The sequence below is a fragment of the Ruegeria sp. YKSF070 genome (genome assembly GCF_059612725.1).
Window position 1 is genome coordinate 55989 of the sequence record NZ_JBXWRD010000002.1, and the last position, 56625, is coordinate 112613.

53 protein-coding genes and 1 riboswitch (2 of these 54 running past the window's edge) are annotated in these 56625 nt (G+C 64.4%); of the genes, 26 read left to right on the plus strand and 27 right to left on the minus strand.

The annotated features are described in order from the left end of the window. The 6 genes from AC2FL1_RS01305 to AC2FL1_RS01330 all read left to right on the plus strand — a co-directional run. Positions 1-415 carry the 3' end of an Acg family FMN-binding oxidoreductase gene (locus AC2FL1_RS01305; RefSeq protein ID WP_496875747.1) on the plus strand. Its footprint begins 734 nt before the window's first position, so only the last 415 of its 1149 coding nucleotides appear in the window; its start codon lies off the left edge, out of view; the stop codon is at positions 413-415. After that, entirely contained in the window at positions 412-873 is a 462-nt protein-coding gene (locus tag AC2FL1_RS01310; RefSeq protein ID WP_496875748.1) for a MarR family winged helix-turn-helix transcriptional regulator, read from the plus strand. Before AC2FL1_RS01305 ends, AC2FL1_RS01310 begins: the two co-directional genes overlap by 4 nt. A gap of 238 nt (positions 874-1111) precedes the next feature. Continuing rightward, positions 1112-2770 carry a cytochrome c oxidase subunit I gene (ctaD, locus tag AC2FL1_RS01315; protein ID WP_234137860.1) on the plus strand — a complete coding sequence of 553 codons (1659 nt, stop codon included), beginning with the start codon at positions 1112-1114 and terminating at the stop codon, positions 2768-2770. 210 nt (positions 2771-2980) lie between these two features. Continuing rightward, on the plus strand, positions 2981-3892 hold the full coding sequence (locus AC2FL1_RS01320; protein WP_496875749.1) for a glycosyltransferase family 2 protein: 912 nt from the start codon (positions 2981-2983) through the stop codon (positions 3890-3892). A gap of 59 nt (positions 3893-3951) precedes the next feature. Then, positions 3952-4428: a DUF2244 domain-containing protein gene (locus AC2FL1_RS01325; RefSeq protein ID WP_234184042.1), complete on the plus strand. Its 477-nt coding sequence runs from the start codon at positions 3952-3954 to the stop codon at positions 4426-4428. Between the two features lie 188 nt (positions 4429-4616). Beyond that, positions 4617-5369: a prephenate dehydrogenase/arogenate dehydrogenase family protein gene (locus AC2FL1_RS01330; RefSeq protein ID WP_496875750.1), complete on the plus strand. Its 753-nt coding sequence runs from the start codon at positions 4617-4619 to the stop codon at positions 5367-5369. Positions 5370-5417: 48 nt separating this feature from the next. Here the strand turns inward: AC2FL1_RS01330 and AC2FL1_RS01335 are convergent, their stop codons facing one another. Continuing rightward, positions 5418-5897, minus strand: a complete 480-nt coding sequence (locus AC2FL1_RS01335) for a GatB/YqeY domain-containing protein (protein WP_234137856.1) — start codon at positions 5895-5897, stop codon at positions 5418-5420. 188 nt (positions 5898-6085) lie between these two features. On the opposite strand from AC2FL1_RS01335, the gene carA reads away from it, so the two are divergent. Next, positions 6086-7252, plus strand: a complete 1167-nt coding sequence (gene carA, locus AC2FL1_RS01340; RefSeq protein ID WP_496828040.1) for a glutamine-hydrolyzing carbamoyl-phosphate synthase small subunit — start codon at positions 6086-6088, stop codon at positions 7250-7252. A 101-nt stretch (positions 7253-7353) separates the two neighbouring features. Next, a complete protein-coding gene (locus AC2FL1_RS01345; protein WP_496828038.1) occupies positions 7354-9288 on the plus strand; it encodes a glycosyltransferase family 2 protein in 1935 nt (644 codons plus the stop codon). A gap of 46 nt (positions 9289-9334) precedes the next feature. On the opposite strand, the gene AC2FL1_RS01350 is transcribed toward AC2FL1_RS01345, so the two are convergent. Continuing rightward, positions 9335-9985, minus strand: coding sequence for a GntR family transcriptional regulator (locus tag AC2FL1_RS01350; RefSeq protein WP_496828036.1), 651 nt, complete (start codon positions 9983-9985; stop codon positions 9335-9337). Positions 9986-10085: 100 nt separating this feature from the next. Here AC2FL1_RS01350 and AC2FL1_RS01355 point away from each other — a divergent pair, with 100 nt between their 5' ends. Continuing rightward, positions 10086-10730, plus strand: a complete 645-nt coding sequence (locus AC2FL1_RS01355) for a pyrimidine 5'-nucleotidase (RefSeq protein ID WP_496875751.1) — start codon at positions 10086-10088, stop codon at positions 10728-10730. A 6-nt stretch (positions 10731-10736) separates the two neighbouring features. On the opposite strand, the gene AC2FL1_RS01360 is transcribed toward AC2FL1_RS01355, so the two are convergent. Further along, a complete protein-coding gene (locus AC2FL1_RS01360; protein WP_496875752.1) occupies positions 10737-12305 on the minus strand; it encodes a ComEC/Rec2 family competence protein in 1569 nt (522 codons plus the stop codon). Between the two features lie 199 nt (positions 12306-12504). On the opposite strand from AC2FL1_RS01360, the gene AC2FL1_RS01365 reads away from it, so the two are divergent. Together AC2FL1_RS01365 and AC2FL1_RS01370 are read left to right on the plus strand one after the other, a co-directional pair. Continuing rightward, a complete protein-coding gene (locus tag AC2FL1_RS01365; protein WP_496875753.1) occupies positions 12505-12753 on the plus strand; it encodes a hypothetical protein in 249 nt (82 codons plus the stop codon). 76 nt (positions 12754-12829) lie between these two features. Further along, positions 12830-14026 (plus strand): UbiH/UbiF family hydroxylase, encoded by a 1197-nt coding sequence (locus AC2FL1_RS01370; RefSeq protein ID WP_496875754.1) that lies wholly within the window; start codon positions 12830-12832, stop codon positions 14024-14026. 55 nt (positions 14027-14081) lie between these two features. Here AC2FL1_RS01370 and AC2FL1_RS01375 read toward each other — a convergent pair whose 3' ends face one another. Further along, a complete protein-coding gene (locus AC2FL1_RS01375; protein WP_496828027.1) occupies positions 14082-15209 on the minus strand; it encodes an aminotransferase class V-fold PLP-dependent enzyme in 1128 nt (375 codons plus the stop codon). A gap of 524 nt (positions 15210-15733) precedes the next feature. On the opposite strand from AC2FL1_RS01375, the gene hutC reads away from it, so the two are divergent. Then, positions 15734-16435, plus strand: coding sequence for a histidine utilization transcriptional repressor HutC (hutC, locus tag AC2FL1_RS01380; RefSeq protein WP_496828025.1), 702 nt, complete (start codon positions 15734-15736; stop codon positions 16433-16435). Here hutC and AC2FL1_RS01385 read toward each other — a convergent pair. After that, positions 16432-16890, minus strand: coding sequence for an Lrp/AsnC family transcriptional regulator (locus tag AC2FL1_RS01385; RefSeq protein ID WP_496875755.1), 459 nt, complete (start codon positions 16888-16890; stop codon positions 16432-16434). The two genes, hutC and AC2FL1_RS01385, sit on opposite strands and share 4 nt — an antisense overlap. Beyond that, a complete protein-coding gene (locus tag AC2FL1_RS01390; protein WP_496828021.1) occupies positions 16887-17342 on the minus strand; it encodes an Lrp/AsnC family transcriptional regulator in 456 nt (151 codons plus the stop codon). The genes AC2FL1_RS01385 and AC2FL1_RS01390 overlap by 4 nt, the downstream gene beginning before the upstream one ends. Before the next feature lie 131 nt (positions 17343-17473). Here AC2FL1_RS01390 and ilvC point away from each other — a divergent pair, with 131 nt between their 5' ends. Both ilvC and AC2FL1_RS01400 read left to right on the plus strand, forming a co-directional pair. Continuing rightward, positions 17474-18496, plus strand: coding sequence for a ketol-acid reductoisomerase (gene ilvC / locus AC2FL1_RS01395; RefSeq protein WP_496828019.1), 1023 nt, complete (start codon positions 17474-17476; stop codon positions 18494-18496). Between the two features lie 126 nt (positions 18497-18622). Continuing rightward, a complete protein-coding gene (locus AC2FL1_RS01400; protein ID WP_496828017.1) occupies positions 18623-19543 on the plus strand; it encodes a DMT family transporter in 921 nt (306 codons plus the stop codon). Here the strand turns inward: AC2FL1_RS01400 and AC2FL1_RS01405 are convergent. The 11 genes from AC2FL1_RS01405 to AC2FL1_RS01455 form a co-directional block, all read right to left on the minus strand. Then, complete coding sequence (locus AC2FL1_RS01405; protein ID WP_496828015.1) at positions 19537-20028, minus strand: hypothetical protein; 492 nt, start codon at positions 20026-20028, stop codon at positions 19537-19539. The two genes, AC2FL1_RS01400 and AC2FL1_RS01405, sit on opposite strands and share 7 nt — an antisense overlap. A gap of 52 nt (positions 20029-20080) precedes the next feature. Further along, the gene (glmM, locus tag AC2FL1_RS01410) at positions 20081-21427 is read right to left on the minus strand and encodes a phosphoglucosamine mutase (protein WP_496828013.1); all 1347 of its coding nucleotides are present in this window, start codon (positions 21425-21427) and stop codon (positions 20081-20083) included. Positions 21428-21465: 38 nt separating this feature from the next. Beyond that, positions 21466-22464: a dihydropteroate synthase gene (gene folP, locus AC2FL1_RS01415; protein WP_496875756.1), complete on the minus strand. Its 999-nt coding sequence runs from the start codon at positions 22462-22464 to the stop codon at positions 21466-21468. Next, complete coding sequence (locus AC2FL1_RS01420; protein ID WP_496828009.1) at positions 22461-23381, minus strand: dihydroneopterin aldolase; 921 nt, start codon at positions 23379-23381, stop codon at positions 22461-22463. Before AC2FL1_RS01420 ends, folP begins: the two co-directional genes overlap by 4 nt. Before the next feature lie 99 nt (positions 23382-23480). After that, entirely contained in the window at positions 23481-24857 is a 1377-nt protein-coding gene (locus tag AC2FL1_RS01425; RefSeq protein ID WP_496875757.1) for a multicopper oxidase family protein, read from the minus strand. Between the two features lie 77 nt (positions 24858-24934). Beyond that, the gene (locus AC2FL1_RS01430) at positions 24935-25579 is read right to left on the minus strand and encodes a cell wall hydrolase (protein WP_496875758.1); all 645 of its coding nucleotides are present in this window, start codon (positions 25577-25579) and stop codon (positions 24935-24937) included. Between the two features lie 158 nt (positions 25580-25737). Then, positions 25738-28302, minus strand: a complete 2565-nt coding sequence (ppdK, locus tag AC2FL1_RS01435) for a pyruvate, phosphate dikinase (RefSeq protein ID WP_496828005.1) — start codon at positions 28300-28302, stop codon at positions 25738-25740. A 197-nt stretch (positions 28303-28499) separates the two neighbouring features. Then, entirely contained in the window at positions 28500-30707 is a 2208-nt protein-coding gene (glyS, locus tag AC2FL1_RS01440; protein WP_496875759.1) for a glycine--tRNA ligase subunit beta, read from the minus strand. 9 nt (positions 30708-30716) lie between these two features. Next, positions 30717-31928, minus strand: coding sequence for a sodium/glutamate symporter (gene gltS / locus AC2FL1_RS01445; protein ID WP_496875760.1), 1212 nt, complete (start codon positions 31926-31928; stop codon positions 30717-30719). Between the two features lie 18 nt (positions 31929-31946). After that, positions 31947-32471 (minus strand): DUF6446 family protein, encoded by a 525-nt coding sequence (locus AC2FL1_RS01450; protein ID WP_496827999.1) that lies wholly within the window; start codon positions 32469-32471, stop codon positions 31947-31949. A 108-nt stretch (positions 32472-32579) separates the two neighbouring features. Further along, positions 32580-33515, minus strand: coding sequence for a glycine--tRNA ligase subunit alpha (locus AC2FL1_RS01455; RefSeq protein ID WP_496827997.1), 936 nt, complete (start codon positions 33513-33515; stop codon positions 32580-32582). A 209-nt stretch (positions 33516-33724) separates the two neighbouring features. On the opposite strand from AC2FL1_RS01455, the gene AC2FL1_RS01460 reads away from it, so the two are divergent. Then, positions 33725-35476: a serine protease gene (locus tag AC2FL1_RS01460; protein WP_496875761.1), complete on the plus strand. Its 1752-nt coding sequence runs from the start codon at positions 33725-33727 to the stop codon at positions 35474-35476. Positions 35477-35576: 100 nt separating this feature from the next. On the opposite strand, the gene AC2FL1_RS01465 is transcribed toward AC2FL1_RS01460, so the two are convergent. The 3 genes from AC2FL1_RS01465 to folE2 form a co-directional block, all read right to left on the minus strand. Further along, positions 35577-37025: a TrkH family potassium uptake protein gene (locus AC2FL1_RS01465; RefSeq protein WP_496827994.1), complete on the minus strand. Its 1449-nt coding sequence runs from the start codon at positions 37023-37025 to the stop codon at positions 35577-35579. A 50-nt stretch (positions 37026-37075) separates the two neighbouring features. Beyond that, positions 37076-37468, minus strand: coding sequence for a hypothetical protein (locus AC2FL1_RS01470; RefSeq protein ID WP_496875762.1), 393 nt, complete (start codon positions 37466-37468; stop codon positions 37076-37078). Between the two features lie 174 nt (positions 37469-37642). Continuing rightward, complete coding sequence (folE2, locus tag AC2FL1_RS01475) at positions 37643-38746, minus strand: GTP cyclohydrolase FolE2 (RefSeq protein WP_496827990.1); 1104 nt, start codon at positions 38744-38746, stop codon at positions 37643-37645. A gap of 231 nt (positions 38747-38977) precedes the next feature. Here folE2 and AC2FL1_RS01480 point away from each other — a divergent pair, with 231 nt between their 5' ends. Together AC2FL1_RS01480 and AC2FL1_RS01485 are read left to right on the plus strand one after the other, a co-directional pair. Beyond that, positions 38978-39763, plus strand: coding sequence for a HalD/BesD family halogenase (locus AC2FL1_RS01480; RefSeq protein ID WP_496875763.1), 786 nt, complete (start codon positions 38978-38980; stop codon positions 39761-39763). A gap of 82 nt (positions 39764-39845) precedes the next feature. Next, complete coding sequence (locus AC2FL1_RS01485; protein ID WP_496875764.1) at positions 39846-41609, plus strand: adenylate/guanylate cyclase domain-containing protein; 1764 nt, start codon at positions 39846-39848, stop codon at positions 41607-41609. A 3-nt stretch (positions 41610-41612) separates the two neighbouring features. On the opposite strand, the gene metZ is transcribed toward AC2FL1_RS01485, so the two are convergent. Both metZ and AC2FL1_RS01495 read right to left on the minus strand, forming a co-directional pair. Then, positions 41613-42797, minus strand: coding sequence for an O-succinylhomoserine sulfhydrylase (metZ, locus tag AC2FL1_RS01490; protein WP_496875765.1), 1185 nt, complete (start codon positions 42795-42797; stop codon positions 41613-41615). A gap of 67 nt (positions 42798-42864) precedes the next feature. After that, positions 42865-42942: riboswitch (SAM riboswitch) on the minus strand. Positions 42943-43109: 167 nt separating this feature from the next. Next, positions 43110-43637 carry a peptidoglycan-binding domain-containing protein gene (locus AC2FL1_RS01495; RefSeq protein WP_234144847.1) on the minus strand — a complete coding sequence of 176 codons (528 nt, stop codon included), beginning with the start codon at positions 43635-43637 and terminating at the stop codon, positions 43110-43112. Positions 43638-43821: 184 nt separating this feature from the next. Between AC2FL1_RS01495 and AC2FL1_RS01500 the strand changes: the two genes are divergently transcribed. Both AC2FL1_RS01500 and AC2FL1_RS01505 read left to right on the plus strand, forming a co-directional pair. Then, positions 43822-44145, plus strand: coding sequence for a 2Fe-2S iron-sulfur cluster-binding protein (locus tag AC2FL1_RS01500; protein ID WP_011047086.1), 324 nt, complete (start codon positions 43822-43824; stop codon positions 44143-44145). 122 nt (positions 44146-44267) lie between these two features. After that, positions 44268-45077, plus strand: coding sequence for an FG-GAP repeat domain-containing protein (locus tag AC2FL1_RS01505; protein ID WP_496875766.1), 810 nt, complete (start codon positions 44268-44270; stop codon positions 45075-45077). A gap of 7 nt (positions 45078-45084) precedes the next feature. On the opposite strand, the gene AC2FL1_RS01510 is transcribed toward AC2FL1_RS01505, so the two are convergent. The 3 genes from AC2FL1_RS01510 to AC2FL1_RS01520 all read right to left on the minus strand — a co-directional run bounded on the left by AC2FL1_RS01510 (position 45085) and on the right by AC2FL1_RS01520 (position 49052). After that, positions 45085-45699 carry a LuxR C-terminal-related transcriptional regulator gene (locus AC2FL1_RS01510; RefSeq protein WP_234137822.1) on the minus strand — a complete coding sequence of 205 codons (615 nt, stop codon included), beginning with the start codon at positions 45697-45699 and terminating at the stop codon, positions 45085-45087. Between the two features lie 155 nt (positions 45700-45854). Further along, on the minus strand, positions 45855-47117 hold the full coding sequence (purD, locus tag AC2FL1_RS01515; RefSeq protein WP_496875767.1) for a phosphoribosylamine--glycine ligase: 1263 nt from the start codon (positions 47115-47117) through the stop codon (positions 45855-45857). A gap of 105 nt (positions 47118-47222) precedes the next feature. Beyond that, on the minus strand, positions 47223-49052 hold the full coding sequence (locus tag AC2FL1_RS01520; protein ID WP_496875768.1) for an adenylate/guanylate cyclase domain-containing protein: 1830 nt from the start codon (positions 49050-49052) through the stop codon (positions 47223-47225). 185 nt (positions 49053-49237) lie between these two features. On the opposite strand from AC2FL1_RS01520, the gene xseA reads away from it, so the two are divergent. Together xseA and AC2FL1_RS01530 are read left to right on the plus strand one after the other, a co-directional pair. Then, on the plus strand, positions 49238-50722 hold the full coding sequence (gene xseA / locus AC2FL1_RS01525; RefSeq protein WP_496827974.1) for an exodeoxyribonuclease VII large subunit: 1485 nt from the start codon (positions 49238-49240) through the stop codon (positions 50720-50722). After that, entirely contained in the window at positions 50722-51363 is a 642-nt protein-coding gene (locus tag AC2FL1_RS01530; protein ID WP_496827972.1) for a glutathione S-transferase family protein, read from the plus strand. The genes xseA and AC2FL1_RS01530 overlap by 1 nt, the downstream gene beginning before the upstream one ends. A 72-nt stretch (positions 51364-51435) precedes the next feature. Here the strand turns inward: AC2FL1_RS01530 and AC2FL1_RS01535 are convergent, their stop codons facing one another. Together AC2FL1_RS01535 and AC2FL1_RS01540 are read right to left on the minus strand one after the other, a co-directional pair. Beyond that, a complete protein-coding gene (locus AC2FL1_RS01535) occupies positions 51436-51825 on the minus strand; it encodes a hypothetical protein (protein WP_439653282.1) in 390 nt (129 codons plus the stop codon). Between the two features lie 36 nt (positions 51826-51861). Then, positions 51862-52860, minus strand: coding sequence for an alkane 1-monooxygenase (locus tag AC2FL1_RS01540; protein WP_496827970.1), 999 nt, complete (start codon positions 52858-52860; stop codon positions 51862-51864). 112 nt (positions 52861-52972) lie between these two features. Between AC2FL1_RS01540 and AC2FL1_RS01545 the strand changes: the two genes are divergently transcribed. The 5 genes from AC2FL1_RS01545 to AC2FL1_RS01565 form a co-directional block, all read left to right on the plus strand. Further along, positions 52973-53608: a lysoplasmalogenase gene (locus tag AC2FL1_RS01545; protein ID WP_496875769.1), complete on the plus strand. Its 636-nt coding sequence runs from the start codon at positions 52973-52975 to the stop codon at positions 53606-53608. Between the two features lie 61 nt (positions 53609-53669). Then, positions 53670-54845 (plus strand): signal recognition particle-docking protein FtsY, encoded by a 1176-nt coding sequence (gene ftsY / locus AC2FL1_RS01550; RefSeq protein WP_496827966.1) that lies wholly within the window; start codon positions 53670-53672, stop codon positions 54843-54845. Between the two features lie 94 nt (positions 54846-54939). Further along, entirely contained in the window at positions 54940-55842 is a 903-nt protein-coding gene (locus tag AC2FL1_RS01555) for an EamA family transporter (protein ID WP_496875770.1), read from the plus strand. Between the two features lie 19 nt (positions 55843-55861). Continuing rightward, a complete protein-coding gene (locus AC2FL1_RS01560; RefSeq protein WP_496828111.1) occupies positions 55862-56473 on the plus strand; it encodes an inner membrane-spanning protein YciB in 612 nt (203 codons plus the stop codon). Positions 56474-56549: 76 nt separating this feature from the next. Next, a protein-coding gene (locus AC2FL1_RS01565; protein WP_496827962.1) for a Crp/Fnr family transcriptional regulator crosses the window boundary here: on the plus strand, positions 56550-56625 show its 5' portion. Its footprint extends 593 nt past the window's final position; only the first 76 of its 669 coding nucleotides appear in the window; its start codon is at positions 56550-56552; the stop codon falls past the right edge of the window.

Below are 56625 nucleotides of genomic sequence, written 5' to 3' on the forward strand. Positions count from 1 at the left end.
CTTTTCCGGCCCGATGTTCGAATCCCTCCGGCTGGCGGGTCTTTTCGACCGCAACGTCGCGCTGGACACCGGCTCGGTGGCCTATTCGCAGGGGATCGAGGCTGTCATGGACAATTGCCTCAGTGCCATGGGACATATCTGGATGACCACCGCCGCCAACACCCGTATGGATCAGATCGCCGCCGGTCGTGACTGGTTGCGGGCCAACCTGGCCGTGACCCGGGCCGGTCTGGGCATGCAACCGCTCAGCCAGGCCTTGCAGGAATACCCGGAGATGGCGGAGCTGTATCACCGGGTTCACAACCGGCTGGCGCCGGATGGCGGCACGGTTCAAATGCTGGCGCGCATTGGCTATGGTCCGGATATTCCGGTCAGCCCCCGCTGGCCGATCGAGGCAAAGATGGTAACGGATTGAGCAAGAACGACAAAAGCGGCGAAGTTTCGGCAAGCGATATCTTCGCCTTTTTCAACGAGATCGGGATCATCAACCAGCTGTCCTCGACATTGCTGGCGCGGACACTGCCGCAGGGGGTCCACCCGTCGCATTTTGGGATCGTCAACCACCTGTACCGGCTGGGAGACGGCAAGACACCGATCAGCATCGCATCCGCGATGCAGGTCTCGAAGAACACCATGACCCATTCGCTCAGGGTACTGGTGGACCATGGCCTTGTCACCGTGGTTCCCAACCCCGGTGACGCGCGTGGCAAGCTGGTGTTTCTGACGCCCGAGGGGCGGCGCTTTCGCGAGGAGTCTATCCAGCGCGTCACCGCGCGCTTTGGGCATCTGTTCAAGCCCGAACATGTCGAGGCGATGCTGCGCATCCGCGAGGATCTGAGCAGTATCCGCCGCCATCTCGACGAAAACCGCTGATCCTGTCTGCCAATGGCGGCACCTCTCGGTCGCATGTTGTCTTGCCGGTCCGTTTCGCGCCCGAAAGGCGGCCCAAGGCGGCAAGAGCGGTCGTCATTCAAGAGGGGTGCGGCCATTTATCTTGATCCAGATCAAACTCCGCCATTGATGCGCCCTGCCTCACATTCTAAAACCGCAAGGAATCCGCGCGGCCCGGAGCGTTTCGGCTGTGCGTAGAAATCTGCAAGGAGGCACCTAAATGGCAGACGCAGCCATTCATGGTCACGGGCATGAGGACAATCGCGGCTTCTTCACCCGCTGGTTCATGTCGACCAACCACAAGGATATCGGGATCCTGTACCTGATCTTTTCGGCGCTGGCCGGTCTGATCTCGGTGCTGATGACCGTCTACATGCGGCTCGAACTGATGGAGCCGGGTGTTCAGTACATGTGTCTGGAAGGCTTCATGGCCGATCCCTGCACGCCGAACGGCCATCTGTGGAACGTGATGATTACCTATCACGGCGTCCTGATGATGTTCTTTGTCGTCATTCCGGCCCTGTTCGGCGGTTTCGGCAACTTCTTCATGCCGCTTCAGATCGGTGCGCCGGACATGGCGTTCCCGCGCATGAACAACCTCAGCTTCTGGCTCTATGTCGCCGGTACCTCGCTGGGTGTGGCCTCGATGCTGACGCCGGGTGGCAACGACCAGCTGGGTTCGGGCGTGGGCTGGGTTCTGTACCCGCCGCTGTCGACCACCGAAGGCGGCATGTCGATGGACCTGGCGATCTTCGCCGTGCACCTGTCGGGCGCCTCCTCGATCCTGGGTGCGATCAACATGATCACCACCTTCCTGAACATGCGTGCCCCCGGCATGACCCTGTTCAAGGTGCCGCTGTTCTCGTGGTCGATCTTCGTGACCTCGTGGCTGATCCTGCTGTCGCTGCCGGTTCTGGCCGGCGCCATCACCATGCTGCTGATGGACCGTAACTTCGGCTTCACCTTCTTTGACCCGGCCGGTGGCGGCGACCCGATCCTGTATCAGCACATCCTGTGGTTCTTCGGCCACCCGGAAGTGTACATCGTGATCCTGCCCGGTTTCGGCATCATCAGCCACGTGATCGCCACCTTCGCGCGCAAGCCCGTCTTCGGCTATCTGCCGATGGTCTGGGCGATCATCGCGATCGGTGTTCTGGGCTTTGTCGTCTGGGCGCACCACATGTACACCGTAGGCATGAGCCTCAACCAGCAGGCCTATTTCATGCTGGCCACCATGGTCATCGCGGTGCCGACCGGGGTGAAGGTGTTCAGCTGGATCGCCACCATGTGGGGCGGCTCGATCGAGTTCAAGACGCCGATGCTGTTCGCCTTCGGCTTCCTGTTCCTGTTCACCGTCGGCGGTGTGACCGGCGTGGTGCTCAGCCAGGCCTCGGTCGACCGGGCCTATCATGACACCTATTACGTGGTTGCCCACTTCCACTATGTGATGAGCCTGGGTGCCGTGTTCGCCATCTTTGCCGGCATGTATTTCTACTTTGCCAAGATGACGGGCCGCCAGTACTCCGAGTTCTGGGGCAAAATCCACTTCTGGATGTTCTTCATCGGCGCCAACCTGACCTTCTTCCCCCAGCACTTCCTGGGCCGTCAAGGCATGCCGCGTCGCTACATCGACTATCCGGAAGCCTTCGCCTATTGGAACAAGATCTCGTCCTATGGCGCGTTCATCTCGTTCGCCTCGTTCCTGCTGTTCTTCGGCATCGTGTTCTATGCGCTGTTCCGCGGCGCCCGCGAAAGCCGCAACAACTACTGGAACGAATATGCCGATACGCTGGAGTGGACCCTGCCCACCCCGCCGCCGGAACATACGTTCGAGACCCTGCCCAAGCAGGAAGACTGGGACAAAGGCCACGCACACTAAGCGCCTGAGCCAGAAAAACCAGAAAGGCCCCCGGCGCATCCGCGCGGGGGCCTTTTCCTTTTCTCTCGCCCTACCATCGCCCCTACCGGCAGGCGTTGCAAAATCTCAACGCCGGGCACGGCACCGACGCCGGTCCAAAACCGCAGGCTGTACATACCCCAGGATTTGTGGAGACTTTGTCAAAAAATAGAACAAGTTTCGAGGCAGTTCATGAAAGCGACCTGGAGCATCTTTTCCATGGTCAGGGAACCCGTTCACATCCTGCGCCGGTTTGTTGATCACAACCTGGACGCCGGTGCCAGCTATGTGCACCTCTTTTTCGACGACCCCGACGATCCAGCCATTGACACTTTCGCAAACCAGCCCGGGGTGATCGCCCAACGCTGTGGTGACGATTACTGGCAGAGCATGAACCGACGGCGTCCCCCCTTTGTCGAACGACGCCAGCTGCTCAACGGCCGTGTCGCCTATGATCGCTGTCTGACCGACTGGCAGGCCCATTTCGATGCCGACGAGTTGATGGTGACCGATGGGGCGCCCCTCGGCGCGCAACTGGCGACTGTCCCCGAAAGCTACCAGACCGCCCATCTGGGCACGCTGGAGCCGATGATCCCGCCCAAGGAACATGAGGGGCCAACTCCCTTTCGCCGCTCTGTCCGGCATCTGAAATTCCGCGCCCGGCGGCGTGTCTATGGCGATGACCTTCAGATCTTTCGCAACGGGCTGTTTGGGCATTACCAAGGGAAGTCGATCCTGCGCGCAGGGCTTGAGGGGTGGGGCCACGGCATTCACTTTCCACGCCCCCCGTCGCGTGAGACCAAGAATGCGGTCTTCAAGATGGACAATGCCTGGATCGCGCATATGCATTGCGAAAACCGCGATCTGTGGGTGAACCGGACGCTGAGGAAAATGAGCGACGGCACCTATAACCTGCGCACCGGAAACTACGAAATCCTGCGCCAGGTAGCCCCCGAGGCAGAACTGGAGAACCCCAGCGAACAGGACCTTCTGGAACTGCTATCGGGCTTCTACGACCGGGTCAGCGTGCTGTCCGAGGACCTGCGTGCGCGTATGGAGGCATTGGACCTGCTGCAATATCATCAGGTCGAACTCCTCGATTGAACCGTTGCTGCGGCAACGCGGGCTATGGACGGCGGCCGCGGTCGTGATACCTAAACGCCATGCCCTATGACTGGAAACGCACCGATACCCTGCAAGAGCTGCATCTGTGGCCGCACAACTCGTTGCCGCCGCGCGGAGCGGCCGCCTTGGTGCTGTCGATCTTTGCGCTTGGGGCACTCCCGCTGATCGCGGTCTTGGGGTCGCCACTGTTGTGGGGGTTGTTGCCGTTTCTTTTGCTGGCGGTCGCCGGGCTGTGGCTGGCCATCGAGATGAACTATCGCCAGCGCCGCATCCTCGAAATACTGACGCTCGACCCCGAACGCGCGCATTTGGTGCGCCACAACCCGCGCGGGGCGGTGCAGGAATGGGACTGCAACCGCTATTGGGCGCGCGCCACCATGCATGCCCATGGCGGGCCGGTGCCCCATTACGTGACCCTGCAGGGTGGCGGGCGCGAGGTCGAGATCGGGGCGTTTCTGTCCGAGGATGAACGCATCGCGCTCTACGACGATCTGCGGGACATGCTGGCGCGGTGATTGACAGGTCCGCCGCAGCAAGCTAGGCAAACGACATGCAACGGACACGCGCCTTTGTCAGCACCGTCTATTATCCGCCGTTCACATAACGGCGGCTGCATTTCCTGTTCACCCGCCGCGATCCGGCGGTCCGAACAGTTTCTCACTTGACCACATGACCCGGCATCGCGGCCCCTTCGGAGCCTGTCATGTCCTGTCACCTTACCTTTACCTCGGTCGGCCTCTTAGGTTTTGGCGCTTTTGGCCGCTTGATCGCGACGCATCTGACGCCGCATCTGCCCTGCCTGATCCATGACCCCGCCCTGCCCGATGGCATCAACCGCCCCGCCGGCGCACGGGCTGTCCCGCTGATCGAGGCGGCGGGCTGCGACCTGGTGATCCTGGCGATGCCCGTCGCGGGCATGGCCGAGGCCTGCCGCACCATCGCCCCGCATCTGCGCCCCGGTGCGGTGGTGGCCGATGTCGGCTCGGTCAAGATGACCCCGGCTGCGATCATGCAGGCGAACCTGCCCGGCCATGTGGCGCTGATCGGCACCCATCCCCTGTTCGGTCCGCAAAGCGCGCGGCACGGCATCGCCGGTCACAAGATCGCGCTTTGCCCCTTGCGGGGGCAGGCGCATCTGCCGGTGGCTGCCTTTCTGCGGGCGCGGCTGGGGCTGCGGGTGATCCTGACCACGCCCGAGGCACATGACCGCGAGGCCGCCACGGTACAGGGGCTGACCCATCTGATCGCCCAGGCGTTGAACCGGATGGGGCCGTTGCCCGACCGCATGACCACCGCCAGCTTCGATTTGCTGAAACAGGCGGTCGAGATGGTACGCCACGACCCGCCCGGCGTCTTGACCGCCATCGAAAGCGCCAATCCCTTTGCCCCGCGCGTGCGTGAAGAGTTCCTGAGCCTTATCGCGGGACTGGACCGCAGCTATGCGCGGCGACAATAGAAAAGGCCCGCGCGGGCGGGCCTTTCGATTGGTCCTCACAAAGTCGGATCAGCAATTTCCGGCGGCGCAGAGCTGATCCTTGACCATCGGGCCGACCTTGCCGAAATCCATCTGGCCGGTATAGCGCGCCTTCAACTCGCCCATCACCTTGCCCATATCGCGGATCGACCCGGCACCGGTGGCCGTGATCGCCGCGCGCACGGCGTTCTCGACCTCGTCCTCGTCCAGCTGCTTGGGCAGGAACTCCTCGATCACCGCGATCTCCTGACGCTCGCGCTCGGCCAGATCCAGCCGCCCGCCCTCTTCATAGGCGCGCGCGCTTTCCTGGCGCTGCTTGGTCATCTTGCCCAGAATGGCCAGAACCTCGGCATCGCCGCAACAGGCGGCCTCTTCATCGCCGCTGCCACGCACCGCGATATCGCGATCCTTGATCGCCGCATTGATCAGACGCAGGGTCGACAGCCGTTCGGCGGCCTTGTCCTTCATCGCCTGTTTCAGCGCGGTATTCACACGTGCCCGCATATCCATCAGAACTGCCCATCCCCTGACATTGTTCAAGTTCCCGAACATAGCGAAAGAAAAAGCACGACACAACCGGGGTGATATATCGTTAAGTCATTGAAAAACAACAAAAGCGCAAAAATTGATCAGGGTTGACCCAGGGCCACAAGACCCTTAGGTATGCGCCGATTTACCCAGAGATAGAGAGTCGCGCCATGGCCCAGAACCCCCTGTCCAAGCCCACCGCATGCCTGGTTCTGGCCGATGGAACAGTGTTTTACGGCACCGGCTTCGGCGCCACCGGCCAGACCGTGGCCGAGTTGTGTTTCAACACCGCGATGACCGGTTATCAGGAAATCATGACCGACCCGTCCTATGCCGGCCAGATCGTGACCTTCACCTTCCCCCATATCGGCAATGTGGGCGTCACCCCCGAGGATGACGAGACGGCCAACCCGGTGGCCGCCGGGATGGTGGTGAAATGGGACCCGACGCAACCGTCCAACTGGCGCGCTGCCGAAGAGCTCAAGGGCTGGCTGGCCCGGCGCGGCAGGATCGCCATTGGCGGTGTCGATACCCGCCGCCTGACCCGCGCCATTCGCCAGCAGGGCGCGCCGCATGTGGCCTTGGCCCATGACCCCGATGGAAAATTCGACCTTGCCGCGCTGGTCGCTGCGGCGCGCGGCTTTGCCGGGCTCGAAGGCATGGACCTGGCCAAGGACGTGACCTGTGCCCAATCCTATCGCTGGGACGAGATGCGCTGGGCCTGGCCCGAGGGTTATGCCCGGCAGGAGGCGCCCAAGCACAAGGTGGTCGCCATCGACTATGGTGCCAAGCGCAACATCCTGCGCTGCCTCGCCTCGGCAGGTTGTGACGTGACCGTGCTGCCCGCCACCGCCACCGCGGCCGAGGTGCTGGCACATGCGCCCGACGGCGTGTTCCTGTCGAACGGACCCGGCGACCCGGCGGCGACAGGTGAATATGCGGTGCCGATGATCCGCGAGATCCTCGATACCACCGCCCTGCCCGTCTTTGGCATCTGCCTCGGCCACCAGATGCTGGCGCTGGCGCTTGGCGGCCGCACCGTCAAGATGAACCACGGCCATCACGGAGCCAACCACCCGGTCAAGGATCTGGAAACCGGCAAGGTCGAGATCACCTCGATGAACCACGGCTTTGCCGTCGATGCGCAGAGCCTGCCCGAGGGCGTGGTGGAAACCCATCGCTCGCTGTTCGATGGCTCCAACTGCGGCATCCGCATGACCGAACGACCCGTCTTCTCGGTGCAATACCACCCCGAGGCCAGCCCCGGCCCGCAGGACAGTTTCTATCTGTTCGAACGCTTTGCCGAAGCGATGGACGCACAAAAGGCCGATGCCTGACAAAAAACCTGCAATCTCAGCCGGTTTTGTCTGCCATTAACGCTCTATTAACCTGAACTGCGCAACCCTGACTCCCGGAACGGTTGTCGGGGCTGCGCATCATGAGCGACCTACATCTCAGGCTAAGCTCTGCCAGCCTTGCGCATCCGGCGCCGGAACCGCACCTGCCTCTTGGCCGATACCTGGTGCGCAGCGGGGTGATCAGCCAGGCCCAGCTGGTGCAGGCCCTGCAAATGCAACTCTGGCTTGATGCGCCGATCGGTGAGATCCTGATCGCCGAGGGCTGGGCCGAACCCAATGACATCCTGCGCGCGCTGGCGCTTCAGAACGGGGTGCAATGGGTCGATCTGGCCGCTGATCCGCCTAGGGACGAGTTATGCGGGCTGATGCCTCACGATTTCTGGCTGCGTCATGGTGCAATTCCCTGGATGCGCCTGGGGCCCATGGTCATCGTCGCCACCGCACGCCCCGACCTGTTCGACCGGCTGCGCGCCGAGATGGCGCAAACGGGTATCCTGCTGATGCCGGCGCTTGCCAGCCGCGATCAGATCGACGCGGCATTGGCGCGACGCTATGCCGTCACCCTTGCGCAGCTGGCCGAAACCCGGGTCGCGCCGCGCTATAGCTGCCGGACCTGGAACTGGCGCAGCCGGATACCGGGCAGCCTGGCGCTGCTGGTTCTGCTGGGATTGCTTGTACTGGCGCCGGTACAGGGATTGACGCTGCTGTTCCTGACCGCCGTTCTGACCCTAGCGCTGTTTGCGGGGCTCAAGGCGGTTGCCCTGGTGGCCCATCTCATGAGCCAGTCGCATCTGACCGCACCGCATCCGCCCTCGCCCGGCACCGATATAAAGGGGGTGCGCCTGCCCAAGATCTCGATGCTGGTACCGCTCTACAAAGAGCGCGAGATTGCCACCGCACTGGTGGCCCGCCTCGGCCGCCTGACCTACCCAAAAGCGCTGCTGGACGTCATCCTGGTGTTGGAGGAGAAAGACGACGTCACCCGTCAGACCCTGGCCCAATGCACCCTGCCCGCCTGGATGCGGGTGATCGAGGTGCCCGGCCACAAGGGGCTGACAACCAAGCCCCGCGCGATGAACTATGCGCTCGATTTCTGCCGGGGCGAGATCATCGGCGTCTGGGATGCCGAAGATGCGCCGGTCGCTGACCAACTCGAACAGGTCGCGGCCCGGTTCGCCCAGGCGCCCGAAGAGGTGGTCTGCCTTCAAGGCATCCTGGATTACTACAACCCGCGCAGCAGCTGGCGGGCACGATGTTTCACCATCGAATATGCCAGCTGGTTCCGCATCGTGCTGCCGGGTATCGCCCGCCTGGGCCTGGTGGTGCCGCTGGGTGGCACGACGCTGTTCTTTCGCCGACGCGTGCTGGAGGAACTGGGCGGGTGGGACGCGCATAACGTGACCGAGGATGCCGATCTGGGTGTGCGCCTCTGCCGGGCCGGGTACCGGACCGAGCTGATCGACACGGTGACCTATGAAGAGGCGAATTACCGCTCCTGGCCCTGGGTCAAGCAGCGCTCGCGCTGGCTCAAGGGCTTCATGGTTACATATCTGGTGCATATGCGGGCACCGCTGCGGTTGTGGGCCGAGCTGGGCACGCGGCGCTTTCTGGGCGTACAGGCCTTCTTTCTAGGGACATTGGGCCAGTTCCTGCTGGCGCCCGTGCTGTGGTCCTTCTGGCTGATCCTGTTCGGCCTGCCCCACCCGCTGGACGATGTTCTGTCGGCCCCGGTCCTGATCCTGTGTACCGCCATCTTCGGGGCGACCGAGCTGCTGGGACTGGCGATCGGATTGGTCGCGGTCTCGGCGGCAGAGCGCCGATTCCTGATCCCCTGGACGCTGACCATGCCAGTTTATTTTCCTCTGGGCGTGCTGGCCGCCTACAAGGCGCTTTATGAATTGGTGGTGAATCCCTATTTCTGGGACAAGACCGAGCACGGTCAGGCCAGCGAGGAAAAACCGGCCCAGCTACCCGTCGCGACCGATGAACAGGTGCGGGAACAGGGTTTTCATTAAAACCCTGTTAACAGGATTTCTTCGAAATCCTGCCGTGGCCTCGTTCTCAGCGCCGTTCGCGGCTGTCGGCGTCCAGCTTCAATCGGGTCATGAACGCGATCGAGATATGGTCCTTGAGCGCCTTTTCGGCCCCATCCTCGTTGCGCGCGGCGATGGCCTCGACGATCCCCTTGTGCTCGCTCTGCGCGATCTCGCCGCGCCCTTCGGCGGCCAGCGAGGTGGTCGCCATCAACGCCATGGTCCGGTGCACCAGGTCAAGCTGCTGCACCAGATAACGGTTGTGCGAGGCCAGGTGGATCTGTTCGTGAAACCGCCGGTTGGCCCGACTCAACGCCTTGGGATTGCCCACCAGCTTGTCATCGGCCACCACCATCTCGCGCAGCACCGCGATCTCTTCGGCTGTGGCATGGCGCGCGGCCAGCCGCGCCGCCAGCCCCTCCAGCTCGCGCCGGACCTGATAAAGCTCTGCCATCTGGTTGTGATCCAGCGAGGCCACGATCATCGAACGCCCGTCGCGTTCCAGCAGCGACTGGGTCTCAAGTCGCTGCAGCGCCTCGCGGATCGGTGTGCGCGACACCCCGAACCGTTCGGCCAGTTCGCTTTCCACCAGCCGGTCGCCAGGCTTGTAGATGCCGCTGTCAATGGCTTCGAGGATCAGGTGATAGGCGTCTTTCTGCGCCGGGCGGCCCTGGGTCATTGCTGTTCTCTTCTCCCTGTTCGGACTTGTGTATCCGCCGGGACCCGCCCGGATCAACCCTGCCATTGCGCACACGCGCTATCTGCCCTAGATCCGGGCCATGGTGCGCGAAGCTTTCTCTCATGTGACGACCTGGGTGTTCGATCTGGACAACACCCTTTATCCGCCCGCGATGCGTCTGTTCGACCAGATCGAAGTGCGGATGACAGCCTATGTGATGGAGGCGCTCGGCGTCACCCGGGCCGAGGCCGACCGCCTGCGCGCGCACTATTGGCGGCAATACGGCACCACGCTCGCCGGGTTGATGCGCGAACACGGGCTCGACCCCGATCCCTATCTGGTGGCGGTGCATGAGGTGGACATGAGCCACATGACCCCCGACACCGCGCTGGCGAGCCATATCCGCGCCCTGCCCGGGCGCCGCATCGTCTATACCAACGGCTCGGCCCCCTATGCCGAGAGGGTGCTGGCCGCGCGCGGGCTGACAGGCCTCTTCGATGCCATCTATGGGGTCGAGCACGCGGGATACCGGCCCAAACCAGAGCGCGCCGCGTTTGAAGAGGTGTTCACCCGCGACGGGGTGATCCCCGAGCGCGCCGCCATGTTCGAGGACGACCCCCGCAACCTGACCGCCCCGCACGAGATGGGGATGCGCACGGTACATGTGGCCCCCGATCCGCACCCGGCGGAGCATATCCACCACCATACCGACGATCTGACCGCGTTTCTGTCCCGGCTGACCTGAGGGTGCTCAGTGCCCATCGCCCAGCACGGGCAGGAACCCACCGCTTTCGGGGTCGCGCCGCATCTCGTAATAGAACCAGCGCCGGTGCGCGGGCGCCTTTTCCTTACGAAAGGCGATCACTGCGTCGCGCCCGTCGGTGCGCAGGTTGATGGCCCCATAGACGCCCACGTTGCGGCGGAACACCTCGTCCAGCAGCTTGCGTTTGGCCGCGCGCATCTCTTTCAGCGCCGCCGCATCCGCCGCAGCGCCCTTGGCCAGCTCGGCCTCGATCCGCCCGTTCAGCCGGTCGAGTGCCGGGCGCAGGTCGTCGCGCTCGCGCTCTCGCGTCGATCGGAGCAGCTCGGTCGACAGCAGCAAGGGCCGCGCCCCGGCGCCCGTCTTGCCCAACAGGCCCAACAGGTCGGGGCGCGGATGAACGTGCCCCTCTTCATCGCCCGAGGACACCACATAGGCCGCCGGATGGGCGGCGAACAGAAACTCCTCGGTCACATCGGACGAGCCATGATGGCAGGTCTTCATCAGATCGACACCGAACCGCTCGGCAGCGGCCGAAATGGCTTCGGGCCTGGCGATCGCCTCCAGTTCGGTCTCAGTCGCCGCCAGCGGCAGCGAGACCGGCACATCACCATAATGCTGCATCAGAAAGCACTCGGCCGAAGTATTCAGGTCACCGCCGAACAGCACCCGGAACCCGTTGAAATCCAGCCGCAAAAGGACCGAATGGCCGTTCTTGGTCTTGCCCTCATCCATGGACCGCGACGTCGGCTTGTCACCAAAGGCGCGCAGACGCGGCTGGCCAGTGGCATCGGGTTCGACGACCGGCCCCAGAACCTCGATGGTGATCAGCCCGCCGTCAGCGGGAGCAAAGCCCGGCAGCCAGGCGCGCCCGTCTTCCTGCACCGCATGGGCGGTGGTCAGCGCGGTGACCGGGCCGATCCGGTCCGCCTCCAGCGCGGTCTGCATCAGCTTGGGATAGAGCTTGCGCCCGCGCCGGGCCGGATCGGACAGCAGCGTCCGCATCTGTGCGTCGGTCTCAACGATATCGGTCAGGAATCCGCCCTGTTCCGGCCCCAGCAGATCGTCGCCCATCCGTTCGACCAACCCACTGTGATAGACATGCTCGATCCGCAGGCGGCGGTTCTCGAAGATCGGCTGAAAACCGCGATAGTGGTCGGCATCCGGATGGGTGATGATGGCGGCATGGATCTGGCCCGAATTGTCGAAATCGCGGAACCGCCAGTTCAGAAACCCGTTGGTATTGCGCCCGATCCCGGCGTCGATCACCATCACCCGGGGCGGGTGATGGTGGCCCGGTTCGGTCAGGATACAGGCATCGCCCTGCCCGATGTCGAGAAAGATCAGCTCCAGCACGCGCTCGTCCTGCAACTCGGCGCGTTTCATCAGATAGGGTTTCTTGCCATAGCGGACATGGGTCCAGGTGGCGTCGACGGGATCGCGCACGTCGATCCAGTCGCCCCAAAGCACCTGTTTGACCTTGCGGCGGCTGGTTTTGCCGTTCTTTTCAACGTCACGGTAAAGGTAGCTGACCGGACCGCGCGCATATTTCAGCGTCATGGGAAATCTCCGCCCCCAATACAATTCCCGGATGATAACACAAAAGCAGAGTCGCCGCGCATCTCTGCTCCGCTCGGCGCGATCAGCGGCACCGCGCCGCAGGGGATGCGGCATCGCGCTGCACTGCGGCAAAAGGTGACCTTTAGACTCAGGTTCCAAAACCTATCTGCCCCCTGACAGATAGTTGAAAGGACCTGACATGAGCGCCATCGACCTGCCCCGCAACCTGCCCTTGGGCCAGCGCCTGCTGTTTTCCGTGCCTCTGCTGGGCCGCATCGCGAAGGAAGTGGCCTATGGCGACAGCGACAATATCTATTACGCCATTGTCGCCGGGCTCAGCCTGTGGGGCATCGCCATCCTGTTGTTCGGCATTCCGGGCCTCTACATTCCGGCGCTGGCGCTGGTTCCGGTGATCTGGGCGGTGCTGATCCTGATTACCCGCGGCTGAGTGCGCCGGACAGGATGTCGCTTGGCACCCCGGCGCGTTCCGGCATAGGGTGCCGCGCAACAGACGGAGCCTGCCCATGCACGAGAACTGTGACATCCTGATTTCCGGCGGTGGCATCGCCGGGCTGACCGCGGCGGCCGCCTTTGGCAGCGCTGGATTCTCTGTCATCTGCGTCGACCCGGCCCCGCCGGTGACCGAACGCGACGTGGACGGATCGGACATGCGCACCACCGCATTTCTGCAACCGGCGCAAGTGCTTCTGGAAAACTGCGGCCTCTGGGCCCGGCTGGCCGATCATGCAGCCCCCTTGCAGATCATGCGCATCATCGATGCGGGCGGCGCGGTGCCCGAACCGCGCGTGGTGCGCGATTTCAATGCCGCCGATCTGAGCGACAAGCCCTTTGGCTGGAACCTGCCCAACTGGCTGCTTCGGCGCGAGATGGTGGCGCGGCTGGCCGAACTGCCCAATGTGGATTTCCGCCCCGGCACCGCCACCAGCAGCCTGTTCACCCGCACCGCCGAGGCCCGCGTGGGGTTGAGCGATGGCAGCCGGGTGACCTGCAAGCTGGTGCTCGCCGCCGACGGGCGCAGCTCACCCATGCGCGAGGCGGCGGGGATCGGGGTCAAGACCACCCGCTATGGGCAAAAGGCACTGGCCTTTGCCGTCACCCACCCGATTGCGCATCAGAATGTCTCGACCGAGATCCACCGCTCGGGGGGGCCCTTCACCCTGGTGCCGCTGCCCGACTGGCAGGGGCAGCCTTCGTCTGCGGTGGTCTGGATGGAGCGTGGACCAAAGGCGCTGGAACTGCTGGAGATGGCGCCCGAGGCGTTTGAGGCGGCGATGACGGAACGGTCCTGCGGGTTGTTCGGGCCGCTGAAACTGGCCTCGCGCCGCACCATCTGGCCGATCATCAGCCAATCGGCAGAGCGGCTCTCGGGCGAGCGGATCGCGCTGATGGCCGAGGCAGCGCATGTGGTGCCGCCAATCGGCGCCCAAGGGTTGAACATGTCGCTGGGCGACCTGCGCACATTGCTGGAGCTGGCGCAGGCCCGGCCCGAGGGCCTGGGCGATGCGCAGATGCTGGCCGCCTATCACAAGGCGCGTCATGCCGAGATCGAGCTGAGGGTGAAGGGGATAGACCTGCTCAATCGCGCCTCGATGGTCGAGGCGCGTCCCTTGCGGGACGCGCGCGCGATGGGGCTCAACGCGCTTTATTCACTTGCCCCGGTCCGACGCACGCTGATGCAGATGGGTCTGGGCGTGCGGTGAGCCCCGGGGCGCTGCCCCGGACCCCGGAGTATTTTGGACCAGAAAGAAGCAGGTGTCAGAGCACCTGGTCGAGCACCCGCTTCAAGCGATCGATGGTGCCCTCGACATCATAGAGCTTGTCGAGACCGAAGAGGCCCAGCCGGAAGGTGCGGAAATCGGCCGGTTCATCGCATTGCAGCGGCACGCCAGCAGCGATCTGCATGCCCAGGGCGGCGAATTTCTTGCCGTTCTGGATCTCGGGATCGCTGGTATAGCTCACCACCACACCCGGAGCACCGAACCCTTCGGCGGCGACAGAGACGATGCCCTTGCGCTTGAGCAGCGCGCGCACGCCGTTGCCCAGCGCCCATTGCGCCTCGCGCAGTTTGTCGAAGCCGTAGTCGCGGGTTTCGGCCATGGTGTCACGAAAGGCGCGCAGCGCGTCGGTGGGCATGGTGGCGTGATAGGCATGGCCGCCGCCCTCATAGGCCTTCATGATGTCGCGCCATTTCTTCAGGTCGATGGCGAAACTGTCCGACTGCGTCTCGGCCAACCGTGCCTCTCCGCGTTCGGACAGCATCACCAGACCGGCGCAGGGTGACGCGCTCCAGCCCTTTTGCGGCGCCGAGATCAGCACATCCACGCCGGTTGCCTTCATATCGACCCAGACGCAGCCCGAGGCGATACAATCGAGCACCATCAGCGCGCCCACCTCGTGCGCGGCGGCCGCCATGGCGGTGATATAGTCATCGGGCAGGATCACCCCGGCGGCGGTTTCCACATGAGGGGCAAAGACCACATCGGGTTTCTGCTCTCGGATGGCCGCCACCACATCTTCGATCGGGGCCGGGGCAAAGGGTGCGGTGCTTTCATTGCCGCTGCGGCGGGCCTTCATCACCGTTGTCTCGGCAGTCAGACTGCCGGTCTCGATGATCTGGCTCCAACGATACGAGAACCAGCCGTTGCGCACCACCAGCACACGCGCACCACGCGCGAACTGGCGTGCGACCGCCTCCATCGCATAGGTGCCACCGCCGGGGATGACGGCCACGGCATCGGCATTGTAGACCGCAGCCAGCATGTCGGAAATGTCCCGCATCACCTGTTGAAAGGCCGTGGACATATGGTTGAGCGAACGGTCGGTGAAAACGACCGAGAATTCCTCGAGCCCATCGGGATCGACAGTATCCAGTAGTGCGGCCATGGTGGGCTCCTCTCCTTGTTCCGGGCTCTTTCATGGCCGCTCTACGACGCCGGGTAAAGGGGGGGCGCGCGGTCGGGCGTCTTGACCACGCGGGTGGAACCGGGGCTTTGCCCCGGACCCCAAGGTATTTTTGAACAGAAGAAAACGGATGATGCGCTGACTGTGCCCGGGGCCGCCATGCTCGGATGCTTGCGGGCAAGCACGGCGCCGTGACCTCCCAAGCGAATCGCTGCGGGCAGGGAATGGCGCGCAGGACGGACGCATTGAGGGCGTTCGAACGACCGGGTAGCGCGGCTGCAAAGAGATCAACCCTTCGTTGTGAAGCTGGGGGCGTGCCTGCGCCGGGCATCTTTGCCTCGTTAACCTCAACACGTTAACCTTAATACAGACGCTGTTCTTTCCCTGCATCGCATATGCGTGATGTTGACGGAGATATGACGCTACTTAGGGTCAACTCCCCTTTACTCTTTCCGAAAAATGCGGGCACAAACACGCACGGAATACAGGTAAAGGACCAGTTACCCTTGAAACAAAAGAAGCGAACCAGCTTTCATGCCGTCCGCGACGAGGTGAAACGCCGGATCGAAAGCCGGATTTGGCCGCAAGGGACATTGCTTCCAACCGAATCGGAACTCGCAGACGAGTTCGGCTGTGCACGCGCCACGGTCAACAGGGCCTTGCGCGAGCTGGCCGAGCAGGGATTTGTCGAGCGCAAACGCAAGAGCGGCACCCGGGTCAAGACAGCGCCGGTCCGGCAGGCCCGTTTCGAAATCTCGCTGGCCCGCCGCGTGGTCGAAGAACAGAATGCCCAGTACCGCTATGCGCTGGTCGAGCGGGCGGTGATCACCGCGCCCGCCTGGCTGGCCTCGCAACTGGGGATGCACGCCGGCACGCAGGTCCTGCACCTGCTGTGCATGCATTATGCCAACAACCAGCCCTTTCAGCTTGAAGAGCGCTGGGTCAGCCTGTCCGCCGTCCCGGCGATTGAACAGGCCGATCTGAGCCGGATCGGCCCGACCGAGTGGTTGCTGACCGCGATCCCCTTTACCGATGCCGAGATCGCCTTTGGCGCCATCGGCGCCGACGGGCGGCTGGCCGAGTTCCTGTCGACCTCGATCGGCATGCCGGTGATGCAGATGGAGCGCACCACCTGGCTCAAGGGCGAACCCGTGACCTTTGCACGTCTGACCCATCATCCCGGCTTTCGCATCCGGACCGAATATTAACCGATCGGGCCAGCCAGGCGTTCTTCGCTGAGCAGCACATTGGCCTCGACCTCGCCCGCGCCGGGCAGGGTCATGATGCGGCGGCGCAGGACGCGTTCGAAATCGCTGAGGTCGCGCGCCACCACGCGCAGGCGATAGTCGTAAAGGCCAAGCACATGTTCGACCGTCTGCACCTCGGGGATGGCGCTGACGGCGCGTTCGAAATCCTCGAGGCTGACGCGCCCCTTGCGCGCCAGCTTGACCCCCAGAAACACCGTGACGCCAAATCCCAGCGCCTCGGCGTTCAGGCGCAGGCGGCGGCCCTTGATCACGCCCGCCTCCTCCAGCCTGCGGATGCGCCGCCAGGTGGCGGGTTGCGACAGGCCGAACCGGCGCCCCAGCGCGCCCGCGCTTTGTGTTGCGTCCTGCGCCAGCGCGCGCAGCAGCTTGCGGTCGATCTCGTCCAGTTCGGTCATACCGGCAGCACCTCGTTGCGCTTGAGCCGCGCGATGTGCATCAGCGCCTCGATATCAGCGATATGCGGCAGGGTCAGGATGCGGTCGCGATAAAGCTGCTGGTAATGGGCCATGTCCCGCGCAATCACCGACAGGCGCACATCGACCCGGCCCAGAAAGGTCTGGATCTCGATCACCTCGGGCACCTTGCGCGCGGCCTCGATGAAATCGTCAAAGGCGCGCGGCTGGGTCTTGTCGAGCGTGACGCGCAGGCTGACCTCGACCGCAAAGCCCAACGCCGCCCAGTCGATCACCGCCTCTTGCCCCTGGATTATGCCGGCGGCCTGCATCTTTTCGATCCGCCGCCAGCACACACCCGAACTGATCCGGCAGCGCTCGGCCAATTCGGCGGCGCTCAGACTTGGGTCAGTCTGGTAATGGCGCAGGATGCGGCGGTCGATATCGTCGAGCATGATTTTTCCGAACTTTTGATATTTGACGAATTATCTTTCATCAAGTTGACGGAATCTCAACCTCAATCCTCTCGCACCTCGGCGTTTCAACAGATAGAAACGCGGCAATCGAAACAGAAAGGACCGGCATCATGCGCGTCTATTACGATCGTGACTGCGACATCAACCTGATCAAGGACAAGAAAGTGGCCATCCTGGGCTACGGCTCCCAGGGCCACGCCCACGCGCTGAACCTGCGTGACAGCGGCGCCAAGAACCTGGTCGTCGCCCTGCGCGAAGGCTCGGCCTCGGCCAAGAAAGCCGAAGGCGAAGGCCTGACCGTCATGGGCATCGCCGAAGCGGCGGCCTGGTGCGACGTGATCATGTTCACCATGCCCGACGAACTGCAGGCCGAGACCTACAAGAAATACGTGCATGACAACATCCGTCCGGGCGCGGCAATTGCCTTTGCCCACGGCCTGAACGTGCATTTCGGCCTGATCGAGCCCAAGGAAGGCGTCGACGTCATCATGATGGCGCCCAAGGGCCCCGGCCACACCGTGCGCGGCGAATACACCAAGGGCGGCGGCGTGCCCTGCCTGGTGGCCGTTCACACCGACGCCACCGGCAAGGCGCTGGAAACCGGCCTGTCCTATTGCTCGGCCATCGGCGGCGGCCGCTCGGGCATCATCGAGACCAACTTCCGCGAGGAATGCGAAACCGACCTGTTCGGCGAGCAGGCGGTTCTGTGCGGTGGCCTGGTCGAACTGATCCGCTGCGGGTTCGAGACTCTTGTCGAGGCGGGCTATGCCCCCGAGATGGCCTATTTCGAATGTCTGCACGAGGTGAAGCTGATCGTCGACCTGATCTATGAAGGCGGCATCGCCAACATGGATTACTCGATTTCGAACACCGCCGAATACGGCCAGTATGTCACCGGCCCGCGCATCCTGCCCTATGAGCAGACCAAGGCGTCGATGAAGGCGGTTCTGACCGACATCCAGCAGGGCAAGTTCGTGCGCGACTTCATGCTGGAAAACGCGGTTGGCCAGCCGACCATCAAGGCCTCGCGCCGCGCCAATGACGAGCACCAGATCGAGCAGGTCGGCCAGAAGCTGCGCGACATGATGCCCTGGATCTCGGCCGGCAAGATGGTCGACAAGTCGAAGAACTGATCCGGGTTCAGACCCATCGAGACGGGCGCCCCTGCGGCGCCCGTTTTCGTTCCCGGACGAAGCGTTCCGGATTGACCCCGGTATCGGAGCGGGGTCAAGTGAGCGCACCCCAGCGAAAGGCCATTCGTGACCCAATCCCCTGACATAACGGCGAAAAGCTGGGCCATGGTGGCGACGCTGGGCTTTGTCTGGGGCGGGACATTCCTGGTCAATGAACTCGCGCTTGAGGGGATCACGCCGTTCTGGCTGGCAGCCGGGCGGGTCTGTTTCGGGGCGCTGCTCAGCACGCTGGTCTGGCGCGCGATGGGCGGGCGGTTGTTCTCGGCACCACTCAGCCGGTCAGAGCGCAATTCGCTCGTGATCATCGCGCTGCTCAGTTCGGCGGTGCCCTTCTCGCTGATCGCCTGGGGTCAGCAATATGTGACGGCCGGGTTTACCGGTGTTTCGATGGCCTCAGTCGCGCTGATGGTGCTGCCGCTGGCGCATTTCTTTGTGCACGGCGAGCGGATGACCTGGCGCCGCGCGCTGGGGTTTGCCATCGGCTTCGCCGGGGTTGCGCTGCTGATGGGGGCGCAGGCGTTCGAGAGCAGCGGCGCGGCGCTGGAACTGCCCGGGCGGCTGGCCTGTCTGGCGGCCACCGCCTGTTACGCGGTGGCCTCGATCCTGCTGCGGCGGCTGCCCGCGGTCGATCCTGTCGGCCTGTCGACCGTGCTGTTGCTGATCGGGGTGGTCGCTGTGCTGCCGATGGCCTGGATCGCCGAAGGCCCGCCGCCCTCCACCGATCTGCGCACGCTGGGCCTGATCGTGTTTCTGGGCATGGTGCCCACGGCGGCGGCCAATCTGCTGCGCGTCACCCTGATCCGCAGCGCCGGGCCGGTATTCATGAGCCTGACCAACTATCAGGTGCCGGTCTGGTCGGTTCTGCTGGGCGCGGCCCTGCTGGGAGAGCCGCTGCCGCCGGTCTTGCTGTGGTCGCTGCTGCTGATCCTGACAGGGGTCGGGCTCAGCCAGTATGGCGCGCTCAGGCGCCTGTTCTCGCGTCAGTAACGGCCGATCTTCAGTTTCACCCGGTCCAGCACCTTGCCGTCGGCGCCCACCGCCTGCACCACCGCCTCGTAAGTGTTGCCACGTCCGCCCGAACAGGGCGGCAGATAGCCCTTGGAGGCGTATTCGCCGGTGCTGCGCGCCGGGGCCACAACCCGAACCCCGCCCGGCAGTTTCGCGGTCATGCCCGGCACCGCCGGCAGCTTGGCGCTGGCGCCCTTGACCGGATAGCCGATGGTGCCATGACCCCCCTTGCTGGAGAGCGGCTTGTAGCTTTTGTCGTTGTATTGAACGACCAGCATCACCGTGCCCGCGGGAATCCCCGCCACCTGCATCGGCGGCGTAGCGCCCTTGCCGCCCTGCAACTGGCAATGCTGGCCCTGGGGGATCTTCTTGCCGTCCCATGGCGGCAGCAGATCAACCGTCATTCCGGCATGGGCCATTCCGGCAGAAAGCAGAAAGGTACAGGTCAAAAAGGAACGAAGCATCCGGAAATCTCCCTCACTAATGTAGAGAGGATGCGCGAGGCCTTTTCCGGTTTCAAGCTTGAACCGCGTCGGCCACCGCCTCGACCACGCTGTCGACGGTCCGCTCCAGCAGCGCCTCGTCCTCGCATTCCGCCATCACCCGGATCAGCGGTTCGGTTCCTGACTTACGGATCAGCAGACGGCCCGTGCCATTCAGCACCCCCTCGGCCTCGGCAATGGCCGACTGGACCGAGGCTGTATCAAGCGGGGTCTGCCCCTTGGCAAACCGCACATTCTTGAGCAGTTGCGGCACCGGCACGAATTGCCGCACCAGTTCCGAAGAGGGCTGGCCCGAGCGCATCATCTCGCCCAGGAAATGCAATCCCGCCATCAACCCGTCGCCGGTGGTCGAAAAATCGCTCATCACGATATGCCCAGATTGCTCGCCGCCCAGGTTGAAGCCGCCTTCGCGCATACGCTCGACCACATAGCGGTCGCCAACTGCGGTGCGCTCCAGTCCGATGCCACGATCGCTCAGAAAGCGTTCCAGCCCCAGGTTCGACATCACGGTCGCCACCAGGGCGCCGCCCTGCAACTGGCCCTCGGCGGCCCAGCGCGCCGCCAGCAAGGCCATGATCTGGTCCCCGTCGGCGACGGTACCATGCTCGTCGAGCACGATGACCCGGTCCGCGTCGCCATCAAGGCAGATGCCCACATCCGCACCATGGGCCACCACCGCCTCGGCGGCGGTACGCGGGCAGGTCGAGCCGCAGCCGCGATTGATGTTGAGCCCGTCAGGCGAAGTGCCGATCGGCACCACATCGGCGCCGAGTTCCCACAGGATCTCGGGCGCGGTACGGTGGGCTGCACCATTAGCGCAGTCCACGACCACCTTGAGCCCGTCAAGCCGCAGCCCGCGCGTGAGCGAGGATTTGACCCGTTCACCATAGCGGAACCGTGCATCGTCCACCCGGCGCGCACGACCGATATTGTGCGCCTGTGCCAGCCGCACACCCGTTGCGACCATCTCCTCGATCTCCAACTCGGCCTGATCCGAAAGCTTGAACCCGTCGGGACCAAAGAACTTGATGCCATTGTCCTCGGCCGAATTGTGACTGGCCGAGATCATCACGCCCAGATCGGCCCGCATCGAACGAGTCATCAGGCCCACGGCAGGGGTGGGGACCGGCCCCAGCAGCAGCACGTTCATACCGGTCGAGGTGAGGCCGGCGGTCAGTGCGTTTTCGAACATGTAGCCCGACAGGCGGGTGTCCTTGCCGATGACAACACGGTGCACCCCCCCTGCCTCGCGACGGAAATAACGCCCGACAGCCGCCCCGATTCTGAGCGCCATTTCGGCGGTCATCGGATGAGTGTTGGCAGTGCCCCGCACCCCGTCGGTTCCGAACAGCTTACGCATGCCGCCTCACTTTCTTTTTACCACGAGCGGAGCAAGCTTTACCGGACCGCTGCCCACAGGCGCAAGGCCTGCGCGGTCTCAGCTACGTCGTGTACCCGCAAAATCTGGGCACCCTGCGCGAATCCGGCCAGACCAACGGCAATCGAGCCCGGCCCCCGCGCCTCGGCGCGCGGCTCCTTGCCGATCGTTCCGATGAAACGCTTGCGCGAAACGCCCAGCAGGATCGGGCAGCCGATGCCGTGGAACAGCGACAGGTTACGTAGCAGGGTCAGGTTGTGCTCTTGCGTCTTGCCGAACCCGATGCCCGGGTCGATCATGATCTGCCCCCGGTCCAGCCCGGCCGCGACCAGCCGCGCCACCTGCGCGGCCAGAAAGTCATACACATCCAGCAGCACATCATCGTATTGCGGATCCTGCTGCATGGTTGCCGGGTCACCCTGGGCATGCATGATGCAAACCGGGGTTCTGGTCTCGGCGCAGAGCGGGGCCAGTTCGTCATCGAAGGTAAAGCCCGAGACGTCGTTCACGACGCTCGCACCGGCAGCCAGCGCAGCCTCGGCCACCGCCGCCTTGCGGGTATCGATGGAAATCGCTGTCCCGGTTTCGGCGCGGATCGCCTCGATCACCGGCGCGGTGCGCTGTATCTCGTCCTCGGCGGGCACCTCGACCGCGCCGGGTCGGGTGGATTCTCCGCCAACATCCAGCAGGCTCACGCCTTGCGCCACCATCGCCAGCGCCGCGCGCCGGGCCGCCTCGACCCCGTAATGGCGCCCTCCGTCCGAGAAACTGTCAGGCGTGACATTCAGGATACCCATCAGGTGTGGGCGTCCCATGTCCAGTCCCGCCAACGCCGCGCGGGGGCCCGTCAGACGCTCCAGATACGGGGCCGGGATTTCGGTCGCGGGGACTATCCTTCCCGACTGCCCCCGGTGCAGATGCTCGGCATGGGTGAACCACAGGGCGCTGCCGGCCAGCGGCATCGCGCCCTGCGGGCGGGCTGCGCCCTGTTGTACCAGGGGGCGGTAATAGTCGGTCACAGGTCAGGCTGCTCCACCGGTACCGCACGCAACGGCACATCGGCCCCCTCGGGCAGCGACGCGCCGATCACCAGCATCTCGCCCGCCTCGAAAGTAGCGGCAAACCACGCGGCCAGCGCCACGGCGTTCGACGGTTTGGCCGAGGGGCCGTCAACCGCGTCGAGCACGATCTTGGAGGGTGCCCAGACGCAGATCTGGCCGTTCTTCATCGCCCAGTCCAGTTCGGTCCGGGTCGAGACCACCTTGCAGCGCAGATCGCGCGCCGCCAGCTGCCAGGCGTTCTGCTCGATCGCCAACAGGTCGATCCGGCGCTGGGTCATCGCATGACCGGTCTGTGGAACCGCAAGGTCCGACGCCCCGACACAGATGATCAGAGGACGGTCGCGTTGTTCCAGCTGGTCGATCCAGCCTTTGAGGTTATCCGACGCAATCGCCGCGTTGGACAGGTAGACAAGGCGCGGATGCGGCCGCAGATCCTCGGTCTGGTCCGCATGGAGCTTGTCGCGACCGCGCACGATCTCGACCCCCAACGCACCGGGGCCGCGATCCAGCTTCTCGATGCGGACAAAGGCGCGCACTGCCTGCGGCTCGTGCAGGATGAGCTCGGCCACGCGTTCGGCCAGCGTTTCAAGCAGGTTCAGCCGCTCTTCAGCCAGCGCGCGGGCAATTGCCTCGGTCACCCGGTCATAGGACAGGATACGGTCGACGTCGTCGTCGATGGGGCCGGTGAGCGGCATCACCTCGACCACGACGTTGAAACAGATCCGCTGCGTGGTGCCGCGTTCGGCCTGGAATGCGCCGATCTCGACCTCGACCACATGGTCACGCAGCGAGATACGGTCCAGCGGACCGCGCGATGCCGTCGCTTCGGAACGCTCCGAGGGATGGGCAAAGGCGAGGCGGATTTCGGAACTCATCTGGCGGGCCTTTCCGGGGTCGTGTCAGTCTGCCCTCAATAGGCGCAGATCCAGCCTATAGCAGGACGACATGCGCCGCACCAGTTATCGAATGCGTCATCAGGTGACGCGAAACCAGCTTGTCATGCCCGCAGCCGCATGGCCCAGCATGTGGCAATGCAACAGCCAGTCGCCCGGATTGTCGGCGACCAGCGCGATCTGCCGGGTCTCGCCCGGCGCCACCAGCACCGTATCGCGCCAGGGGCCAAGCTCTCCGTTCGGGGCAATCACCCGGAAATGGTGTCCGTGCAGGTGCATGCCATGGTCAAAGGCGGTTTCGTTGACGAATGCGATCCGGTGCAGGCTGCCGCGCGCCGCGTTCAGGAACGGGGTTTCGGGCCGGTCGGCCTGACCGTTCAGCGCCCAGAACCGGCCCAGCTGCGCCAGTTCGCGCCCGCTCAACTCGGTCTCGCCCAGCCGCGCGCTGTCGAGCCAGCGCATCGCGCCGCCCTCCAGCCGCATCTGGTGCAGCGGGCTGTCGGCCAACCCCTCGATCACCGGCAGCGGATTGGGCGGCAACGGCACAGGCGCCTCGCGGGTGGCACGCGCGCCCTGCCCCGCGACGTCGAACCGGCACAGGCCAAAACCACCGTCGCGCTCGATACTGAGAAGGCTGGCGGCGGTGCCGCTTTCGGCGGTGATGTCCACGATCAGGTCGGCCCGCTGCGCCGGCGCCAGCGGAAAGGCACCACTGACCGGCAGCGGTTCCTCCAGCGGCATCCCGTCCAGCGCCACGATCCAGCCCTGCATGCCGTCGAGTCCCAGCTCGAATACCCGTGCATTGGCCGCGTTGATCAGGCGCAGCCGCAGCCGCGCGCCCTGCCTTGCCGGATAGGCCGGGTCGAAACCGCCGTTCACCGTCAGCAGGTTGCCCAGTCGACCGGCATGGCTGAGGTCATGGCCATTGTCGAAATCGCCCGCCAGCGCGCCGGTTTCGGGGTCAAGCCGCCAGTCGTCCAGAACCAGCACCCATTCGCCGTCGATATCGGGCGCGTTGGGTTCATCGACGATCAGGGGGCCATGCAGACCGCGCGCCACCTGCTCCATCGACCGGTTGTGCGAATGGTACCAATAGGTGCCCGCGTCAGGCAGGGTGAAGTCATAATCGAAACTGCCACCCTGTGGCACCGCCTGTTGCGTCAGGCCGGGCACGCCGTCCATCGCATTGTCGATGCGGATGCCATGCCAATGCACGGCGGTCGGTTGCGGCAACTCATTCATCAGGCGGCGGCTGAGACGCGCACCCTGTGCGACCCGGATTTCAGGCCCGGGGGCGCCGCCCTCATAGCCCCAGATCGCGGTATCGGGATAGCCCTCTGGCGCGATCTGCTGGCGAGCCTCTCGCGCTGTCAGCGTGACCGGCCCGGCAACGGCGATACGCGGCAGCAGCGCGCTGGCTGCCACGGTTTTCAGAACATGTCGGCGAGTCAACAGCATTGCGGGCCTCCTTCATCGCCCGCAATATAGCCTTGCGCCAAGCCCCTTCCAGCAGGGTTCCAGCGCGGGTGCGTCAATCAGTTGCTCGCTGTGCGCTGACCATGCCGATAAAACAGGTGCACCCCGATCTTGGCCGTCTGGGTGAACCGGCGGGCCCAGCTGGGGCGCACGGCGGTGGTGTGGTAATAGGTGGCCCCATCCGTCAGGCTTTCGGCGGCCCCGTCCATGGCCAGGCGCGCAACCTTGGCGACCCGCTCATAGGCCTGTTTCTCGGCGATGACTTCCTTGCGCCCGTCGCAGGTATAGGTGAACTGGCACTGATACTTGCGTCCGGTTCCCTGCCGGATCACACCGCAGGGCGTGTTTGGAAAGCGCTCGCTCTCGACCCTGTTCAGGATCACTTCGGCCACCGCGAACTGGCCCTTAACTGTCTCGCCACGCGCCTCGAAATACAGGGCCTCGGCCAAACACTGCCATTGCTCGCCACCTTTGGCGCGCGGTTGCTGGTCGATCCACGAGCGCGAGAAGGTCACTTCGGTCAACGAGGCGTCTTCCTCGGCTTTGGGCGTCAGCGACTTGAGATAGTCGCGAAAGCTTTTTCCCTTGCGGGGTGCTTCGGCCTGCTCCACGGTTCCGAGGGCCTCTGGCCCGCGATCCGCAATTGCGAAATCCGGCAGCGCAATGGCAGCCGACAGCAAAACTGTCAGAACAAATCTATTCATCTTCTACCCCACATCAGGCGTCGCGCGCCGGTTCCTCCCCACTCGGCGCAGAAAGCCCATACTCCAGTCGGGCGCAAAGATCCAGTTTTTGCAAATTTGCAAGGGATTTCTGGGGTCGCTTCGCAAAAACGCAAGCCACGAGAGCGCCCCCAAAACCGCTATATTTTGACGTTCAAGTCGTTTGAAACACCAAGTTTATCCGAAATCGCCAGTTGCGCGGCGGCCAGTCGCGCCACCGGCACCCGAAAGGGGGAACAGGACACATAGTCGAACCCGGCGGCCCGGCAAAAGGCGATTGATTCGGGGTTTCCGCCATGTTCGCCGCAGACCGAAACGGTGACTCCGGGCTGCGCCCTGCGACCACGCTCGACACCCAGTTTCAGCAATTCCCCCACCCCGTCGCGATCGAGCACGTGGAACGGATCCTCCGAGAACACGCCCTGGCGGACATAGGCAGACATGAACCGTCCGGCATCGTCGCGCGACAGGCCATAGGTCATCTGGGTCAGGTCATTGGTGCCGAAGCTGAGGAACGAGGCACAGGCGGCGATCTCGTCGGCGCGCAAACACGCGCGCGGGGTTTCCACCATGACGCCCAGGCGATAGTCAAACTCCTGCCCGCGCTCCGAGGCGACAGCGGCGGCAACCGCGTCGATGCGGGCCTTGACCAGCTCCACCTCGCGCTTGGCAGAGACAAGCGGGATCATCACTTCGGGCACCACAGGTTCGCCCTTGCGGCTGGCCTCCAGCGTTGCCTCAAAGATGGCGCGGGCCTGCATGTCATAGATTTCAGGCACGGTGACGCCCAGCCGCACACCTCGCAGGCCCAACATGGGGTTGTATTCGCTCATAGCCTCGACCCGGCGGGTCACGTCGCTGACCGGCAGGTCCAGCGCCTCGGCCAGTTCACGCTGGCCGCTGCGGGTGGTGGGCAGGAATTCATGCAATGGCGGGTCAAATAGGCGGATGCAGACCGGCTTGCCCTCCATGATGCGGAAGAGTTGCACGAAATCCTCGCGCTGCATCGGCAGCAGCCGTTCCAGAACCGCCTTGCGCCCCGACGGGGTGGCGGCAAAGATCATCTCGCGCATCACTGTCAGGCGGCCGGGTTCAAAAAACATGTGCTCGGTCCGGCAGAGCCCGATCCCCTGCGCGTCGAAATTGCGCGCCGCCTGGGCATCGGCGGGTGTGTCGGCATTGGCGCGGATGCCGATATCGCGTTCGGCATCAGCCCAGGCCATCAGCGTCTGGAAGCTGTCATCCAGCGCCGCGTCGATCATCTCGGGTTCACCCGCCAGCACCTGTCCAGAACTTCCGTCGATGGTAAGAATATCACCGGTGCGGAACACCCGCCCATCGGGCGCCTTGATCATGCGGGCCTTGGTCTGGAACTCCATCTCGGACGCGCCCACGATACAGGGCAGGCCAAGGCCGCGCCCGATCACCGCCGCATGGCTCGTCATGCCACCCCGTTCGGTCAGCACCGCAACGGCGGCATGCATGCCGCGTACATCCTCGGGCGAGGTCTCGCGGCGCACCAGCACGCAAGGCTCGCCCCGCGCCGCGCTGGCCTGCGCCTCGGCGGCGGTGAACACGATCTTGCCGGTGGCCGCCCCCGGACTGGCGGCGATACCGGTGGTCAGCACGTCGCGCCGGGCCTGCGGGTGCACCTGCCGGTGCAACAATTCGTTCACTGAATGCGGGTCGATCCGCATGACCGCCTCTTGCTGCGGGATGATGCCATCCTCGGCCAGCCGCACCGCGATGCGCAGCGCCGCACGGGCGCTACGTGGCACCCGGACGCCGTCGAGGATGTGCACGCGTCCCGCCTCGATCACGAATTCGACCTGCATCTCCTCGCGCAACTTCTCGCGCATCAGCGCCGCGTGTTGCTTGAGCGCGGCAAAGGCCTCGGGCGCCACATCCTCAAGCGAGACGCCGCGCGGATCCTTCTCGAGATAAAGCGCCTCGGCCCCCGCCCCCAGCGCGTCGCGGCCCTGGCTCTGGCTCAGGTAGCGGCCGGTGATCTGCGGCAAGCCGGTGGCCGGTTCCACCAGTTGCAGCACGCCCGAGCCGCATTCACCCTGGCCAAGGCCGGGGATCATTTCCTGCACCACAAGGCCCAGCCCAGCATCGGCGGGCGCACCCTTGGCCTGACGCAACAGCCGGGCCGAGGTGCCCTCCCACGCGCGCGCCATCGAGCGCAACACAGCCGCCAGCTGTTCGCCCGGATCCTGCGGAAAGTTCTCGTCGGTCTCGTCTTCATAGGCGCGCAGCGACTGGCGCAGCCCCTCGCGCCCGTCGGCCTCGATCTCGTCGAACACGTCCGGGTCCAGACGGGCCACGTGAATTGCGAAGGTCTGCACGAAGCGCAGGTAGAGCGCCGCCGCCGCCTCGGCCCCCATCCTGTCGCTCAGTTCGACGAAACGGGCATCGTTCATGCCAATGTTCAGCACCGCGCCGGGCCCGCCCCAATCAGGGTCCTCGGAACTGGGCCGCACACAGAGCAAAGCGGTGGGTTCGAACTGGCCGACAATGGCCGCGATATCGGGCAACTGGCCTTGCGCGATGTCATGCACCGCCGAAAAGGAAAGCGCCACCGTCCGCGGCACCGGCAGGTCGAGGCGAACCAGACGTTGCAGGCATTTGGCGCGACCGCCATGGGTGCCTGTTGCCACCGGTGCGGTGGCGGTGATCAGCGTGGTGTTCGGATTATTCTGCACTGCGGCACCCCTCGTTTGCGTGCAGAATAAGGGCGTTTGAAGGCGGCGCAAGCGCCATGTGCGCACAGGCAGCGCCCATGGTTCCCGGGGCTATGAGTATTTGTGACCAGAAAGAAGCAGCAGGGCCGGACCCCGGCAGACCGAGCGCCCGACGAAGCCCTATGCGCGCTAAAGAGGGATGGCGCGCGTCGGGTGCCTCAACCGTCGATCCGCGTCAGATCGGCGACGCTGGAACAGACCTTGCGGATATGGCTGAGCAGGTTCAGACGGTTGCGGCGCACCACCTGATTGTCGGAATTGACCTGCACCTCTTCGAAGAAGGCATCGACCGGCGCACGCAGGGCGGCCATGGCCGTCATGGCGGCGGCGAAATCCTCGATCTTGAGCGCGGCGTCGATGGTTGCCTGAGCCTGCTCCAGCGCGGCAAACAGCGCCTTTTCGCTGTCGGCCTCTGCGAATTTGATATCGGCGCCAAAGGAGTATTCGACCCCGTCCTTTTCCTCGGCCTGGGTCAGGATGTTGTTGGCGCGCTTGAAGCCCTGCACCAGGTTCTCGCCATCCTCGGTGGCGATCACCGCGTTGAGCGCGCGGGCACGCTTGACCAGCAGATTGAGGTCATCGTTGCCCGCCATCGCGATACAGGCGTCGATCACGTCGTGGCGGATGCCCTCGTCGCGCAGGAAGACCTTGAGGCGGTCGTGGATGAAGGCGAGCAGGTCGGCGGAAAGATCGGGCACATCGCCGGCCAGCGCCTCGAGCGCGTCCGCATCACCCAGCTTCTCCTTGATCGTTTCAAAGGCAGCGCCGAAGACGCCGTGATCGGCGATTTCTTCGATCAGGTCGCGCAGGGCGGCCTCGCCGTTGCTGGCGTGGTACTTGTGGCGCAGCAATTGCGCGTCGATGGACCGATCAAGCGGCAGGCGCAGGTCGTTGGCCAGCACCAGCCGGATCACCCCCAGCGCCGCGCGGCGTAGGGCGAAGGGGTCTTTCGAGCCGGTGGGCTTTTCGTCGATGGCCCAAAAGCCGGTCAGCGTATCAAGCTTGTCGGCCAGCGCCACGGTGACAGAAAGCGGCGCGGTCGGCACGTCATCGGAGGGACCAAGCGGCGAGTAATGGTCCTGCGCCACGGCGGCGATGGCAGCGTCCTGACCTGAAGCGGCAACGTAATAGCGCCCCATAAGCCCCTGAAGTTCCGGGAATTCGAAGACCATCTCGGAACTCAGATCAGCCTTGGCCAGAGTTGCCGCCTGTGCTGCCTGCCCCGCATCCGCGCCAACAACCGGGGCCAGTTCGCGCGCCAGAGCGGCGATGCGGCGGATACGGTCGCCCTGGCTTCCCAGCTTGTTGTGGAAGGTCACGTTTTCCAGCGCGTCCGTCCAGTCGGTCATGCCCGCATGCGCCACGCGCAAATCATTGTCCCAGAAGAACTTGGCATCGGCCAGTCGCGCAGATAGCACCTTTTGGTTACCCGTCAGGATAGTGGCGCCATTGTCAGCGGTCTCGCGGTTGGCGACGGTGACAAACCGTTCGATCCGGCCGGTCTTGGGATTGCGGACCGAGAAGAACTTCTGATGTTCGCGCATGGAGGTTTGCAGTACCTCCGCCGGCAGGTCGAGGAACTCGGCGCCGATCTCCCCCATCAACACGACGGGCCATTCGACCAGGCCCGCGACCTCGGCCAAAAGCCCCTTGTCCTGGACCAGTTCCAGTCCTGCGGCAAATGCAAGGTTCTGGGCGTCGTTCCATATGTGGTCCGCCCGCTCTGTGGGGTCCAGTACCACAAAAGCGCGCTTCAGCTTGGCCTGATAGTTCTCGAAAGAGGTGACGGAAAACCGCGCCGGTGCCATGAAACGGTGGCCTGCGGTGCTGTCACCCGCCTTGATCCCGTCGATGTCGAGCGGCACCACCTCGGCCCCGGCCTCGGTGGTCAGGATGCACAGGATCGATTGCAACGGCCGCACCCAGCGCAAGGAGCCCGCACCCCAGCGCATCGACTTGGGCCAGGGGAAATTGCGAATGGTGTCTTCCAGCACCTCGGCCACGATCGCCGACGCCGAGCGGCCCGGCTTCTCGATGGTGGCAAACCAGATCGCACCTTTGGGCGTTTCCCGCTCTTCCAGCTGCTCACGAGTGATCCCGGCCCCGCGCAGAAATCCCTCGACCGCCTGTTCCGGGGCCCCGACCTTGGGGCCCTTGCGCTCTTCGCGCTGGGTGGGGCTTGCATCCAGCAGCCCCTCGACCGCCAGCACCAGACGGCGCGGGGTACTGAGCGCGGCGGCATGGGCATAGGTCAACCCCGCCTCGACCAGACCGTCGGTGATCCGCTTTTTCAGATCCTCACCGGCACGCGCCTGCATGCGGGCGGGGATTTCCTCGGAAAACAGTTCGATCAGCAGGTCGGGCATGGTCGGTCCTTAGAAATTGACGATCATCTGGATGACGACCGCATTGGCGATATCCACAAAGAAGGCGGATACAAGGGGGAGCACGATAAAGGCAAGAGGCGACGGGCCATAGCGCTTGGTCACGGCCGTCATATTTGCAATCGCGGTGGGGGTTGCGCCCAGCGCAAAGCCACCGAACCCCGCCGCCAGCACCGCCGCACGGTACCCCCCGCCCATGACCCGGAACAACACCAGCAGGATGAAGCCCAGGGCAAACAGCGTTTGCGCGGCGATGATCACCGCCAGCGCCAGGCCGGTCTCGGCAATGGTCCAGAGTTGCAGGCTCATCAGCGACATCGCCAGGAACGCGCCCAGCGCGAATTCCGAGATCAGCGCCAGCGTCGGCGTGCGCGAGACGCGCGGCAGATGCGGAAACAGGGCGGTGCGCAGGTTGCCGACTGCGATGGCAGACAACAGACAGGGCACGAAGAGCGGCAGTTTCAGGCCCAACTCCCCGATGCTTTCCTGCAGGCCATAGCCCAGCAGGATCGCCACGTTCAGCGTCAAGAGCACACGCATCAGCGACTTGTGGTCGATCTGCGGCGGCTCCTCGTCCATCTCGTTGGGCAGGCCAACCGTCAGCTCCTCGCCCGGGCGGTTCGGGGTCAGCTTGCGGCTCTTGACCAGATAGGTGGCGATCGGGCCGCCGATCAGCGCCGCGATCACCAGACCCAGCGTCGCCACCGCGACCCCCAGCTCGGTCGCCGCAGACAGGCCCGTCGCCCGTGCGACCTCGGGCGCCCAGGCAATGGCGGTGCCGTGCCCCCCGATCAGCGACGCCGAGCCGAACAAGACCCCCGCCTGTGCCGGGAACCCGAAGATCACCGCGCCCAGCACCCCGATCACGTTTTGCGCCAGAATGGTCAGCAGGGTCAGCACCAGGAGGATCGCCAGCGGTTTGCCGCCCGCGATCAGATCGCCAAGCCGCGCGTTCAGCCCGATGCCGGTAAAGAACAGAACCAGCAGGAAATCGCGCCCGGTCAGGTCAAAGACCAGTTCGATACCGAAGCGGGAATAAAGGCCCAGCACCACCAACGAGGCGAGCAAGCCGCCAGTCACCGGTTCGGGGATACTGAACCGTTCCAAAAACGGCAGCCGGTCGTTGATCCGCACACCGATCAGATAAACCGCAAGCCCCAGAGTCACGGTCATGAAGGCGGATATGTGCAGCGTCTCTGTCACCTGTCCCGAGCCGCCTCCTCAGTTCTTGGGCCGGGCTGGACATTCCTCGCCGACCACGGTGCCATCATAAGCTTTCTGCCCGCAATTGTTCAGCGCATGCCAGACATAGCCACGTCCGTCCTCGGTCACCGTCACGATCCGGTCGACTCCATAATGGATGTTCTTGGTCCCAAGAAACGCCCGCGCACGGCCGCTTTCCAGCGCCGCAGCAATCGCGGATGCGTCGTAGCAATCGAACCAGGCGGGCGCGGTCAGCGGTTCGGGCGTGGGAACGGGGTCATACGCCGCGCCCAACGCATCGAGGCTCAGTTCGGTGCGGAAACACGCACGATAGCGGATGGGCGAACTGTCGGCGTCGATGGCCTGGAACCCGTCATAGGCAATGGGCTGCGGTGTGCCGCCACCCAGCGGCACCAGCGCCACATCCTGCCCCGGCCTGCCCGTGACCTCGTAGTAGAAGCCATAGACCTGAAGGTAATACATCGACGCGCCGGCGGCCGCAGCACAGAGCAGCAGCACAATGACCAAGACCTTGCCTGTCATGGGTTTCTCCGATTGGGTGCCCGGACCCGATATCTGGTCCGTTCGAGATTGACCTTGCGGGCGGCGTGATGCGCCCCGATCCGGCCCGCCGGTTCTGCCCTGCCTGCCTCAGGCCGCAGCATACCCCCCGGCGGTCGTCTGCACAAACGCATCCGCGCATTGCTTGGCCAGCGCCCGCACCCGGCCGATATAGGCCTGCCGTTCGGTCACCGAGATCACGCCGCGCGCATCCAGCAGGTTGAAGATATGGCTGGCCTTGATGCACTGGTCATAAGCCGGATGCGCCATCACGATGCGCTTGCCGGTCTTGGGGTCGTCATGGGTTTGCGCCAGAATCGCGGCGCATTCGGCCTCGGCCTCTTCGAAATGCCTCAGCAGCACCTCGGTATTGGCCACGTCGAAGTTCCAGCGGGCATATTCCTCTTCGGTCTGCTTGAACACGTCGCCATAGGTCAGCGGAATCGGAGAGTGCGGGTCGTTGAAGGGCATGTCCATCACATGGTCGATCCCCAGCACATACATGGCAAGTCGCTCCAGACCGTAGGTCAGTTCGCCCGAGACCGGCGCGCAATCATACCCGCCCACCTGCTGAAAATAGGTGAACTGGCTCACCTCCATGCCGTCGCACCAAACCTCCCAGCCCAATCCCCAGGCGCCCAGCGTTGGGCTTTCCCAGTCATCCTCGACAAAACGGATATCATGAAGGTCCATATCGATTCCGATGGCCTGAAGGCTTCCCAGATAAAGGTCCTGGAGATCCGGCGGGCTGGGTTTGATCAACACCTGATACTGGTAGTAATGCTGCAACCGGTTGGGGTTCTCGCCATAGCGCCCATCGGTCGGGCGGCGCGAGGGCTGCACATAGGCCGCGGCCCAGGGCGCACTGCCCAACGCGCGCAGCGTGGTGGCAGGGTGGAAGGTACCCGCGCCGACCTCCATGTCATAGGGTTGCAGAATGGCACAGCCCTTGGACGCCCAATAGGTTTGCAGCCGCAGGATAATCTCCTGGAACGAGCGCGGAGCGGTAGGGGTCGGATGGGTCATGGCGGCCTCGGGCGCTGGATGGCGATAGGATCGCGCCTTTCCTATGCAACCGCCCCTCCAGCGTCAACGGCGCTTCTGCCCTGCGCCGGCCCGCCGCTGCGCTGATATCGCCACACCGGCCCATACCGCATGCCTGCCCCATGGCATTTGCCGGCAATTCCTGCATAACCTGCGAGGACGATACGTATTTGAAGGTACGAGACCCAACAATGATAAGACCGCTGATCGCCGTCCTTTCTCTTTTTTTTCTGATTTCCACAGCCGCGCAGGCCCAGCAATCCGCAAATGAGGTGGTCTGGGTCCAGATCGAGGCGCAACCCAATCTGCGAACGGCGCAAGAGCGCGCGCAGGCCTATGCCGCCGACCTGTCGGACGTGGCTGGTTTCTCGCTGGGCGGGGGCTGGTACGGGATCGTGCTGGGCCCCTATCTGCGGGACGATGCCGAACAGGTATTGCGGGTGTATCGGGCCGAGCGGCGCATCCCCGGTGACAGTTTCATCGCCCTGTCAAGCGCGCTGGGGCAACAGTTCTGGCCGGTGGGCTCGGATCTGCTGAACCGGGGCGCGGTTGTCGCGCCGGTCGAGCAGACCGCGCCCGAGCCGGTGGCCGAAGCTGCGCCACAGGTGCAACCGGAACCGGCGGACGAAACCCCTGCCCAGGCCCGCCGCAGCGAACAGGCGCTGAGCCGGGAAGAACGGCAAGCGTTGCAGATCGCGTTGCAGGCGGCCGGTTTTTACAATGCCGCAATCGACGGCGCCTTCGGCGCTGGCACCCGCCGGTCGATGGCCGACTGGCAGGGCTTCAACGGGTTCGAGGTGACCGGCGTGCTGACCACCCGCCAGCGCAAGGTGCTGATGGATCAGTATAACGCGCCGCTGATCTCGACGGGCATGGCGCGTCACCGCGACACCGCTACCGGGATCGAAATGGACCTGCCGCTGGGCGTGATCCGGTTCAGCCGCTACGAGGCGCCCTTTGCCCATTTCGACGCCTCTGACACGCTCGGCGCTCGGGTGCTGCTGATCAGTCAGCCCGGTGACAAGGCGACGCTCTACGGCCTCTATGACATCATGCAGACGCTGGAGATCGTGCCGCTGGACGGTCCGCGCGAACGACGCAGCGACAGCTTTACCCTCGAAGGACGCGGCAATGGCATCGTATCCTATACCGAGGCTGCGCTGAGTGGCGGCGAAATCAAGGGTTTTACCCTGATCTGGCCTACCGGCGACGAGGATCGCCGTACCAGGGTTCTGGATGCGATGCGGGCCAGCTTTACCCGCACCGAAGGAGTGCTGGACCCGGCGACGGGTGGCGATGCGGTACAAAACGTCGATCTGGTCTCGGGGCTGGAAATCCGCAAGCCGCGCTTGTCACGCTCGGGCTTCTATATCGATGGCAAGGGCACCGTGATAACCGTGGCCGAGGCGGTGCAGGGCTGCACCCGCGTAACGCTGGATGGAAGCTATGACGCGCGCGTGGTCGATACCGATGCCGGTCTGGGCGTGGCGGTGCTGCGGCCCGATCAGGCGCTTGCACCGATGGTGGTGGCCGGATTGGGCCGCGAGATGCCGCGCCTGGGCGCGGAGATCACGGTGGCGGGCTATGCCTACGAAGGTATCCTGGGCGCCCCGACACTGACCTTTGGCACGCTCGACGACGTCAAGGGCCTGCGCGGTGAAACCGAACTGGCGCGGTTGGGCCTGTTGCCGCAAACCGGCGATGCGGGCGGACCCGTGATCGACGACCAGGGCGCGGTGGTTGGCATGCTGCTGCCGGAGCCTGCAACCGGCCAGCAGTTGCCGCGCGGAGTAAGCTTTGCCGCCAAGGCGCAGGCCCTGCGCGACGTGCTCGCCGCTTCGGGAATGACCCCACGTGAGGCGGCGCCGACAGGACGGATCACTCCGGACGAACTGAACCGACGCGCCAGCGGCATGACGGTTCTTGTCAGCTGCTGGGATTGAGACCCGGCGTTCCGGCAAAGCCGGAATTTTGCAAAAATTCCGGCCTGGAAAACATCCGTTTTCCAGGCCGTTTTTCGTGACGAAAAACGGCTAACCCCGATCAGGCGCGCCAGAACTGCACGGTAAAGAGGACATAGACGGACATGACTTCGAGCCGCCCGATCAGCATGCCCACGCTCAGCATCCACTTGGCGGCATCGTTCAGCCCGGCGAAGTTGCCCGCCGGTCCGATCTGATCGCCCAGCCCCGGCCCTACATTTGCAATCGCTGTCGCGGCACCTGACAGCGCGGTGATGAAGTCGAGCCCGGTGAGCGCCAGCCCCCAGGCCAGAACGCCCATGGTCACGATGAAAAAGACAAAAAAGCTCATCACCGAGCCCAACACATCCGGCCCGATCGGACGACCCTGGAAGCGGGGCAGAAACACTCCGTGCGGGGTGCGGATCCGCTGCAACTGCACCTTGATCGAGGCGAAAAGCAGCTGATAGCGGAAGATCTTCACCGAACAGGCGGTCGATCCGGCGCAGCCACCGATCAGCCCGATGACAAAGAACATGGTGACCAGAAAACCGCCCCAGCCCATGTAATCAACGCTGGCATAGCCGGTGCCCGAGATGATTGACGTGATGTTGAACAACGCCTCGCGAAAGGCCTGTTCAACATGATGTGGAAACACCGTTGTCAAAACCACGGTGGTCATTCCGACCAGGATCGCGATCACGATGAGAAACACATGCACCTGGCTGTCGCGAAACAGCGGCGCCGAATGCCCGTTCACCATCTGCACATAGCGCACGAATGGCAGCGCCGCGAGGATCATGAAGACCGAGGCGGCATATTCCGGCAGACCTTGGAAAGTCCCAAATGAGGCGTCGTAATTCGAAAATCCACCGGTCGAGACCGTGGTCAGCGAATGCACCAGCGCGTCGAAGAAACTCATCCCCAGCGCGCCATAGACCAGGGCACAGGCAAAGGTCAGCGCTACGTAGATCACCGTGATCTGGCCCGCGATCTCCTGCGCGCGGGGCAGGATCTTGCCCATCGTGTCGAACCCTTCCGAGCGGAAGATCTGCATGCCCCCGACCCGCAATTCGGGCAGGAAGACCATCGCCACCACGATGATCCCGATGCCCCCCAGCCATTGCAGCACCCCGCGCCACAAGAGCAACCCGCGCGGCAACCCGTCCAGCCCCGAGATCACCGTAGACCCGGTGGTGGTCAGGCCCGACATCGCCTCGAAGAACGCATCGACAAAGCGCAGCTCCGTCGCGCCGAACATGAAAGGCAAGGCGCCGAACAGCGGCAGCGCCACCCAGACCAGCGTGGTCAGCAGAAAGGTCTGCTGGATGGTCAGCCCCTCGCGGACGCCATTGGCACAGCTCAGCGCAAGAATGCCCCCGGTCAGCACGGTTATCACACCGCTTTGCAGAAAGACCGGCCATTCGCCGCGCCCATCGATCAGGTCGGCGGCAAGCGGAAGCACCATGGTGGCGCCAAGAATGGCAACCAGCAGACCGATCACATATCCGACGGGGCGCATGTCCAACATGAGGCGCAGGGTTGGCGCCCCTCGGCGCCGGAGTCAAGCGGCTGCGCGCGTCACTTGTCCAAGGACTCTTCCTTGACCGGCAAGGGCGCCGGTGTCGCGGGCTTGCGCCGCTGACGGGGGGCCGGATGTGCTGCCGCGACCGGCGTCATCGGCTGTTTGGGTTCGGGCTCCTGCGCCATGGCGGACTTGGCGACCACTTCGGTTACCTCCGGCGCCTCGCCTGCTGCCTCCTGCTTTGACACCGGTTTCGCAGATGCCGGCTTCTTTTTCGTTGCAGGGGCCGAAGCGGCCGCCTGCAACGCCTGAACCTGCGCAAGCGGCGCATTGAGTGCTGCGCGGGACAGGATATGCATCACGCGCAACTGGTTGCTGATCGCATATCCGGCCAGCCGATAGGCGGCGGCCTGAACATGTAGCGGAGAGGTCATCTGTAGCATCGCCATCTTACTCCATCAGACAGATCGGGCGAATGCAGCATCCGGTCGGGAAGCGAGGCGGCCCGATAAGCGAATCTGCATCAAGGCCAGTCTACGTCACACAATCCGTGATTGCGTAGCAAAAATGCCGCAGCGCGGCATAAATCCGCCACCGCGCCGCCCGACTGTCCAAGAATGCGGCTATCCGACGTGGAACAGCGTGGTGAACAGGCGCGGGTCAATGCTGGCCGAGGCAAAGGTGGGCCCCTCGGTCAGGATCGACACCGCGTCATGGCTGTGCAGGCTTTCCTGGTGGCTGGCGATCACCCGGAAGTCGCCGACATGGTGATCGGCCTGCAACTCGGCACAGAACAACCGCGCCGCATCCTCGACAAAGATCGGATTGGCGGCATTCAGCTCGGCAAAGGCCTGCTCGTCCTCGCGCTTGACCATCACCTGGGTCTCGGTCGGTACTGCCCGGCGGCAGAGCGCGATCAGATCCTCGAACCACAGGCAATCGGCGTTGCAATCGACCACCACCGAAATCCGCGCCACCGAACGCTGTGAGTGCGGGGTGGCCAGCTGGCCGCGCGCCGAACGCGCGTGCTCACTCAGCTCCAGCGAACAGGGACAGGTCGAGGAATAGACATAGTCGAGATGTATGATCTTGAGCCGTTCGCCATCCTTTTCGACCAGCTCCAGCGCGATGTCGTAATACTGGTATCCCTCCAGCCCCGAGCGCAGGCTGCGCACCTTGTCGGGAAACGAGAACCGCATCTGGATGCGCGCGTCAAACGTGTCCAGATCGGTCATGTAGTCGTCCAGCGCCGCTTCCATCACCTCGAAACTGAAGGTGCGCTCGGCATGTTTGTAGAACGACCGCATGATGCGGGACATGTTGATGCCCTTCTTCTCGGCATCCAGGCTCACCGTGCCGGTCACCGAGGTTTCCAGCGTCAGATCGTCGCCGCCCTTGCGGTGAAACCGGATCGGCAAGCGGAAATTCGAGATGCCGACATGCTGGATCTGCTGCTTGGCGCCGCGGATAAGACTGGCGGGCCCGTTCTGCAAATCGGGCAGCGTGTCGCGATAGGCTTCGTCGGCAACGAAGTCCTGCGGATAGTGACGCGACAGGTCGGGATAGTTCGATGGCATGGCGCCGGGGATCAGTCTGGCCACCGCCGGGTCAAGCAGGCTGACCTCGGTCGCGCTCGCCTTGGCAGCCCAGCGCCTCAGCACGTCCAGCGCCGCCTCGGCCTCGTCCCGGTCCGGGGTGGGGTTCACATCGCGAGGGTGAATGTTCATGCCGTGCGTCCTCGATTGATCGCGGTTTCATAGCTGATCCCGCTCAGGGTTCCAATGCTCCCTGTTACGTAGAACATAGCAGACTGGATTTGTTTTTCCTGCAAAACCCACCGCTTCGATGTCCGAAACCGGCACAAAGCCCCTGCCGGTCGCAAAGCGCAGAGCAGGTTTTTTTAGTGGACGCGCGCCCGAATACCATCAGATTGAGTCAAACCCGCGGGGAGAGAACCAATGCACGATATCATCGATCTACATCGCTATCCGCTGGACCGGCCCGGCAGCTCTGACTGGCAGGCGCTGGTGGATCGCTGCCGTGCCGACCTTGCCACCAGGGGCATGTTCGACCTTGACGGCCTGATACCACTCGATATCGCCGCCAGCATGGTCGAGGCGATGATCCCGCGGTTTGCCAGCGACGCCTTCCTGCACGAACGCATGCACAACATCTATTTCAAGCCTGTCGAGGATTTGCCCCAGGATCACCCCGCGCTGCGGCAGTTCAGAACCGCCAACCGGACCTTGTGCGCCGACCAGATCATCGGATCCCCCCTGTTGCGCCTATATGAATGGCCGGAATTCGCCCTGTTCCTGGCCGCCGCACTGAACAAGACCGAATTGCATGTGATGGACGATCCGCTGGCGCGGGTAAATGTCATGGCCTATGGCGCGGGTCAGGCACTCAACTGGCATTTCGACCGGTCCGAATTTACAACAACGCTGTTGTTGCAGGCGCCTGAGGCCGGTGGCGGGTTTGAATACCGCACCGACCTGCGAAGCGAGACCGACCCAAATTACGACGGTGTCGCCCGCTTGTTGGCCGGGGATGACCCTGACAGCCAGATCGTGACACTCAGGCCCGGCACGCTCAACGTGTTCCGAGGCCGCAACACCGCCCACCGCGTCACGCCCGTCGAGGGCGCCCGCGCCCGCGTCATCGCGGTGTTTTCCTATTTCGAGCAACCCGGCGTGACCTTTACCGAGGCCGAGCGGACGGGCTTCTACGGGCGCGCAGGCTAGCACCAAGCCAGAGCAAAGATTTCCTTGCCGTAGGGCTGGTTGTTTGCAAACTTGCGATACCTCCGCGTCCAACGGGTTATCCATGCAACGCCGCCTGACCACCCTCGTCGCCGCCGATCTGGTGGGTTATTCGCGGCTGATGGCCGCGGACGAGGAAGGCACGGCAAACCGTCTGCGCCACCTGCGCGACACGGTGATCCTGCCCGGTCTGGCGGCTGGCGAAGGGCGCCTTGTCAAGACCATGGGCGACGGACTTCTGGCCGAGTTCCCCTCGCCCGTCGCGGCGGTACGGACGGTGACCGGCCTGCTAACCGAGCTTGCCGCTCATGAGGCGGACCAGCCCGAGGACCGCAGGATGCGGTTCCGGGTCGGGGTCAACCTCGGCGACGTGATCATCGACGGCGACGATGTGCTGGGCGATGGCGTCAACATCGCCGCCCGGCTGGAAAGCCTCGCCCCGCCCGGTGGCCTCTGCATCTCGCGTAGCGTTCACGACCAGGTGCGCGGCAAGGTCGAGGCCGAGTTCACCTCGCTCGGCCCGCAGATGGTCAAGAACATCCCCGACCCGGTCGAGGTCTGGCGCGCCGAACTGGAAACCACCGCGCCGGTCCCGAAAACGGAAACCCTGCGCCCCACCATCGCAATCCTGCCCTTCGACAACATGTCAACGGATCCCGACCAGGAGTTCCTGGCCGATGGCATCGTCGAGGACGTGATCACCGAACTCAGCCGTTTCCGATCGCTCTTCGTGATCGCCCGCAACTCGACCTTCGCCTACAAGGGCACCCACAAGGACATCCGCCAGATCGCCCGCGAACTGGACGTGCGTTACGTGGTCGAAGGTTCGGTCCGCCGCGCCGGCAACCGCCTGCGGGTCACCGCCCAGCTGATCGAGGCCGAGACCGGGCGCCATATCTGGGCCGACCGCTGGGACCGCACGATGGAAGACCTGTTCGACCTCCAGGACGAGCTGACCCGCGCCATCGTCTCCTGTGTCGAACCGGAACTCGGCGCGCATGAACGCGCCATGGCCCGGGCGAAACCGACGGGTAGCCTGACCGCCTGGGAGCTCTTCCAGCGCGCCAATGCCGCCTATCTCGGCGCCACCGAAGAAGGCTATGCCAATTGCCTCGAATGGTGCAGCCGCGCCGTCGAGATCGACCCGAATTTCGCGCTGCCACACAGCTTGCTGGGGCGGCTCCACTGGTACCGCTTGATGACCCGCCGCGCCACCGATGTCGAGGCCGAGATCAGGACCGGCCTTTTCCATTGCCACAGGGCCATCGAAATCGACGACCGCGAGGAACTGGGCTGGGTCGCCCTGACCTGTGTCCTGTCCTATGCAGGCCGCGAGTCCGATGCCCGCGCCGCCCTGAAAAAGGCCGAGGCGCTCAACCCGAACAACGCAACCGTTTCCCTCGCGCGCTGCATCTTCTGCCTGTTCCAGTCAGAGCCCGAAGCCGAACGCATGGAAGCCTCCGCGCGCAAGGCGCTGAGCCAGAGTCCGCGAGACCCGAATGCCTGGGCCTACCAGGCTTTTGTCGGTCACGCTCTCATGGTCAAGCACAGCGGTATGCATGCGCCCGAGGTGCGCGAAGCCTACGAGGCCGCCGCCGCCTATGAAAATGCCGAGAGCTGGGCGTCCTTCGTCTGCGCGATGTGCAATGCCGCACAAGGCCGGCCCGAGCAGGCACAAAGATACCTGGATCGAGTGCTGCAAATGCAGCCAGACTTCACCCTTTCAGGTTGGTTGGACGCCTTCAACACTCCAATTTCCGGTTTTATCAACCATCGCCACCGGGCAGAATTGGAAACCCTCGTCGCGATGGGCCTGCCGCGCGACTAGGACTCAGACCTGTTCCAGCGCCTTCCGCAGATCCGCCAGCAGATCGCCCGCGTCCTCCAGCCCGACCGAAAACCGGATCAGCCCCGCCGTGATCCCCAGCGCCGCGCGTTGATCCTCGCTCAGCCGCTGGTGCGTCGTGGTCGCCGGATGCGTGGCGATGGATTTCGCATCGCCCAGGTTGTTCGAGATCACCGGGATCGTCAGCGCGTTCAGAAAGCGGAACGCCGCCGCTTTGCCGCCCTTGATATCCAGCGACAGCACCGTGCCGCCCTTGCCGCCCAGTTGCGTCTGCACCAGCGCGTTCTGCGCATGGCTCCTTAGCCCGGGATAGAGCGTGCGCGCCAGCGCCGGATGCCCTTCCAGCGCCTCGGCCAGCTTCTGCGCGGTCTCGGCCTGCGCATTGACGCGCAACGCCATGGTCTCGATCCCCTTGAGCATGATCCAGGCGTTGAACGGGCTCAGCGCCCCGCCGGTATGTTTCAGATAGGGCTCCACCGTGCCCCGGATGAACTCGCGGCTGCCGATGATCACCCCGCCCAGCGCCCGGCCCTGCCCGTCGATATGCTTGGTCGCGGAATAGACTACCACATCGGCGCCCTGTTCGATGGCGCGCGAAAAGACCGGCGTCGAGAACACGTTGTCCACCACCACCTTGGCGCCCACCGCATGCGCAATCTCCGCCACGGCGGCGATGTCGATCACCTCCAGCGTCGGGTTCGACATGCTCTCAAAGAACACCGCCTTGGTGCCGGGCCGCACCGCCGCCCGCCATTGCTCCAGATCGGTGCCGTCGACGAATGTCACCTCGACCCCGTAGCGGGTCAGGATATTCTCAAGGATATAAAGGCAAGAGCCAAACAGCGCCTTGGCCGACACCACATGGTCGCCCGCCTTCAGCATCGACACCAGCGCGCCATTGACCGCCGCCATGCCCGAGGCGGTGGCAAAGGCGTCCTCGCCCCCTTCGAGCGCCGCGATGCGCTCTTCGAACATCGCCACCGTCGGATTGCCGTAACGGGCATAGATGAACTCATCCGGCCCGCAGTCGATGAACCGCGCCTCGGCCTGTTCGGCGGTCTCGTAAACAAAGCCCTGCGTCAGAAAGATCGCCTCGCTCACCTCGCCCCATTGGCTGCGGCGGGTGCCGCCATGGACCGCCTGTGTGCGCTTGCTCCAATCCGTGCTCATATCCGTTCCTTTCGGCCCCGGAACCAGAAGGGCAAAGAAAAACCCCAATCGCGGGTCAAGCGAAAGGGGGTCTTTCATCCTGACCTTTTAGCGGTGATGTTTAGCGTGGCCCGCAATCCGGTAACAAATCGCCACGTGGTTCCTGACACGGGGCTTTAGACCCGTGAAGCAGTTGCGTCAAGCCCGCGCGCATCGGATCGCGAAGCAGTCATCGATCTCGCGCCTCGAAACGGCGGGCGGAATTCTGCAAGAATTCCGAGACGGAAAACGGGCCGTTTTCCGAGCCGGTTTTCTTACGAAAACCGGCTCCGCCTAGGCACGCTCGACCGCCACCAATCCCAGTTCGCGCGCTGCCGCGCGCGAGAGGATACCGCTGTCCAACCCCTGCGGTTTCTGATAGCGGCGCACCGCGGCGCGGGTCCGGGCATCCATCTCACCACTTGGTGCGCCACGATAGAGGCCGCGCACCGCCAGCGCCCTTTGCAACGAGGCTATGAATTCCGGAGTCATTTCCTCGGCGCAAAGTGTTTCGAACCAGGTTTCCTTGCGCTCTCGCACGATCTCTTGCCGGGTCTCGGTCTTGTACACGGCGGGCCGCAGCACGCTGCCATCGCTCTGCACTTCGGCCGGTTGCAACATCACCTGATGGGTCACCGTTTCGATGATCGCGGGTGTCACCTGTTTGCCCCAGCAGGTGCCAGGCGCAGCCCCCGGTGGCGCTTCGGCGGTAAAGCGCGACACTTCCGGCTCGCGGAGCGCATCCACGTCCGGCAGGCCGGCGTTGCATGCGCTCAGGCCAAGAAAGGCCAGCGCACAGAAAAGGGCGGTTCGTGACGTCATGCTCGGGCCTCTGGGGCTTTTGCCGCACCTTACTCCATCTTGCCCCCCGCGCAAAGCCTCGAGGACCGGGGGTTGGGACGCCGCAAAAGCGGCTGACAGCGCACCGGCTGGCAAAACGGGCTGGCCAGACCTAAATGGCTTGGCTATTGGAGTCAGCGCAACGTCACAAAGGAACATCCGAGCCATGGCAAAGATCACCTATATCGAGCATAACGGCACCCAGCACACGGTCGAGGTCGCCAACGGCCTGACCGTGATGGAAGGTGCCCGCGACAACAACATCCCGGGCATCGAGGCCGATTGCGGCGGCGCCTGCGCCTGTTCCACCTGCCATGTCTATATCCATCCCGACTGGGTCGAGAAGCTGCCCGCCAAGGACGACATGGAAGAAGACATGCTCGATTTCGCCTACGAGCCCGATCCGGCCCGCTCGCGCCTGACCTGCCAGTTGAAGGTCACCGATGCGCTGGATGGCCTTGTCGTGCAGATGCCCGAAAAGCAGATCTGATGCCGGGGGTGCTGCCAGCGCTTGCGGAGACCATTTTTTCCGCTGGCGTCGCACGCACCCCTGACAAGGCGCCGCGTCGAACGTTGCGCCTCTTGCACTCTTTGTCCCGCGGCGCGGCTCTGATGGCGTGCCTGTGGCTGGCCCCAGCCAGCGCCTGGACCTGCGAGGCGCGCTATCCCGAACGGGGTCTGCCGGGGCGCGGGGCCGAGACGGCCTTTGACAACCGTACCGCTTCGGGCCGGCACGAGGACTGGGCGGCGCGTGACGCTCAGCTTCGGTTGCATGCCGCCTATGCGGTTGAAACCGACGAATACGGCCATGGCGTATTGGGCAGGCTCAGGGATGCCAAGGCGCTGACCATCCATGTCTTTCGTCCGGGCGACCCCCGGATCACCTGCCCGGCAGAGGCCACCCTGCCCGCCGGGGCGGTGTTCGAGGATATCGCGCCGCATCTGGCCGATCTGGATGGCGACGGCCTGCCCGAGGTGATCGCGGTGCGCAGCACCGTCACCGATGGCGCAAGGCTCGAGGTCTATGACCGCCGCGCCCGCCTCTTGGCCGCGACACCCCCCATCGGCACCCGAAACCGCTGGCTGGCGGTTCTGGGCGCTGCTGATCTGGACGGTGACGGGTTCATGGAAATCGCCTATGTCGACCGCCCGCACCTGGCCAAGGTCCTTCGCATCTGGCGCTACCGCGACGGTACCCTGACCGAGATCGCCGCCCTGCCCGGCCTGACCAATCACCGCATCGGCGAGGAATACATTTCCGGTGGCCTGCGCGACTGCGGCAGTGGCCCCGAAATCGTGCTGGCCAGCGCCGACTGGCGCCAGATCATCGCCCTGCGCCATGACGAGGACTGGCAAAGCCGGGCGATTGGCCGCTTTTCAACTAACGCGATTGCTGCCGAGCTCGCCTGTAAGCCCCTCTAACCACCCCTCACCCGGCAGACGGCACCACATGTTCGCCGCCAATATCGCCCAGCGACTGGAACAGGGCGGCGGTATTGCTGACCCCGAACTTCTTCAAGAGCCGCGCCCGGTGAACCTCGACCGTGCGATAGCTTAGGTCCAGCTCGCGCGCGATCTCCTTGCTGGTCTTTCCCTCGCCCAACAGCGAATAGACCTCGCGCTCGCGCCGACTCAAAGGCTGATAGCGGCGGATCTCGGAGAGGTCTGCAAAGGTCCAGACCGCACGCGCCAGCGGTTCCTCGGGGGTGAAGGTCTGGCCGCGCACTCGGCACCAGAACAGCTCGCCATCGCGACGCCGCATCACCCGCTCGTCCCAATAGAGATTGCCCTCGCCCAGATCCTTGTCGCCGCGATGCAGGATGTTCTGAAACTCCTCGTCCGAGGGGTAGAGGAATACGAACAGTCGATCCAGCAACTCCTCGCGCGCATAGCCGAACATGGAACAGAAGCGGTGATTGACCTCGCGGATCACCCGCGCTTCGGTCACCACGATCCCGACCGGCACCCAGTCAAAGGCCAGCCCGCGCAATTCGCGCGTGGCATAGGCGTTGTCCAACAGATCCTTGTCGACCGGTCCCGGCATGCCGTTCCTCCCTGTCCCGATCATATCGTGCGACCAAGGTGAATGAAAACCTCTCTCCGGGCCGCACCGCTCCCCCTTCATTTCGCGTCAAATACTCCGGGGGGCCGACAAAATTCGACGAATTTTGTAGGCGGGGGCAGCGCCCCCTTGCCCGGTCAGAGTGCACGCCAGCCGATATCGCGGCGATAGAATCCGCCCGGCCAGTCGATCGCCTCGACCATGGCATAGGCCCGGTCACGCGCCTCTTGCAGGCTGTCGCCCCGCGCCGTGACATTCAACACCCGGCCGCCGGTCGCGACGATCGCGCCCTCGCGTTCCGCGGTGCCCGCATGGAACACCATGTTGCGACTATCTTCGGGAAGCGCATCCAGGCCCCTGATCTCGCTGCCTTTCTCGTAGGAACCAGGATAACCGTTGGCCGCCATTACAACGGTGATCGCATGATCGTCGGCCCAGTTCACCCGCGCCTCGCCCAGACGGCCCTCGGCGGTGGCATGCATCAGGTCCATCGCCTGCGCGCCCAGCCGCAGCATCAGCACCTGGCATTCCGGGTCGCCGAAGCGGACATTGTATTCCACCAGACGCGGCGCGCCGTCCTTGATCATCAGCCCGGCATAGAGCACGCCCTGAAACGGCATGCCCCGCCGCGCCATCTCGGCCATGGTGGGGCGCACGATCTCGTCCATCGCGCGCGCCTCGACCTCGGCACTCAGCACCGGCGCCGGGGAATAAGCGCCCATGCCGCCGGTATTGAGGCCGGTATCGCCCTCGCCCACCCGCTTGTGGTCCTGCGCGGTGCCGATCGACAGCACTTCCTCGCCATCCACCAGCACGAAAAGCGAGGCTTCTTCACCTTCCATGAATTCCTCGATCACCACCTCGGCGCCCGCATCGCCAAAGGCACCTCCCAGCATGTCGTCGATGGCCGCCAGCGCGGTCGCCTCGTCCATCGCCACGATCACACCCTTGCCGGCGGCCAGACCGTCGGCCTTGATCACGATAGGCGCCCCTTGCGCCCGGATATAGGCCTTGGCCGGTTCGGCCTCGGTAAACCGCGCATAGCCTGCGGTGGGAGCACCGGCGGCATCGCAGATCTCCTTGGTGAAGCTCTTAGAGGCCTCCAGCCGCGCCGCCGCCGCCGAGGGACCAAAAACCAAAAACCCCGCCTCGCGTAGCCGCTCGGCCACCCCTGCGGCCAAAGGTGCCTCGGGGCCGATGATGACAAAGTCGATGGCGTTCTCCTCGGCAAATGTCGCCACAAGCCCGCCATCCATGATGTCCAGCTCGGCACATTCCGCGATCTGCGCGATCCCCGCATTACCCGGCGCCACGATCAGCTTGTCGCATTTGGGGTTCTGCATCACCGCCCAGGCCAGCGCATGTTCGCGCCCGCCGCTGCCGAGAATGAGGATGTTCATCGGGATCTCCACGCATTGCCGTCGGGCGCGGTCTACCCCCCGGAACCGCCCCCTGCAAGAGCGTCACCTTCACACCCTGCGCCTGGACAGGAAAAAACGGCCCGGCTAGGAACACAGCCCTGATTTCCTCAGTCCATCCACCAGAAGCGCGTTGTGTTCGGCCAGGCGATAGAGCCTCAGTCGGTCCGACACCAAACTGCCCAGGAAAGCAGGCGCAAAGTCAGCCAGTGCCTTGGCATGAGGCCGCGCCTGCTCTGGTCGGCCGAGATGGGTCGCCGCAGCAATCATCAAAGCCCGCCGGATCGGGGCACGTGGCGTCATCTCGATCGCCCGTTCGCCCCAATTCAGGACTTCGTCGAAATCACCTTCGGCAAAACTGGCCTGAGCAAGCGCCAGATAGGCGTCTCCGACCCAGACATCGGCATCCCTCGGCGACAGCCGCAGCGCCAGCAGTGCGTGCTCCCTCGCGTCTTCGGTTCGCCCTACCAGCGACTCGTGCCAGGCCATGAAGAAAAGGTTCAACGCAAAGTTCGGGTTCAGATCAAAGGCGCGTCCGAAATCGGCGGTGGCCGCGTCATAGTCCTGCCGGAAATGACGGACCATACCCCGCAACGTCAACGCTCTCGGGTCGGTTCGGTCGGTCTGAAACAGCCGATCCGCTGCGGCCTCTGCATGCGCCAGAGACACCTCGGGTGCGTCTCCGAACTGGTAGAGATACCGGAGCTTGAAGACAAAGGCCCGGATCCACAGAGCATCTGTATTGCTCGGATCAAGTTCCAGCGCCTTCTCCGCAATCTCAAGCACCTTTTCATGGCCCTCAGCGTCCGCAAAAGCACCATCCTGAAACACCGCCTGTGCCTTAAGCGCCAAATCGTAGGAGCTTATGTCAATCTCGCGCACGCGCCTCGCGCGCTCCAACTCGGCCTTGGTGATCTGCGGCGCTATTGCGCCAACCACGCGGCTGGTGATCTCGTCCTGCAACTCGAAAACGTCTTCGATATCGCGGTCGTACCGCTCTGCCCAGACATGAGCGCCGGTTTCGCAATCGATCAGTTGGGCTGTGATACGAACACGCTTTGCCGCGCGTCTCAGGCTGCCCTCGAGCATGTAACGCACACCAAGGTCTCGGGCTATTTCGCCATGCATGACCGGCCTGCCCTTGTAAGAGAAAGATGAATTGCGGGCGATCACGAACAGTTCGGGGAACCGCGACAGCGCGGTGATGATATCCTCGCTGACCCCGTCGCAGAAATATTCCTGTTCCGGGTCGGCAGACATGTTCTGGAATGCCAGCACCGCGATCGATGGTTTTTGCGGCACCAATACGCTCGCGGGGACCGTTGAGTGGGTCTCAGCACCGCCAAATTCGATTGCAAACGCGTGCACCGGGTCGGGAATGTTCTTCAACCTGAGCGCGCCCAAATCGACGAACGAAACCGCGGCCTTGCCTCGGACCTGGCGGCAGACATCCTCTGAAACGACGATCCCGCCGGCCTCGGCACGGGCTTCGAGGCGCGAGGCTATGTTCACGCCGTCGCCATAGATCTCGCCATCGTCGATCACGACATCCCCGACATGTATGCCGATGCGGTATGGGACGCGTTGGTCCGGCCCATCGGTCTCGGTGCGGTCAATCGACCGCTGTATAGCTACCGCCGCCTCAACCGCATTCACAGTACTGCCGAACAGCGCCAGAAGCCCGTCACCGGTCAGCTTGACGATCTCGCCTCCCGCCCGGGCGATTTCCGGATCGAGAATATCCCTGCGTAAGGCCTTCAGGCGCTTAATTGTCCCAGCTTCGTCGGCCGCCATTAACCGCGAATAGCCGACCATGTCGGCGGCAAAGATTGCTGCTAGCCGACGCGCCACCCGTAGCCCTTCGTTGCCAGCCAAGAAATGAACAGACCCCAATGTTAACTTTGACCGCTGTGCCATTGAAAGCCCTAAAAACGCCCGGCGACTGGGTTCATTCCCTTCTCGGACCGGCGGCTCCGCTCCAAAGCGGCCACAGTTGTCATCGTGGCCGGATCAAACGGTGAAGACACGCGCGTTGCGCGACCAGCTTGGCCTTCTTCGCCGACCCGTCTAGTCTGATCCGGCAGGCAAATCAGGACACGGACATGGACCTCCTCGACGACCCCCAACCGGGCCAGAACATGCCCGAATTCACCGTCACCGAGATCTCGGGCGAGGTGAAGCGCACGCTCGAGGGCAGCTTTGGCCGCATCCGGGTGCGCGGCGAGGTCGGGCGCGTTTTCAAGGCCCGGTCGGGACACCTTTATTACGACATCAAGGACGACCGAAACGTGCTGGCCTGCACCACCTGGAAGGGTCAGGTCGCCAGCCTGTCGGTGGTGCCCGAAGAGGGGTTGGAGGTCGTCGTGACCGGCCGCCTGACCGCCTTTGGCGCCCAGTCGAAATACAACCTGAACGTCGACGAGGTGGCGGTCGCCGGTCAGGGCGCGCTGATGGCGCTGCTGGAAAAACGCAAGAAACAGCTCGAGGCCGAGGGGCTGTTCGCGCCCGAACGCAAGCGGCCGCTGCCCTATCTGCCGCAGGTCATCGGGGTGATCACCTCGCCGCAGGGGGCGGTGATCCGCGATATTCTGCACCGCCTGCGCGACCGGTTCCCGCGTAAGGTGCTGATCTGGCCGGTGGCCGTGCAGGGCGCCAATTGCGCCCCAGAGGTGACCCGCGCGATCGAAGGGTTCAACCGGCTCTCACCCGGTGGCGCGCTGCCCCGGCCCGATCTGCTGATCGTGGCACGTGGTGGCGGCTCGATCGAGGATCTGTGGGGCTTCAACGAGGAAATCGTCGCCCGCGCGGCGGCGGCCAGCCAGATCCCACTGATCTCGGCCGTGGGGCACGAGACCGACACCACGCTGATCGACTTTGTCTCGGACCGGCGCGCACCGACCCCCACAGCAGCGGCCGAGATGGCCGTCCCCGTCCGCCTCGAACTGCTCGCCTGGACCGGCGAACAGGGCGCCCGCCTGTCGCGCGCGGCCTCGGATGCGGTGCAGCGCCGCGCTCAGCGCCTGCGCGACCTGTCGCGCGCGCTGCCCCGGCCCGACAGCCTGCTGGAGACGCCGCGTCAGCGGCTCGACCGCGCCGCCGAACGCCTGCCCGCCGCTCTCACCCAAGGGGTGCAGCGGCGTCGGCTGCGGTTGGCCGAACTCTCGGCTCCCCTGCGCCCCGCCAGCTTGCGCGCGCTGGTCAATGCCCGCCGCGACCGCCTCGCCCATCTCGGCTCGCGCCTGTCGCCGCGCGCACTGGAGCGCGAGATCACCGCACAAGGCGAACAGCTCACCCGTCTCTCTGACCGCCTGCAAAACGCCCACACCAGCCGAGTCGACCGCCTGCGCCAGCAACTGGAGGCCACGGACCGGCTGCGCATCCAGCTAAGCTACAAGGCAACGCTGGCGCGCGGGTACGCCGTCGTGCGCGACGACGCGGGCGCGCTGCTGACCACCCGCGCGCAGGCCGCCAAGGCCGCCGCGCTTCAGATCGAATTCGCCGATGGCACGCTCGACACCGGCGCCGCTCCGGTAAAACCCGCCAGCAAACCGAAACAGAAACCGCCCGAGCAGGGCTCGCTGTTCTGATGCTGACGATCTGGGGGCGCAAGACATCCTCGAACGTGCAGGCGCTGATGTGGTGCGTGGGTGAACTCAACCTGCCCCATATCCGCCATGACGCCGGGCATCGCTACGGCGGACTCGACACGCCCGAGTTCGCCCGCCTCAATCCCAACCGCACCATCCCCGTGCTCAAGGACGGCACCAACCCGCCGATCTGGGAAACCGGTGCAATCCTGCGCTATCTCGCCGCCCGCTATGGCAAGGACAGCTTCTGGCCCGCCGACCCCATCCGCCGGGCGCGCGTCGATCAATGGGCGGAATGGGCCAAGCTGAACGTGGCCCTGGCCTTTACCACCCCCGTCTTCTGGCGCGTGGTCCGCACCGCTCCCAAAGACCGCGATTTCGACGCGATCAGCCGTGCCGTGCGTGAACTCGAGATAAAGCTCGCCGTCGCCGACACCCAGCTTTCGCGCCACACACATATTGCCGGAGACGCCTTTACCCTGGCCGATATTCAGCTGGGGCATATCCTCTATCGCTATTACGAGATCGACATCGCCCGCACATCGTTGCCGCATCTGCAACTCTACTATCAACGCCTCGGCGCGCGTCCGGCCTTCCGCCAGCATGTGATGGTCTCTTACGACGAGCTCCGCGTTAACTGAACCGCTTCATTTCGCCCAAAATACTCCGGGGGAATCGCCGCAGGCGATGGGGGCAGCGCCCCCTGCCCGGCCTCAGACCCCGACATCCGGCCCGTAACAGAGCATCTCTTCGCCGATCTCGTCGGCCTCGTAGAGTTCGGTCTGGGTCGGATCGCCCTCGAACTGCGCCACCAGCCCACCGCCGGTATCGCGAAACACCCAGCATTGCGGGTCGGACCTGTCCTCGTAAACGAAACAGATCTGTCCCGCCGCCTCGTACCAGATGCCTTCCTTGCAATCACCGTCGAGAAAGGACCAGATCACCCTGCGCCCGGAAAGATAGCGCTCCACACCATAGGCGGTACCGTCAAAGCCGTAGAACAGCGTCTTGCCCTGCGTATAGCGGTCGAACTCCTCCGCCGACATGACAGGCTGCGCCAGCACCGGTGGTGCCAGCATCGCAAGAATCAGGGCCAATCGCATCATGCGCTCAAGTTTGGCAGAAGCCGCCGCCGGGGGCTACTCACAGTTCTCTGTGACCTCGTGAACCCGAGGATTCATAACCCGCCGCCAAAGCGGCGGCACCGTTGCCAGAACCGCCATGATGGGCATCGCATAGGGCCATTGCGGCATCCCGGGGTCCAGCCGCAGCGCCGCGAAATCGCGAGCCGGGTTCTGGTGGTGATCGGAATGGCGGGGCGCGTTCAGCATCATCGCCGAACTGTACCAATGCGGCGCATTCCAGGAATGGCAGGCGCCAGCGGGCGCGTATTTGCCATCCGCCAACGCCTTGCGTCGAAGCCCGTAGTGCTGGATGTAATCGGCCAGCAGCAGCTGTATCTGCGCATAGGCTGCCAGCAAGAGCAGCACCATAACGCCACGTCCGCCTGCCAGTATCCACGCTGCCGCCAGTGTCGCCGCCGCTCCTGCCAGATAGGCACGATAGGGTGTCGCACCCCGGCCCTTCCTCAGCGCCCGCTCGGCCGCCAGCCCGGCCTGAAACGAACCTGCCCAGGCGCGGGGCAGAAAGCTCCAGAACCCCTGCCCCAGGCGGGCCGAATTCGGATCGCGCGGTGTCGCCACCCAGAGGTGATGCACCCGCATATGGGCCGAGACATGGTGCCCGAACAGCAGGCTGATATAGATCGCCGCCCCCAGCCAGTGCTGCCAGCGGTCCCCCCGGTGGATCAACTCATGTGCGTTCGAATTCGACACCTGCCCGAAACAGAGCGCCACCGCGATCCCCAGCGCCACAGCCTGCGCGCCGCTCAGCGGCCCATGCGCCAGCACCGGGATGGCAAGAGCCAGGAGCGCGAAATGCGCACTCGCCAGCACCACCGGCAAGGCTTGCGCACCCGACCAGTCAGTCGCTGCCAGCGGCCGCACCGGCAGCTTGTCCATCACCGCGACATAGACGGTCATCCAGATCAGTGCGCCCCAGGCCCAGCCCCCCCCAAGCAGGCAGGCGGTGCCAAGCACCGCATAGGGCGACAGGCTGGCAAGGAAATAGCGGTACATGCAGGCTCTCTCTCGATCGTCACCTTTGCTTAACATCGCGTCAGGTTGGCGGAAATCCCCTTGCTCGCCACGCGCACCCCGCGTCAACTGAAGCACCAGCCCGGAGGAACCCTTGACCCAATCCCTGTTTCTTGCCGCCGCCTGTGCCCTGACCTATCTGGCGCTGACCGCCCGCCCCGCCAGCCTGATGCGCAGCGCGGTCAAGACCGCCTCGGTGGCGCTGCTTGCGCTGATGGTGCTGGTCACGGGTGGCCCTGCGCTGCTGGTGCTGGCACTGGCCCTCTGCTCGCTCGGCGACTGGCTCCTCTCGCGCGAGACCGAGGCCACCTTCATGGCCGGTGTCGGTGCCTTTGCCGCCGGTCACCTGGCCTATGTCGCCCTGTTCCTGACCCATGCCACCAGCGAGACCGGGCGGCTTGCCGAAGAGTGGCCACTGGTGGCGAGCCTCGCGGTGCTGGGGCTGGTGATGGCCCGCCTGCTCGGCACCCGTGCGGGTGACCTCAAGGGACCGGTGCTGGCCTATATCCCGATCATCCTCGGCATGGGTATGGCGGCGCTGACCCTGCCGCAGGCGGGCATGCTGGCCTGGGTTCTACCTGCCGCGGCCGCCTTCATCGCCTCGGACATGATCCTCGCGACCGAGAAATTCCTGCTGCCCTCTGGACACCCGGCCCTGCGCCTGACGCCCTATCTGGTCTGGCCGCTCTACTGGGCTGCACAGATGGGCTTCGCCCTTGCGTTCACCTGACCCTTTGCAACCGGCGCCAATCCGCATTAGGTGAGACAGGATCGCAAGCGGAGGGCCGGACATGGCGTTTTTCTCGAAACTCAAGGACCGTCTGTTCAAATCGTCCTCGAAGATCGAACAGGGGCTCGACGCGATTGTCGAGGATGGCGGGGTCGAGGAGACGATCACTGCGACCCAACCCGACCCGATCATCCCCGAGCCCGACCCGGCGCCGCAGCCAGTACCGGAACTGCCAGACACACCCGAGATGCCGGAACCCCAACCGGTCGATCCGACCCCGGCACCGATGCCGCCCGAGGCGCCGCAGCCCATCGACCCGACCCCGCCCGCGGAAACCGGCACGGGTCGCGGCCTGCTGGGCCGCCTCTTCGCCCGCCCCGGCGCCGCGACGGTGGTCCGCCGCACGCTGGACGACGACATGCTGGAGCAGCTCGAAGAGCTGCTGATCGCCGCCGACATGGGCGTCGATACCGCCCTGCGCGTCACCGCCAACATGGCCGAGGGGCGGATCGGGCGCAAACTCTCGACACAAGAAATCAAGGAACTGCTGGCGCAGGAAATCACCCGTATCATGGAACCGGTCGCCCGCCCGATGCCGCTTTACCCCAAGCGCCCGCAGGTGGTGCTGGTGGTGGGCGTCAACGGTTCGGGAAAGACCACAACGATCGGCAAACTCGCCAGTCAGTTCAAGGCCGCCGACAAGAAGGTGGTGATCGCCGCAGGCGACACGTTCCGCGCTGCGGCTGTTGAACAGCTCCAAGTCTGGGGCGACCGCGCCGGTGTGCCGGTGCTGACCGCGCCCGAAGGCTCCGACCCCGCCTCGCTCGCCTTTGACGCCATGACCCGCGCCCAGGCGGACGGCGCCGACCTGCTGCTGATCGACACGGCGGGCCGGTTGCAGAACCGCGCCGACCTGATGGAGGAACTGGCCAAGATCGTCCGCGTCATCCGCAAGAAGGACGACACCGCCCCCCACAACACGCTTCTGGTGCTCGACGCCACCACCGGCCAGAACGCGATCAGCCAGGTCGAGACCTTCCAGAAACTGGCCGATGTCTCGGGCCTGGTGATGACCAAGCTCGACGGCACCGCCAAGGGCGGCATTCTCGTCTCGCTCGCCGATCGCTTCGGCCTGCCCATCCACGCCATCGGGGTGGGCGAACAGATCGACGATCTGGCCCCCTTCGATCCACAGGATTTCGCCGCTGCGCTGACCGGGCTCGACACCCAGGCATGACGCCCATCCCCCTTCATTTCGCCAGAAATACTCTCGGGGGGTCCGGGGGGCAGACAGCCCCCCGGCGCTGGCCCCGAAACACTCCGCCGCGATCATGAGCACCTGGCTCGTCTCGCTCGAAGGCACCGCCGCCGGTCACGACCTGGCGCTGGGTCTCGCACTCATGGCGGCCTTCCTGCACGCGGTCTTTGGCGCGTTGCAAAAGGGCCGTCACGATCCCTGGCTCAGCCGGGGTGCGATCGACGGCGCCTATGCGCTGATGGCCGCGCCCTTCGCCTTTTTCGTCGTGCCCTGGCCCGAGCCGCATATGTGGCCCATCTTCGCCACCGCCTGGCTGATCCATGTCTTCTACAAGCTGTTCCAGGCCATGGCCTATACCAAGGGCGCCTATACGGTGGTCTATCCGGTGGTGCGCGGCACCGGGCCGCTGTTTACCGTGATCGGCGCCTATCTGCTCTTTGGCGAGACCTTCACCGGCCTGCAATGGCTGGGCGTCGGCGTCCTGCTGGCGGGTATCTTCGGGCTTGCCGTCTATAACATGATCTTTCTCGACACCGCGCGCGAGACGTTGATGCCCGCGCTGGGGCTGGCCGCGGTCACCGGCCTCTTTGTGGCACTCTACACCACCTATGACGCCTATGGCATTCGCGCCACCGCCGATCCGTTCACCTTTCTGGCCTGGTTCTTCTTCATCGACGGGCTGGTGTTTCCGGTCATCGCCGGGCTGCGCTGGCGGTCGATGATCCACCGCCCCGTACCCGGTCCCCTGATCCTGCGCGGCTTTGCCGGGGGCATTACCGCCTTTCTCTCCTTCGGCGCCATCATGCTGGCCACGCGGCTCGACAAGGTGGGCGAGGCCGCGGTGCTGCGCGAAACCTCGACCGTGTTTGCCGCGCTCATCGGCTGGCTGGTGCTGAAAGAGACGGTTGGGCCACGCCGGATCGCTCTGATGGGGTTGATCGCAGCGGGTGCGGTGATAGTTGAGTTCGGAGGCTGAAGGAATGGACAGGAACGGCATGGCGGCGGAAAAGGACATCAACCCGATCATCAAGCAGGTGCTGGAACTGGGCCCGACCGTGGCCTTTTTCCTGATATACCTCAGGCTCAAGGAAAAGACCTTCGAGATCGCCGGGGCCGAATACTCGGGATTCATAGTGGCAACGCTGGTCTTCATCCCCATCCTGCTGGCGGCGATGGGGGTGCTCTGGGCCCTGACGGGCAAGCTCAGCCGGATGCAGATCTTCACCGCCTTCATGGTGATCTTCTTCGGTGGGCTGACTGCCTGGTTCAACGACGAGCGCTTCTTTAAAATGAAGACAACGTTGGTCTATGGCGTATTCGCCATCCTGCTGGGAATCGGGCTGATGCGGGGTCGGTCCTACCTGGCCTATGTCTTGGGCGACGTGCTGCCCATGCGCGATGAGGGCTGGATGATCCTGACCCGGCGGCTGTGCGGCGCGTTCACCGGACTGGCGGTGGCCAACGAGCTTGTCTGGCGCAACATGTCCACCGATCTCTGGGTCAAGATCGAGACCTTTGGCTTTCCAATCCTGCTGATGGGTTTCATCATGCTGCAATTCGGCCTGTTGCAGGCCCATATGATCGACCCCGATCAGGATCAGGGCTGATCCGCCGCACCACTTGAGTGTCGCTCATCCCCGGCATAGGGTATTGACCTGAAGCCCGTGAAAGGTCCGCGACGCCATGATATCCCTGCCCGATAGCGGCTTTCTGGCCGACGCCTCGCCAAGGCTGAAACAGATGCTGGCGGCCCAGGCCA

Coding starts and splice junctions, on each gene's coding strand:
- ctaD (WP_234137860.1), top strand. CDS start 1,112: ATGGCAGACGCAGCCATTCATGGTCACGGGCATGAGGACAATCGCGGC.
- AC2FL1_RS01320 (WP_496875749.1), top strand. CDS start 2,981: ATGAAAGCGACCTGGAGCATCTTTTCCATGGTCAGGGAACCCGTTCAC.
- AC2FL1_RS01325 (WP_234184042.1), top strand. CDS start 3,952: ATGCCCTATGACTGGAAACGCACCGATACCCTGCAAGAGCTGCATCTG.
- AC2FL1_RS01330 (WP_496875750.1), top strand. CDS start 4,617: ATGTCCTGTCACCTTACCTTTACCTCGGTCGGCCTCTTAGGTTTTGGC.
- AC2FL1_RS01335 (WP_234137856.1), bottom strand. CDS start 5,897: ATGGATATGCGGGCACGTGTGAATACCGCGCTGAAACAGGCGATGAAG.
- carA (WP_496828040.1), top strand. CDS start 6,086: ATGGCCCAGAACCCCCTGTCCAAGCCCACCGCATGCCTGGTTCTGGCC.
- AC2FL1_RS01345 (WP_496828038.1), top strand. CDS start 7,354: ATGAGCGACCTACATCTCAGGCTAAGCTCTGCCAGCCTTGCGCATCCG.
- AC2FL1_RS01350 (WP_496828036.1), bottom strand. CDS start 9,985: ATGACCCAGGGCCGCCCGGCGCAGAAAGACGCCTATCACCTGATCCTC.
- AC2FL1_RS01355 (WP_496875751.1), top strand. CDS start 10,086: ATGGTGCGCGAAGCTTTCTCTCATGTGACGACCTGGGTGTTCGATCTG.
- AC2FL1_RS01360 (WP_496875752.1), bottom strand. CDS start 12,305: ATGACGCTGAAATATGCGCGCGGTCCGGTCAGCTACCTTTACCGTGAC.
- AC2FL1_RS01365 (WP_496875753.1), top strand. CDS start 12,505: ATGAGCGCCATCGACCTGCCCCGCAACCTGCCCTTGGGCCAGCGCCTG.
- AC2FL1_RS01370 (WP_496875754.1), top strand. CDS start 12,830: ATGCACGAGAACTGTGACATCCTGATTTCCGGCGGTGGCATCGCCGGG.
- AC2FL1_RS01375 (WP_496828027.1), bottom strand. CDS start 15,209: ATGGCCGCACTACTGGATACTGTCGATCCCGATGGGCTCGAGGAATTC.
- AC2FL1_RS01385 (WP_496875755.1), bottom strand. CDS start 16,890: ATGACCGAACTGGACGAGATCGACCGCAAGCTGCTGCGCGCGCTGGCG.
- AC2FL1_RS01390 (WP_496828021.1), bottom strand. CDS start 17,342: ATGCTCGACGATATCGACCGCCGCATCCTGCGCCATTACCAGACTGAC.
- ilvC (WP_496828019.1), top strand. CDS start 17,474: ATGCGCGTCTATTACGATCGTGACTGCGACATCAACCTGATCAAGGAC.
- AC2FL1_RS01405 (WP_496828015.1), bottom strand. CDS start 20,028: ATGCTTCGTTCCTTTTTGACCTGTACCTTTCTGCTTTCTGCCGGAATG.
- glmM (WP_496828013.1), bottom strand. CDS start 21,427: ATGCGTAAGCTGTTCGGAACCGACGGGGTGCGGGGCACTGCCAACACT.
- AC2FL1_RS01420 (WP_496828009.1), bottom strand. CDS start 23,381: ATGAGTTCCGAAATCCGCCTCGCCTTTGCCCATCCCTCGGAGCGTTCC.
- AC2FL1_RS01425 (WP_496875757.1), bottom strand. CDS start 24,857: ATGCTGTTGACTCGCCGACATGTTCTGAAAACCGTGGCAGCCAGCGCG.
- AC2FL1_RS01430 (WP_496875758.1), bottom strand. CDS start 25,579: ATGAATAGATTTGTTCTGACAGTTTTGCTGTCGGCTGCCATTGCGCTG.
- glyS (WP_496875759.1), bottom strand. CDS start 30,707: ATGCCCGACCTGCTGATCGAACTGTTTTCCGAGGAAATCCCCGCCCGC.
- AC2FL1_RS01450 (WP_496827999.1), bottom strand. CDS start 32,471: ATGACAGGCAAGGTCTTGGTCATTGTGCTGCTGCTCTGTGCTGCGGCC.
- AC2FL1_RS01455 (WP_496827997.1), bottom strand. CDS start 33,515: ATGACCCATCCGACCCCTACCGCTCCGCGCTCGTTCCAGGAGATTATC.
- AC2FL1_RS01460 (WP_496875761.1), top strand. CDS start 33,725: ATGATAAGACCGCTGATCGCCGTCCTTTCTCTTTTTTTTCTGATTTCC.
- AC2FL1_RS01465 (WP_496827994.1), bottom strand. CDS start 37,025: ATGTTGGACATGCGCCCCGTCGGATATGTGATCGGTCTGCTGGTTGCC.
- AC2FL1_RS01470 (WP_496875762.1), bottom strand. CDS start 37,468: ATGGCGATGCTACAGATGACCTCTCCGCTACATGTTCAGGCCGCCGCC.
- folE2 (WP_496827990.1), bottom strand. CDS start 38,746: ATGAACATTCACCCTCGCGATGTGAACCCCACCCCGGACCGGGACGAG.
- AC2FL1_RS01480 (WP_496875763.1), top strand. CDS start 38,978: ATGCACGATATCATCGATCTACATCGCTATCCGCTGGACCGGCCCGGC.
- AC2FL1_RS01485 (WP_496875764.1), top strand. CDS start 39,846: ATGCAACGCCGCCTGACCACCCTCGTCGCCGCCGATCTGGTGGGTTAT.
- metZ (WP_496875765.1), bottom strand. CDS start 42,797: ATGAGCACGGATTGGAGCAAGCGCACACAGGCGGTCCATGGCGGCACC.
- AC2FL1_RS01495 (WP_234144847.1), bottom strand. CDS start 43,637: ATGACGTCACGAACCGCCCTTTTCTGTGCGCTGGCCTTTCTTGGCCTG.
- AC2FL1_RS01500 (WP_011047086.1), top strand. CDS start 43,822: ATGGCAAAGATCACCTATATCGAGCATAACGGCACCCAGCACACGGTC.
- AC2FL1_RS01505 (WP_496875766.1), top strand. CDS start 44,268: ATGGCGTGCCTGTGGCTGGCCCCAGCCAGCGCCTGGACCTGCGAGGCG.
- AC2FL1_RS01510 (WP_234137822.1), bottom strand. CDS start 45,699: ATGCCGGGACCGGTCGACAAGGATCTGTTGGACAACGCCTATGCCACG.
- purD (WP_496875767.1), bottom strand. CDS start 47,117: ATGAACATCCTCATTCTCGGCAGCGGCGGGCGCGAACATGCGCTGGCC.
- AC2FL1_RS01520 (WP_496875768.1), bottom strand. CDS start 49,052: ATGGCACAGCGGTCAAAGTTAACATTGGGGTCTGTTCATTTCTTGGCT.
- xseA (WP_496827974.1), top strand. CDS start 49,238: ATGGACCTCCTCGACGACCCCCAACCGGGCCAGAACATGCCCGAATTC.
- AC2FL1_RS01530 (WP_496827972.1), top strand. CDS start 50,722: ATGCTGACGATCTGGGGGCGCAAGACATCCTCGAACGTGCAGGCGCTG.
- AC2FL1_RS01535 (WP_439653282.1), bottom strand. CDS start 51,825: ATGCGATTGGCCCTGATTCTTGCGATGCTGGCACCACCGGTGCTGGCG.
- AC2FL1_RS01540 (WP_496827970.1), bottom strand. CDS start 52,860: ATGTACCGCTATTTCCTTGCCAGCCTGTCGCCCTATGCGGTGCTTGGC.
- ftsY (WP_496827966.1), top strand. CDS start 53,670: ATGGCGTTTTTCTCGAAACTCAAGGACCGTCTGTTCAAATCGTCCTCG.
- AC2FL1_RS01555 (WP_496875770.1), top strand. CDS start 54,940: ATGAGCACCTGGCTCGTCTCGCTCGAAGGCACCGCCGCCGGTCACGAC.
- AC2FL1_RS01560 (WP_496828111.1), top strand. CDS start 55,862: ATGGCGGCGGAAAAGGACATCAACCCGATCATCAAGCAGGTGCTGGAA.